47 protein-coding genes (1 of these 47 only partly in view) are annotated in these 57671 nt (G+C 36.3%); 21 read left to right on the top strand and 26 right to left on the bottom strand.

What is annotated here, in order from left to right; genetic code table 11:
* The 5 genes from tpiA to ACM6F9_RS17385 all read right to left on the bottom strand — a co-directional run.
* On the bottom strand, positions 1-574 hold the 5' portion of the coding sequence (gene tpiA / locus ACM6F9_RS17405; protein WP_414846884.1) for a triose-phosphate isomerase. It extends 185 nt beyond the left edge of the window; only the first 574 of its 759 coding nucleotides appear in the window; the start codon lies at positions 572-574; the stop codon falls past the left edge of the window.
* A gap of 4 nt (positions 575-578) precedes the next feature.
* Positions 579-1850 carry an AbiH family protein gene (locus tag ACM6F9_RS17400; RefSeq protein WP_414846883.1) on the bottom strand — a complete coding sequence of 424 codons (1272 nt, stop codon included), beginning with the start codon at positions 1848-1850 and terminating at the stop codon, positions 579-581.
* A 106-nt stretch (positions 1851-1956) separates the two neighbouring features.
* Entirely contained in the window at positions 1957-2304 is a 348-nt protein-coding gene (locus ACM6F9_RS17395; RefSeq protein ID WP_034692300.1) for a TerB family tellurite resistance protein, read from the bottom strand.
* Between the two features lie 125 nt (positions 2305-2429).
* Positions 2430-3539: a BT_3928 family protein gene (locus ACM6F9_RS17390; protein ID WP_414846882.1), complete on the bottom strand. Its 1110-nt coding sequence runs from the start codon at positions 3537-3539 to the stop codon at positions 2430-2432.
* 1 nt (position 3540) lies between these two features.
* On the bottom strand, positions 3541-4107 hold the full coding sequence (locus ACM6F9_RS17385; RefSeq protein WP_414846881.1) for a DUF1599 domain-containing protein: 567 nt from the start codon (positions 4105-4107) through the stop codon (positions 3541-3543).
* Positions 4108-4580: 473 nt separating this feature from the next.
* On the opposite strand from ACM6F9_RS17385, the gene folP reads away from it, so the two are divergent.
* The 7 genes from folP (at position 4581) to ilvA (ending at position 12851) form a co-directional block, all read left to right on the top strand.
* Entirely contained in the window at positions 4581-5351 is a 771-nt protein-coding gene (gene folP, locus ACM6F9_RS17380) for a dihydropteroate synthase (RefSeq protein WP_414847162.1), read from the top strand.
* Between the two features lie 369 nt (positions 5352-5720).
* The gene (ilvE, locus tag ACM6F9_RS17375) at positions 5721-6593 is read left to right on the top strand and encodes a branched-chain-amino-acid transaminase (protein ID WP_414846880.1); all 873 of its coding nucleotides are present in this window, start codon (positions 5721-5723) and stop codon (positions 6591-6593) included.
* A 180-nt stretch (positions 6594-6773) separates the two neighbouring features.
* Entirely contained in the window at positions 6774-8456 is a 1683-nt protein-coding gene (gene ilvD, locus ACM6F9_RS17370; protein WP_414846879.1) for a dihydroxy-acid dehydratase, read from the top strand.
* Between the two features lie 5 nt (positions 8457-8461).
* The gene (gene ilvB / locus ACM6F9_RS17365; RefSeq protein ID WP_414846878.1) at positions 8462-10186 is read left to right on the top strand and encodes a biosynthetic-type acetolactate synthase large subunit; all 1725 of its coding nucleotides are present in this window, start codon (positions 8462-8464) and stop codon (positions 10184-10186) included.
* A 10-nt stretch (positions 10187-10196) separates the two neighbouring features.
* Positions 10197-10478 carry a hypothetical protein gene (locus ACM6F9_RS17360; protein WP_414846877.1) on the top strand — a complete coding sequence of 94 codons (282 nt, stop codon included), beginning with the start codon at positions 10197-10199 and terminating at the stop codon, positions 10476-10478.
* A gap of 52 nt (positions 10479-10530) precedes the next feature.
* A complete protein-coding gene (gene ilvC / locus ACM6F9_RS17355; protein WP_414846876.1) occupies positions 10531-11577 on the top strand; it encodes a ketol-acid reductoisomerase in 1047 nt (348 codons plus the stop codon).
* 11 nt (positions 11578-11588) lie between these two features.
* Positions 11589-12851: a threonine ammonia-lyase gene (gene ilvA, locus ACM6F9_RS17350; protein WP_414846875.1), complete on the top strand. Its 1263-nt coding sequence runs from the start codon at positions 11589-11591 to the stop codon at positions 12849-12851.
* Positions 12852-13568: 717 nt separating this feature from the next.
* Here the strand turns inward: ilvA and ACM6F9_RS17345 are convergent.
* The 6 genes from ACM6F9_RS17345 to alaS form a co-directional block, all read right to left on the bottom strand.
* The gene (locus tag ACM6F9_RS17345; protein ID WP_414846874.1) at positions 13569-15038 is read right to left on the bottom strand and encodes a M20/M25/M40 family metallo-hydrolase; all 1470 of its coding nucleotides are present in this window, start codon (positions 15036-15038) and stop codon (positions 13569-13571) included.
* Between the two features lie 8 nt (positions 15039-15046).
* On the bottom strand, positions 15047-15283 hold the full coding sequence (locus ACM6F9_RS17340) for a hypothetical protein (protein ID WP_047381259.1): 237 nt from the start codon (positions 15281-15283) through the stop codon (positions 15047-15049).
* Between the two features lie 75 nt (positions 15284-15358).
* Positions 15359-17686: a hypothetical protein gene (locus tag ACM6F9_RS17335; protein ID WP_414846873.1), complete on the bottom strand. Its 2328-nt coding sequence runs from the start codon at positions 17684-17686 to the stop codon at positions 15359-15361.
* A gap of 292 nt (positions 17687-17978) precedes the next feature.
* On the bottom strand, positions 17979-19793 hold the full coding sequence (locus ACM6F9_RS17330; protein ID WP_414846872.1) for a cytochrome-c peroxidase: 1815 nt from the start codon (positions 19791-19793) through the stop codon (positions 17979-17981).
* 64 nt (positions 19794-19857) lie between these two features.
* Entirely contained in the window at positions 19858-21336 is a 1479-nt protein-coding gene (locus ACM6F9_RS17325) for an alkaline phosphatase PhoX (RefSeq protein WP_414846871.1), read from the bottom strand.
* Positions 21337-21945: 609 nt separating this feature from the next.
* The gene (gene alaS / locus ACM6F9_RS17320; RefSeq protein ID WP_414846870.1) at positions 21946-24549 is read right to left on the bottom strand and encodes an alanine--tRNA ligase; all 2604 of its coding nucleotides are present in this window, start codon (positions 24547-24549) and stop codon (positions 21946-21948) included.
* 237 nt (positions 24550-24786) lie between these two features.
* On the opposite strand from alaS, the gene ACM6F9_RS17315 reads away from it, so the two are divergent.
* The 4 genes from ACM6F9_RS17315 (at position 24787) to msrB (ending at position 27254) form a co-directional block, all read left to right on the top strand.
* Positions 24787-25341, top strand: coding sequence for a sigma-70 family RNA polymerase sigma factor (locus ACM6F9_RS17315; RefSeq protein ID WP_414846869.1), 555 nt, complete (start codon positions 24787-24789; stop codon positions 25339-25341).
* A gap of 5 nt (positions 25342-25346) precedes the next feature.
* Positions 25347-25616, top strand: a complete 270-nt coding sequence (locus ACM6F9_RS17310) for a hypothetical protein (RefSeq protein WP_414846868.1) — start codon at positions 25347-25349, stop codon at positions 25614-25616.
* 79 nt (positions 25617-25695) lie between these two features.
* Positions 25696-26139 (top strand): DUF417 family protein, encoded by a 444-nt coding sequence (locus ACM6F9_RS17305; protein WP_414846867.1) that lies wholly within the window; start codon positions 25696-25698, stop codon positions 26137-26139.
* Positions 26140-26156: 17 nt separating this feature from the next.
* Positions 26157-27254, top strand: a complete 1098-nt coding sequence (gene msrB, locus ACM6F9_RS17300) for a peptide-methionine (R)-S-oxide reductase MsrB (protein ID WP_414846866.1) — start codon at positions 26157-26159, stop codon at positions 27252-27254.
* 155 nt (positions 27255-27409) lie between these two features.
* Here msrB and ACM6F9_RS17295 read toward each other — a convergent pair whose 3' ends face one another.
* Both ACM6F9_RS17295 and ACM6F9_RS17290 read right to left on the bottom strand, forming a co-directional pair.
* Positions 27410-28255: an ABC transporter permease gene (locus ACM6F9_RS17295; protein ID WP_414846865.1), complete on the bottom strand. Its 846-nt coding sequence runs from the start codon at positions 28253-28255 to the stop codon at positions 27410-27412.
* A 2-nt stretch (positions 28256-28257) separates the two neighbouring features.
* Positions 28258-29160, bottom strand: a complete 903-nt coding sequence (locus ACM6F9_RS17290; RefSeq protein ID WP_414846864.1) for an ABC transporter ATP-binding protein — start codon at positions 29158-29160, stop codon at positions 28258-28260.
* A 116-nt stretch (positions 29161-29276) separates the two neighbouring features.
* Between ACM6F9_RS17290 and ACM6F9_RS17285 the strand changes: the two genes are divergently transcribed.
* The 5 genes from ACM6F9_RS17285 to ACM6F9_RS17265 all read left to right on the top strand — a co-directional run bounded on the left by ACM6F9_RS17285 (position 29277) and on the right by ACM6F9_RS17265 (position 34144).
* Positions 29277-30629 carry an ATP-binding protein gene (locus ACM6F9_RS17285; protein WP_414846863.1) on the top strand — a complete coding sequence of 451 codons (1353 nt, stop codon included), beginning with the start codon at positions 29277-29279 and terminating at the stop codon, positions 30627-30629.
* A gap of 71 nt (positions 30630-30700) precedes the next feature.
* On the top strand, positions 30701-31807 hold the full coding sequence (locus tag ACM6F9_RS17280) for an NAD(P)/FAD-dependent oxidoreductase (protein ID WP_414846862.1): 1107 nt from the start codon (positions 30701-30703) through the stop codon (positions 31805-31807).
* Between the two features lie 32 nt (positions 31808-31839).
* The gene (locus ACM6F9_RS17275; RefSeq protein WP_414846861.1) at positions 31840-32139 is read left to right on the top strand and encodes a hypothetical protein; all 300 of its coding nucleotides are present in this window, start codon (positions 31840-31842) and stop codon (positions 32137-32139) included.
* A 109-nt stretch (positions 32140-32248) separates the two neighbouring features.
* Complete coding sequence (gene prfB, locus ACM6F9_RS17270; RefSeq protein WP_414846860.1) at positions 32249-33361, top strand: peptide chain release factor 2; 1113 nt, start codon at positions 32249-32251, stop codon at positions 33359-33361.
* An 84-nt stretch (positions 33362-33445) separates the two neighbouring features.
* On the top strand, positions 33446-34144 hold the full coding sequence (locus ACM6F9_RS17265) for a DedA family protein (RefSeq protein WP_414846859.1): 699 nt from the start codon (positions 33446-33448) through the stop codon (positions 34142-34144).
* Positions 34145-34419: 275 nt separating this feature from the next.
* Here the strand turns inward: ACM6F9_RS17265 and ACM6F9_RS17260 are convergent, their stop codons facing one another.
* From ACM6F9_RS17260 to ACM6F9_RS17250, 3 genes are read right to left on the bottom strand one after another with little or no spacing between them, the layout of a single operon-like run.
* Positions 34420-35289: an alpha/beta hydrolase gene (locus ACM6F9_RS17260; protein WP_414846858.1), complete on the bottom strand. Its 870-nt coding sequence runs from the start codon at positions 35287-35289 to the stop codon at positions 34420-34422.
* Between the two features lie 52 nt (positions 35290-35341).
* Complete coding sequence (locus ACM6F9_RS17255) at positions 35342-36733, bottom strand: serine hydrolase (RefSeq protein WP_414846857.1); 1392 nt, start codon at positions 36731-36733, stop codon at positions 35342-35344.
* Between the two features lie 27 nt (positions 36734-36760).
* On the bottom strand, positions 36761-37243 hold the full coding sequence (locus ACM6F9_RS17250) for a tetratricopeptide repeat protein (protein WP_414846856.1): 483 nt from the start codon (positions 37241-37243) through the stop codon (positions 36761-36763).
* Between the two features lie 155 nt (positions 37244-37398).
* On the opposite strand from ACM6F9_RS17250, the gene ACM6F9_RS17245 reads away from it, so the two are divergent.
* Positions 37399-38283 carry a DUF808 family protein gene (locus tag ACM6F9_RS17245; protein ID WP_414846855.1) on the top strand — a complete coding sequence of 295 codons (885 nt, stop codon included), beginning with the start codon at positions 37399-37401 and terminating at the stop codon, positions 38281-38283.
* A gap of 152 nt (positions 38284-38435) precedes the next feature.
* On the opposite strand, the gene dnaJ is transcribed toward ACM6F9_RS17245, so the two are convergent.
* From dnaJ to proS, 6 genes are all read right to left on the bottom strand, one after another.
* The gene (gene dnaJ / locus ACM6F9_RS17240; RefSeq protein WP_414846854.1) at positions 38436-39554 is read right to left on the bottom strand and encodes a molecular chaperone DnaJ; all 1119 of its coding nucleotides are present in this window, start codon (positions 39552-39554) and stop codon (positions 38436-38438) included.
* A 101-nt stretch (positions 39555-39655) separates the two neighbouring features.
* The gene (locus ACM6F9_RS17235) at positions 39656-40195 is read right to left on the bottom strand and encodes a nucleotide exchange factor GrpE (RefSeq protein WP_374200551.1); all 540 of its coding nucleotides are present in this window, start codon (positions 40193-40195) and stop codon (positions 39656-39658) included.
* A gap of 512 nt (positions 40196-40707) precedes the next feature.
* A complete protein-coding gene (locus ACM6F9_RS17230; protein ID WP_414846853.1) occupies positions 40708-41001 on the bottom strand; it encodes a Bor family protein in 294 nt (97 codons plus the stop codon).
* A 204-nt stretch (positions 41002-41205) separates the two neighbouring features.
* Positions 41206-42534 carry an Nramp family divalent metal transporter gene (locus ACM6F9_RS17225; RefSeq protein ID WP_414846852.1) on the bottom strand — a complete coding sequence of 443 codons (1329 nt, stop codon included), beginning with the start codon at positions 42532-42534 and terminating at the stop codon, positions 41206-41208.
* A 113-nt stretch (positions 42535-42647) separates the two neighbouring features.
* Entirely contained in the window at positions 42648-43973 is a 1326-nt protein-coding gene (locus ACM6F9_RS17220; protein WP_414846851.1) for a DUF937 domain-containing protein, read from the bottom strand.
* Positions 43974-44092: 119 nt separating this feature from the next.
* Positions 44093-45568 carry a proline--tRNA ligase gene (gene proS / locus ACM6F9_RS17215; protein WP_414846850.1) on the bottom strand — a complete coding sequence of 492 codons (1476 nt, stop codon included), beginning with the start codon at positions 45566-45568 and terminating at the stop codon, positions 44093-44095.
* A gap of 143 nt (positions 45569-45711) precedes the next feature.
* On the opposite strand from proS, the gene ACM6F9_RS17210 reads away from it, so the two are divergent.
* Positions 45712-46845 carry a prolyl-tRNA synthetase gene (locus ACM6F9_RS17210; RefSeq protein ID WP_414846849.1) on the top strand — a complete coding sequence of 378 codons (1134 nt, stop codon included), beginning with the start codon at positions 45712-45714 and terminating at the stop codon, positions 46843-46845.
* A 53-nt stretch (positions 46846-46898) separates the two neighbouring features.
* Positions 46899-48284, top strand: coding sequence for an OmpP1/FadL family transporter (locus tag ACM6F9_RS17205; RefSeq protein ID WP_414846848.1), 1386 nt, complete (start codon positions 46899-46901; stop codon positions 48282-48284).
* 62 nt (positions 48285-48346) lie between these two features.
* Here ACM6F9_RS17205 and ACM6F9_RS17200 read toward each other — a convergent pair whose 3' ends face one another.
* The 4 genes from ACM6F9_RS17200 to ACM6F9_RS17185 all read right to left on the bottom strand — a co-directional run bounded on the left by ACM6F9_RS17200 (position 48347) and on the right by ACM6F9_RS17185 (position 54477).
* Positions 48347-49999, bottom strand: coding sequence for a RagB/SusD family nutrient uptake outer membrane protein (locus ACM6F9_RS17200; RefSeq protein ID WP_414846847.1), 1653 nt, complete (start codon positions 49997-49999; stop codon positions 48347-48349).
* Positions 50000-50010: 11 nt separating this feature from the next.
* Positions 50011-52752, bottom strand: a complete 2742-nt coding sequence (locus tag ACM6F9_RS17195; protein WP_414846846.1) for a SusC/RagA family TonB-linked outer membrane protein — start codon at positions 52750-52752, stop codon at positions 50011-50013.
* 271 nt (positions 52753-53023) lie between these two features.
* Positions 53024-53752, bottom strand: a complete 729-nt coding sequence (locus ACM6F9_RS17190; protein ID WP_414846845.1) for a ZIP family metal transporter — start codon at positions 53750-53752, stop codon at positions 53024-53026.
* On the bottom strand, positions 53752-54477 hold the full coding sequence (locus ACM6F9_RS17185) for a class I SAM-dependent DNA methyltransferase (RefSeq protein ID WP_414846844.1): 726 nt from the start codon (positions 54475-54477) through the stop codon (positions 53752-53754). The genes ACM6F9_RS17190 and ACM6F9_RS17185 overlap by 1 nt, the downstream gene beginning before the upstream one ends.
* Positions 54478-54614: 137 nt before the next feature.
* Here ACM6F9_RS17185 and ACM6F9_RS17180 point away from each other — a divergent pair, with 137 nt between their 5' ends.
* Complete coding sequence (locus tag ACM6F9_RS17180) at positions 54615-55778, top strand: THUMP domain-containing class I SAM-dependent RNA methyltransferase (protein ID WP_414846843.1); 1164 nt, start codon at positions 54615-54617, stop codon at positions 55776-55778.
* A gap of 127 nt (positions 55779-55905) precedes the next feature.
* The gene (locus ACM6F9_RS17175; protein WP_414846842.1) at positions 55906-57174 is read left to right on the top strand and encodes a T9SS type A sorting domain-containing protein; all 1269 of its coding nucleotides are present in this window, start codon (positions 55906-55908) and stop codon (positions 57172-57174) included.
* Positions 57175-57671: the final 497 nt, after the last annotated feature.

Genomic DNA, 57671 nt, shown 5'->3' with positions numbered 1-57671 from the left:
TGATATGTGCATGGATTTCCTGAGCCTGCTCAGGTGTTGCCGTTTCTCCTGTTCCAATAGCCCAAACCGGTTCATAAGCAATCACTACTTTTTTGATCTCTTCAGCAGAAAGGGTGAAAAGAGCTACTTCAGTCTGATTTTTTACCACTTCAAAGTGCTGTCCTGCTTTTCTTTGTTCAAGAGTTTCTCCGTTACAATAGATTGGAGTAAGACCTTTATCTAAAGCCAATTTTACTTTTCTGTTACAGTGAGAATCTGTTTCTCCATGATATTGTCTTCTTTCAGAGTGCCCGATTAAAGATCCGGTAGCATCAATAGATTCCAGCATATCTGCAGAAATCTCACCAGTATATGCACCACTTTCATGTTCGCTCATATCCTGAGAAAATACTCCAATTTCATCCTTTTCAAAGATGTCTTTTGCCATCATTAGATACAATGAAGGCGGAGCAATCCAAACCTCACAGTTGGTAGCATTGTTATTTTTATAGCTTAGTAACTGAATCATCAATTGTTGTGCATCAATTACATTTTTGTTCATTTTCCAGTTTCCTGCAACTATTTTTCTTCTCATAGTTCTAATTGTTTATTACATTAAATAAATTATCTTCTGTTGCTTGTACGAAAGTAAGTCTTTTTTGTTTCATTAGGCCTTCTATTTCATCTTTTCCTATGATGCTTAAAAGATTATTTAATAAATCAGCTTTGGATGAAATAGAATGATGAAAAATTATAATTCTTGTATCTATTATATAAGGTGCAAAAATTTTACTTTTGGATTGATCTAATTGATCAAAAACTTCTCTAATGTACTCCTTATCTGAGATATCTAGAGAATGGCCCCAAAAATAAAATGTATGAGAGGAAATCTCTCCAATATCATGTAGAAACTGGAAATCAGTCTGTTTATGAAGTTTTTGAAAGTATTTTGTAAAATTAAATAATTTATGTTTTTTGAGATTTTGGTCTAGATCATCTACTCCCAATACAATTTTTAAGTCATCTAAATTATTCCAATCTTCAACTACTTGACCATGTAGAAAATCAATCCCATTGTTTGAATATAATTTTTCAACAGTTTTAGTATAATTAAATGAATAAATTTTATCTACAGAGTTAAGTAAATTAACATCATTGTGCTTTAAAAATTTATCTTTTTTTTCTTCGCGAAATTTTTCATAGAATTTTGACACTATTAAATGAAAATAATCATTAAAAATTCCAGTAAATTCTTGTAAGGAGTAATAAAGATTATTCAATATTTTATTTTTATGAATTATTTGAACTTCATTCTCAATTTTAAAACAATATTTATCATTTAAAGAAAATCTACCACTATCATAAGGTAAAAATATTTCTAAATTAGTTAGTAAAATCCTTGTTAAAGAAGAATCAAAGTGATCTTCAGAATTGTAACGGTAATCATAATAATATATTCCATTAAAAGAGCTGTTAGAATTTTTAATCTTATTATCTAATTTATCAAACAAGTTAACTATATCTTCTAAAACTCTATTTATTTCAGTCTCAAAATCAATCCAAGTCTCAATATGAGAGTCATCAATTGATTTGAAATGTTTATACCAAAGATTTTGGCTTAATTTCGTTTTAATTTTATTCAGATCATCTTTTTTAAATTTTAAACCATCTATTTCATAAAATTCTTTAATCTTTTCATAAAAAAAAGAATCATACTTCTGAAATTGATTACTAAATAAATTTTCAAAATTAAAATCAGAAACAATGTTACTACTTTCAATCTCTCTAAGAATACAAATAAAATGATTGTATTTAGTAGGCAGAAAATGCCTTAAATCAAATCCGTTACCAATTATTAAAACTTTTTCCACCTAGTTATGATCTATAAAATTATTTACTAATTACCTTTAGTTCGAACATGAAAGCATTCACCAAGGCCCCTGAGTAAATTCTTTTCATGATATTTTTGATCTTATACTACAATCCCCAAAGATTTTTCAGCAGAACGTAGAATGTATGTTCTTCTTCAGTCACTTTATTATCAGCTTTGATCAGTGATTTTGCAAACTGAACAAACTTTACACGCTCGTCCTCTGTAGAATCTTCATGGAAACATCTTGCATGGAATTCAAAATGATCTTTCCATTCTTCAGGCTGCAGAAGAGCCAGTGTTTCAAGCTCATTATCAAGATTCATTCTGAATGGAAATTCATCCGCCATGTATTGCTGTACCAGCATTCCTTCCTCAGGAGCAAACTCTCCATCCACAGAAGAAAGAATCATTAATAAGTGATAACCGGCGATTGATTTATTTGATTTTTGCATGAGTTGTATGTTTAAGTTTAGTGTTTAAATTTGATAATTGATAATTGATAATTGATAATTGATAATTGGATACAAATATTTCTCGTAACCACAATCATTTATAATTCATCATTCATCATTTATAATTAATTAACGTAGTCCTTTGCAGGCTGCTTGTCTATAATTTTTCCTTTTTCAAGAATCAGTACAAATGGGTTGCTTCTCGCTATGGTTTTGATAGCCGTTGCGTCCATCATTGCATTTTTAATGGTTTTAAATGTATTAGGATAGGTAGAAATACCATAGATAAGTGCTCCTTTCTGAGTATTTACTTTAGCTTCCACTTTTTGAAGAAGATCAGCAGGAACATCTTTTGGATGGTAAGAGAATACCAAAACAGCTTTTGGAGCATTGATAATCTCATTCGTAATTTCCATTCCGGTTGTATCCTCAATCTTAAATTTTACAATCTCAGATTTATAGCCTTCTTTAGTCAATACAGATTCATTTTTTCCCTCTTCAATTTTCCATGGAGAACCCTCTGCCCAGTATTCTGTTTTTTTGATATAATCATCTTGATTTACTTTTACAACAGCTCCTGTTTTCTGATTTTTCAGAGCATAGAAAGTCTTATATTCAGAAGGATTTTTCTCAATTTTTCCTTTTTCAGCTTTAATATCTGTTCCTATTTTATAATCACGGAAATCAATGATGGGTTCATGCATGATTCCCTGTGCCATCACGTAGATCATTCCCAAAGAAAATACAGCCAAAAGAATGTATTTAAATGTGTTGGAAGACTCTTTCTGAGTAATTCCATACGCATCTTTTTTACGGAAATCTTTTCTGTATAAGACAAAAAGAATAATCAATCCTATCAGAAGCACAACATCTTTAAGGAAGCTTTGCCAAGGCGTAAATTTGATAGCATCTCCAAAGCATCCACAATCTGTTACCACATTGAAATAGGCTGAGTAAAAGGTTAGGAATCCAAAGAAAATACAAAGCGCAATTAATATGGATAAGGTAAATTTAAGCTTTAATTTAAGCAGCAGCATAAATCCTAAGAAAAGCTCCAGTACCACAACGATAATCGAAAACAGCAGAGCAAACTTTTCTAAAAATGGCATATTGAAAACCGGAGGAGCAAAATATTCTTCCATTTTGAAAGAAAAACCTACCAGATCCACGGCTTTCACAAAGCCTGAAAGGATGAAAATAACAGCAATAATAAAGCGTAATAAACCTTTGAGCATATTAAATAGTTTTGGGTTCGAATTGATTTTCTTTTTCCGAGAATTTGATCAGACAGAAGACAGCATAATTCAGCATATCGAAATAGTTGGCATCAAGCCCCTCTGAAACGATTGTTTTTCCCTGATTATCCTCAATCTGCTTAGTTCTTAATACTTTCTGATAAATAAGATCTGTAATCGAAGAGATTCTCATGTCTCTCCACGCCTCACCATAATCATGATTTTTCCTTTCCATCAAAGCCTTTGCTTCATTGGCATATTTGTCATACAGACCTAAAATTTCTTCTTTATTTTCGTTGAAATCATTGGAAAGACCCTTTTCCAGCTGGATAAGTCCTATGATAGAATAATTCACAATTGCGATAAATTCATCTTCTTCACTCTCATCCACCATCTTTTTATCAGTCATCTGCAGCGTACGGATTCTGTTCACTTTAATATAAATCTGGTCCGTAATGGAGCTTGGTCTTAAAACCCTCCATGCTGCACCATAATCCTGTAATTTTTTACCGAAAAGATCACGGCACTGACTGATAATTTTCTCGAACTGTACTGATGTTTTTAGCATAAATTTTCTTAATCTTCCAAATATACGAATTCGGTTTTAGATTTTTGAATTTGATGAGCTGAGTTTGTGAGTCAGAGGGTTTGAGAGTGGGAGAGTTTGAGAGTTTTGGGATGCGGGATTCGTGTTTTAGGGTTAGAGAGTTGGAAAGTAAGAGGGTTAGAGAGCGGGAACATTTCGGGCTCGGGATGGCGAGATTCGAGATTTAGGGGAGTAGAGTTTGAAAGTGTAGGAGTTAAACTCATAACTTATAATTCATCATTCATAATTAATAACTTGCCTATAATTTCTAGTTTCTTCTCATTAAAAACTCATAAATCACTAATTTTGCAGTACAGAAATCATTCATCAATTATCATTTATCAATCATCATCCAACTCATGCTCTACAACTCTCCAACTCTCCAACCCTCCAACGCTCTCACCTATTCAATCAACTGTAACGGTCGTTTAGTACAACTGGACACTCCAAAGATTATGGGAATCCTCAATATGACCCCGGATTCTTTCTCTGACGGTGGGAAATTCAATAATGAAAAATCAGCATTGAAACATGCTGAAAAACTATTGAAAGATGGAGCGGAAATATTAGATATCGGTCCCCAGTCTACACGTCCCAATGCAGAATTTTTAAGCGCCGAAGAAGAAATAAAGAGAATTGGAAATCTTATTTCTTTGATCAAAAAAGAATTCCCGGAATCTTTGATTTCTCTTGATACTTTTTATGCAGAAACTGTAAAATTTGGATTCAATGAAGGAATTGATCTGATCAATGATATCTCAGGCGGTCAGTATGATTCCAAAATGTTTGATACCGCTGCTGAAACGAAACTTCCTTACATTCTCATGCATGTAAATCCTTCCTACGAAACCATGCATGATAAAATAAAATTCGAAGATATTACACTGGAAGTGAATCAATATTTTTCCCAAAAAACAAAAGAACTGTTAGAAAAAGGAGTGAATGATATCATTCTTGATCCCGGTTTTGGTTTCGGAAAAACAGTAGAAGATCAGATGAAAATGATCCATGAAGTTGAATACCTCGGATTCGGAAAATTTCCTCTTTTGATAGGTATTTCGAGGAAGTCATTTATCTACAAACCCCTCGGGAAATCACCTCTGGATATCAATGAGGAAACACAGAAACTTCATAGAGAAGTTTTGGAGCAGGGGGCAAAAATTATAAGAGTTCATGATGTGGCTTCAGCAAAGGAAACATTGACTCATTTTTTACGAAAAAAATAAAAAGTATGAAAAAAACTTGTGAGTAATTAAAAAGTTTATACATTTGCAGTATGAATTTTACGAATCAGAAAAATATTATTGTCATTTCTATTATCGCTGTTGTCATTAGCAACAGTAAGGAAACGGCATTTTAAATAGATTTTAATTTAAATTATATATAAAACCGTTTCAAATTATGAAACGGTTTTTTTTTTGTTTTAATTTTTAAAGTACAAGAGTATGTATCAGTTATTATCAGTAATTATTATCGTCATTATTATTCCCTTGCGTCTGTGAGAAGGAAAGTGTATGACTGTACATATATTGAGCCCTCTCACAACGTGAGAGGGCTTTTTTTATTCCCTTTTTAATTTTTTTAAACCTTATAACATGTATTACAACGACGACACAACCATCTACTTTGACGGAAAATTTATGAAAGCGAAAGATGCAGGAACAGATCTGTATGGACAATCACTTCACTATGGTTACTCTGTTTTTGAAGGAATTAAATCCTACAGTACAGATCACGGAACGAAAGTCTTCAAAGCAAAAGAACATTATGAAAGATTGAAAAGATCAGCAGAACTGATGCATATTCCTTTCGATTATTCTGTAGAACAGCTTACAGATCTTACTTACGAGCTTTTGGAGCGCAACGGTTTCACAGATGCTTATATCCGTCCGTTGGTCACATGCTCACCCAATATGTCACTTTCAAAAGGACAAAAATCTTACCTTTCACTTCTTGCCTGGGAATGGAATAATGGCTATCTGGCAGATAAAATGAAAATCATGACTTCCCCTTTTCAACGTCCTAATCCTAAAGCATTCAAGGTTGAAGCCAAAGTAGGAGGGCATTATGTAAACTCAATACTGGCGTGTCAGGATGCTAAAGACAAAGGGTATGATGAAGCGCTGGTTCTGGATGAAAATGGAAACGTTGCCGAGAGCTCAGGTGCCAATGTTTTCTATGAGAAAGATGGAGTTTTATATACTCCGGGCAAAGGAAGCATCCTTCCGGGAATTACAAGACAAACGGTTATGGAGATCTGCGAAAAGCTTGATATCCCGGTAAAAGAAACCTTTTTCAAACCGGAAGAAATGAGAGGTGCAGATGCAGGCTTTTTCTGTGGTACGGCAGCTGAAATTGTTGCCTTGAATTCGCTTGATGATGTTCCCTTTACCAAAAACTGGGAAGACACGGCAAGCGGGAGAGTACAACAAGCATATTTGAAATTAGTAAGAGTTCTGTCATTGTAAATTTTTAAGATTTAAACGTTTGATTATCAGTTAAATGATTCTGTTTTCTTAATCGTTGAATATTGTAGATTTTAGGAAAACCGAAAATGAAAAGAATATTACAAAATGTAGTTTTGGGTCAAAATTTAGTAAAGAACTCCATTTTAAGAAGAGGAAAAGAATAGAAAATGTAGGAAAAATATGTTAAATAAATATTCAAAAACATTCACGCAGAACAGTGAGCAACCCGCAGCCAAGGCAATGTTGTACGGGATAGGATTTACAGAAGAAGATATGCACAAGGCTCAGGTCGGAATTGCCAGTATGGGCTATGACGGAAACACCTGTAATATGCATTTGAATGATCTGGCTCAGGTAGTAAAAAAGGGAACATGGAATCATGGATTAGCCGGATTGATTTTTAACACTATCGGAGTAAGTGATGGAATGAGCAACGGAACAGATGGAATGCGCTATTCCTTGGTAAGCCGTGACGTAATTGCAGACAGTATCGAAGCCATCTGCGGAGCACAATACTATGACGGATTGATCGCATTGCCAGGCTGCGACAAAAATATGCCGGGAACCATCATTGCAATGGGGAGATTAAACAGACCATCCATCATGGTGTACGGAGGAACAATTGCTCCCGGCTGCTACAAAGGAGAACAGCTTAACATCGTTTCTGCTTTTGAAGCGTTGGGGAAAAAGATTGCAGGAGAAATCACTGAAGAAGATTTTGATGGAGTTGTGAAAAATTCCTGTCCAGGAGCAGGTGCATGTGGCGGAATGTATACGGCCAATACAATGGCTTCTGCTATCGAAGCATTAGGAATGAGTCTTCCATATTCTTCTTCCAATCCGGCTTTAAGCAAAGAAAAACAGGAAGAATGTCTTGAAGCAGGAAAATATCTGAAAGTATTATTGGAAAAAGACATTAAACCTTCAGATATCATGACCCGTAAAGCTTTCGAAAATGCCCTTCGTATGATTGTTATTCTTGGAGGAAGTACCAATGCTGTCCTGCATTTTATAGCGATGGCAAAAAGTGTAGGAGTACCGCTTACTCAGGATGATTTTCAGATGATGAGTGACAAAACACCAGTATTGGCAGACCTGAAGCCAAGCGGAAAATATCTGATGCAGGATTTGTACGAGCATGGAGGAATACCATCCGTAATGAAATACCTTTTAAACCAGGGATTATTACACGGTGATTGCTTAACAGTAACCGGTAAAACATTAGCTGAAAATTTAGAACATGTTCCCGATTTGGATTTTAATACTCAGAAAATTATAAAACCTTTGTCAGAACCTGTAAAAGCTACAGGACACCTGAGAATACTATACGGAAATCTTGCGGAAAAAGGAAGCGTAGCCAAGATCACAGGAAAAGAAGGCGAACGTTTCGTAGGAAAAGCCCGTGTGTTTGATGGTGAAAAAAATCTGATCAGAGGAATTCAGGATGGAACTGTACAGCACGGCGATGTCATTGTTATCCGCCACGAAGGTCCGAAAGGTGCTCCCGGAATGCCAGAAATGCTGAAACCCACCAGCGCACTGATAGGAGCCGGACTGGGAAGTAGTGTTGCTTTAATTACAGATGGAAGATTCAGCGGAGGAACTCATGGTTTTGTAGTAGGACATATTACTCCCGAAGCACACGAAGGAGGTCTGATTGCCTTTGTAAACGATAATGACCTGATTGAAATTGATGCCGTAAACAACACCATACAGCTTAAAGTTTCAGAAGAAGAAATAGAAAGAAGAAAGAAAGGATGGCAAAAACCAGCCCTTAAAGTACAGAAAGGATTGCTTTATAAATATGCATTAACAGTATCATCAGCGGCAGAAGGCTGTGTAACAGACGAAATCACTCAATAAAAAATATGGAAAACCTGAATATATCAACAGAAATACAACTGAGCGGAAGCCGGATCATTCTTGAAGCCTTTCTTCAGGAAGGGGTGAAAACCGTTTTCGGATATCCGGGAGGTGCTATTATCCCTATTTATGATGCCCTTTATGACTATAAGGAAAACCTGAAACATATATTGGTACGCCACGAGCAGGCAGCAGTACATGCAGCTCAAGGATTGGCAAGAGTCTCTGGAGATGTCGGGGTTGTATTGGCTACCAGTGGTCCCGGGGCAACTAATCTTGTAACAGGTTTAGCAGATGCGCTATTGGATAATACCCCTTTGGTATGTATCACAGGACAGGTTTTTGAACACCTTTTAGGAACTGATGCCTTTCAGGAAATAGATGTAATGAACGTTACAAGTCCGGTTACCAAATGGAATTATCAGGTGACCGATGCCAATGAGCTTCCCGAAGTGTTAGCAAAAGCATTTTACATTGCAAAATCCGGTCGTCCGGGTCCTGTATTAATTGATGTGACCAAAAATGCTCAGCTGCAGTCTGTTGCTTATAAAGGATATTCGCCATGCAATTCATTGAGGAGTTATAAGCCGGATCCTGATCCATGTCTGGAGAATATTGAAAAAGCAGTACAGCTGATCAATAATGCAGAAAAGCCATTCATCATCGCAGGGCAGGGGATTATGCTGGGGAAAGCTGAAAAAGAATTTTTACAGTTTGCAGAAAAATCAGGAATTCCGGTAGCGTGGACTGTCTTAGGAATGAGTGCCATCCCGACTAATCACCCACAAGCAGTAGGAATGGTAGGAATGCACGGAAATTATGGCCCGAATATATTAACCAACGAATGCGATGTTTTAGTTGCTGTCGGAATGAGATTCGATGACCGTGTGACCGGAAGACTGGATCAGTATGCAAAACAGGCCAGAATTATTCACCTGGATATTGACAACGCAGAGATCAATAAAAATGTAAAAGTAGATGTTCCGGTTCTTGGGAACTGTAAACATACCCTTCCTCTCATTACGGAAAGGATTGCAAAAAAAGAACATCGTCATTGGCATGAAAGATTTAAAAAATGTCATGAAGTTGAAAGTATCAAGTTGATCAATACAGAGCTTTACCCCGAAGAAGGCGAAATTACCATGGGAGAAGTTATCCGTTACCTGAATGAGATGACAAAAGGTGAAGCGGTTATTGTAACGGATGTAGGACAGCATCAGATGGCAACATGCCGCTATTCGCAATTCAAACATTCCCGAACCAATGTAACAAGTGGAGGTTTAGGGACAATGGGATTCTGTCTTCCCGCAGCAATAGGAGCGTCTTATGCAGAAACCAATTACCCTGTTATTGCCGTAATGGGTGATGGTGGAGCTCAGATGAATATTCAGGAACTGGGAACCATCATGCAGTATCATCCGGAAGTAAAGATTTTAATCCTGAATAATTGCTATCTGGGAATGGTAAGGCAATGGCAGGAGTTGTTTCACGAAGAAAGATATTCCTCAGTAGATATCCAAAGCCCTGATTTTGTTCAGGTAGCAAAGGGATATAATATCTCAGGAAAGAAAGTATCAGATAGGGAAGACCTGAAATGGGCACTCCGTGAAATGCTTGATCACAAGGGATCTTTCCTCCTTGAAGTGATGACAGGAAAAGAACATAATGTATTTCCGATGATTCCTCAGGGAAAAAGTGTTTCGGAGATTGTATTAAATAATAAAGCTTAAAATAAAAAAGATGAAAACAGATCATAAAGAATACACCATTACGGCGTACACAGAAGATTATTTAGGATTGATCAGCCGCATCAATGCTATATTTTCAAGAAGAAGAATTTCTATGGTAACCTTCAATGTAGGTCCTTCAGAAATAGAAAAAGTAAAAAAGTTTGTCATCGTAATCAGAGAAACAGAAGATTCTGTTCAGAAGATCAGCAGACAAATGGAAAAGCAGGTAGATGTTCTGGAAGTACATTATCACAGAACTCCATACCTGACTGCAATAGAATATGCTAGCTAAGCACAAAAATTAAACATCATAATCAAATCAATAATAAATAAAATCAAAAAAAATGGCAAAATTGAATTTTGGAGGAGTAGAAGAGAACGTAGTAACTAGAGAAGAATTTCCGTTGGATAAAGCTCAGGAAGTATTAAAAGATGAAGTGGTAGCAGTGATCGGGTATGGAGTACAGGGGCCGGGACAGGCTTTGAACCAGAAAGATAACGGAATTAACGTAATTGTAGGACAGAGAAAGAACTCCAAATCATGGGATAAAGCAGTAGCAGACGGATTTGTGCCGGGAGAAACCTTATTCGAAATCGAAGAAGCATTAGAAAAAGGAACTATTATCTGCTATCTTCTGAGTGATGCCGCACAGATTGAATACTGGCCGAAAGTAAAACAACATCTTACCCCAGGAAAAGCATTGTATTTCTCTCATGGTTTCGGAATCACGTTCAGCGAGCGTACAGGAATTGTCCCTCCACCCGATGTAGATGTATTTTTGGTTGCCCCAAAAGGTTCGGGAACATCATTAAGAAGAATGTTTTTGCAGGACAGAGGACTGAACAGCAGTTTTGCCGTTTATCAGGACGCTACAGGAAAAGCCAGAGAAAGAGTAACCGCATTAGGTATCGCGATAGGAAGCGGATATCTTTTTGAAACCGACTTTAAAAAAGAAGTATACAGTGATCTTGCCGGAGAACGTGGAACATTGATGGGAGCTGTACAGGGAATATTTGCCGCTCAGTATGATGTATTAAGAAAAAATGGACACAGCCCTTCCGAAGCTTTTAACGAAACCGTAGAAGAACTAACTCAGTCACTAATGCCTTTAGTAGCAGAAAACGGAATGGACTGGATGTATGCCAACTGCAGTACAACTGCTCAAAGAGGAGCTTTAGACTGGTGGAAACGTTTCAGAGATGCTACTTCGCCTTTGTTTGAAGAATTGTATGATAACGTAGCCAAAGGAAACGAAGCACAACGTTCTATCGACAGCAACAGCAAACCGGATTATCGTGAAAAATTAGAGCTAGAACTTACTGAGCTTAGAGAAAGCGAAATGTGGAAAGCAGGTAAGACGGTGCGCAGCCTGAGACCCGAAAACAATTAATTACTGAACAGATGATGAAAGAGGAAATAAGTTCCTCCGTTTTAGAGAATGTCTATAAAGCGGAGGAACGATTAAAAAATGTAGTGGTAAAAACACCTTTGGCTGTCAATAATAATTTGTCAGCTATTTATGAGTCGAATATTTATTTTAAAAGAGAAGACCTTCAAAGGGTAAGATCCTATAAAATACGAGGAGCCTATAATAAGATGGCCACCATGTCTGAGGAAGAACTTTCAAAAGGGGTTGTTTGTGCCAGTGCCGGAAATCATGCTCAAGGCGTTGCTTTTGCATGTAAGACAATGAAGGTCAAAGGAACTATTTTCATGCCATTGCCTACACCCGGACAAAAGCTTGAGCAGGTGAAAATGTTCGGGGGAGAATACATCGATGTTATTTTGTTCGGAGATACTTTCGATGCGGCTAAAGATGCTGCGCTGAGGTTTTGTGAAGATCATAACAGCGCATTTATTCACCCTTTTGATGACCCTGCTATTATTGAAGGGCAGGCGACAACAGGGTTGGAGATTCTGGAACAGTCAGAAGGTATGGTAGATTATCTTTTTGTTCCGATAGGTGGTGGTGGGTTGGCCGCAGGAATTTGTTCCGTATTTCAGCATCTGTCTCCACATACAAAAATTATTGGTGTAGAACCCTCCGCAGCGGCAAGTATGAAAAAGGCCCTTGAAAAAGGACAACCTGTTCTTCTCGAAAAGATAAGCCGTTTTGTAGACGGAGCAGCAGTACAACAAGTAGGAGACCTCACTTTCGAATGCTGTAAAAATATCCTTTACGATATGGCTACGGTAGATGAAGGACTGGTCTGTGAAACCATCTTGTCATTGTACAACAAAGATGCTATTGTAGTAGAACCGGCGGGAGCACTTTCAGTAGCAGCTTTGGACAGATACAGAGAAGAAATAAAAGGGAAAAACGTAGTGTGTATCATCAGCGGAAGCAATAATGATATTACCCGTATGGAAGAAATCAAGGAAAAGGCATTGCTTCATGCTGGATTAAAGCATTATTTTCTGGTCAGATTTCCCCAGCGTCCGGGAGCATTGAAGGCTTTTGTAATGGATGTATTAGGCCCCGATGATGATATTACCTACTTTGAATACACTCAAAAAAACTCAAAAGAAAAAGGAATTGCAGTTGTGGGAATTGCTCTGAAGCAAAACAAAGACTTCACACCTTTAATCGATAAGATGAAGCAGTATGATTTCTTTGTTAACTATCTGAACAATGATCCTTCTCTGATGAATTTGCTTATTTAAAAGAATTTAGACTAAAAAAGAGATTTTTTTATGACATTAAAAACGACATAAGAAGCTGAAGCGTTAAGAAAATGAATTCTGTGAACGTTAAAAAGACTCTATTGTTTGAGTGCGGGGCGACTTGTGATTCTAAACATAGACTGTTTTCGCACGAGTTTAGAGTTTTTAGAGAACAGATTTCATTTTTAGCTGAAGTTTCTAAGTCTTGAATTTTTGTTTCTTTTGTTTCAAGACAAAAGAAATATGATTAAATAAAATTTTTTTTTTGAACCATTAAGATCGATTAAGTTTTTAAGAATAATGAAGGAGAAATATCTTCGGTATTTATTAAGCAAGCCGCTTCTTAACTTTCCTTAAATCCTGAATTTATCTTAATGTTTCCCAATCATATAATCATATCCAATATTAAATTATTTCGTATTTAAAGACAGATTCTAAAAACACAATGATGAAAAGAGCTTCACAATCTGTGAAGCTCTTTGTTTTTCGACAATATCAAATGACATAAGAACCTGAAGCGTTAAGAAAATGAATTCTGTGAACGTTAAAAAAACTCTATTGTTTGAGTGCGGGGCAACTAGTGATTCTAAACATAGACTGTTTCCGCACGAGTTTAGAGTTTTTAGAGAACAGATTTCATTTTTAACTGAAGTTTCTAAGTCTTGAATTTTTGTTTCTTTTGTTTCAAGACAAAAGAAGTATAATTATTTATATCAATTATCTTTCCAACGAAAAATTCGAAATTACTTTCGGACGTTCTGTTTCATTAGCAACTTTCCAGGATGTTCTGTACATCCATTCGGTCATTTTATACAGCTTTTTGTAATTGATATTTTCAGATTCATCCTGCGGAGTATGGTACTGATCATGCAATACGCTGGTAAAGAATATAGCAGGAATTCCGATTTTAGCATACGGAAGATGATCACTTCTGAAGTAGAAATACTCTGCATGGCTTGGAGAATCCCAATCTTTCAGATATTTGAATTTTGTACTTTCATTATTGGCATCTTCAGCCATTTTTACAAGCTCTTCAGAATTTTTGTGTGGAGCATTTCCTCCTAATAAAGCAGCTTCATTATTGTCATTTCTTCCGATCATATCACCATTTAGAACGGCTACAATTTTCTCTTTCGGAACTACAGGGTGAGCTGCATGCCATCTTGAACCCAACAAACCTCTTTCTTCAGCCCCATGGAAAACGAAAAGAATACTTCTTTTTCCCGGCTGTTTTTTGTAAGCTCTGGCCATAGCCAACATCGCAACACAGGTACTAGCATTATCATCAGCACCGTTGTAGATCGTGTCGTTCTTTACTGGATGTCTGATACCGTCATGATCCTGGTGTCCGCTTAGCAAAACATATTCGTTTTTAAGAACAGGATCTGTACCTTCTATTTTCCCGATAATATTCACTGATGGGTATTTGTAGGTTTCAGTGATCAGGTTCAGAGACGTTTTAGGATTGTTTTTTACCCAGCCTGCATTTTCTCTTTTGATCCATAAAACAGGAATATTATTTGTGATTTTTTCTCTTAATCCTTCTACGCCATAGCTTCCTCTTGTCATTTGAGGCAGTACTTCTACCCAGCTTTTTTCAGAGGTATCATCGGTAATGAAAATAATGGCTTTTGCTCCCAGTTGAAAAGCTTTATCGTAATATTTATTCCTTACAAATCCAGGATACCTTCTTACAAAAAGGGTCATATCTTTTGAGATATTTTTGTCAGAAGCGTTTACTGCAAGAACTTTTCCTTTGATATTCAGTTTGGCAAGATCTTCGGGCTCTGCATTTCCTGCGTATACTATTTCAGCATCTACAGAAGCATTGACAGGTTCAGCCACAAGAAAATCTTTCCATAGTTTCAGACTGGTATCTCCAATTTTCAGACTGCTTTGTGGAATTACCTGATGTCTGTATATATCAAAAAACTGGAAAAAGGTTTCGTTATCTCCGGCTGGTTTCATTCCTGCTTCTTTGGCTTTGTCTGCCAGCCACATAGAAACTTTTAATTCATCCAGCGTTCCTGCTTCACGTCCCAAGAACTGATCTGCAGCAAGCTGGTACATATCGGTACGAAGATCAGATTCTTTGATGGCGGAAACCAATGGTTTTTTATAGCTCTGAGCATTTCCAATAGTAAACAGGAAAAGGCTCAACAAAGAAAAAACGTAGTTTTTATTCATGGAAATTCTTAATTGAAGTTAGCTAATTTCTCTGAAAACTGTTTTGAAAATTCTTTTCTGTCTTCTTCCAGTTTTTCTTTCGTAGAAGGTAAAATATAAGTAAAAAGGATCTTGTCTTCATTGTCTAAAAAGATGATTTCCTTTTCATTTCCATCGATCATCTGTGAGAAGATTTCCCACATCGGAGTGTCTTTTAATTTTAATAATTCAAAAAACTGTTCTGCTTTGATTTCGATTTTCTGCATGTTCTTTTTTATATATTATCGTTGAATATTTCTGAATTTTCATTCAAAAATAAAGATTTTGTATTGTAAAGAGTATTAAAACTCAAGAAACTTAAGCTTAAACTGGATGGCAAAATTTTCTCTGAAATGTGGTGTGGCGTAATAACCCACTCTATAGAATAAACCTAAATTGAAATAACTGGAAAGGAAATTGTTCCATTCCAAACCTACTTCCTGATACAGGTGATCCAGTTTTCTGAACTTAAACTGATGGTATTCCGGATGTTTCATATCTCCGATCGTTCCTCTTAAGACGAAATCAAAACTGGAAATATTGTGCCCGAAACTTTTAAGATACCAAGGCAGTTTGTGTGTGAAATAGTAAGCGATGAACCTGTCATTATAATATTTTCCACCTTCAAGTGTTGCAAATCCGAGGTAAGAAGTAAGGTTAAAATTAAAGTCTTTACCCGGAGAAGCCAGTCCGTTCATCGTAAAATTCTTCCAAATAGGCGCTCCACCCAGAACAGCCCCTCCATACAGTCTGAAACCGGTAGTCCCGATTGGTGTTTTGAAATTATGTACAAACAGGGCATCAAAACGGGAATAACTAAAGTCTCCCTGAAGCATTTTGTAGCTCTGCTCATAATTGAAATAAAGCTCAGGATATCTCTGGTCAATCAGAGACTTTCCCTGTGGAGTCATAATATTGGTAGAATTCGGAGAATATTTTAATGTGAAAAGCGTGTTGAAATTTCGATAGGAAGTTCCTCTGTCTCTGAACTGATAATCAAACTCTGCTTGTTCTGTATTTCTTCTTACAGCAAGGGCAAGGGTAAGACCGTTTGTGACATCGTTCAGATAAGATAATGACATTCCTTTAAAATGAAAATACTTGTCATTGTTTAGATTATTTCCAAAGTTCATCGTTCTCATTTTGAAATTCCAAAACTTGCGGTTGAATTCCCCAGAGGCTGTTACATCATCATACACCTCAAATCTGAAAATTGAGTTTTTTTCCAGTGTGGTTTTCATGTCAAGCCCCATTCCATATTTCCATTTTCTGTCCTTCACCCCATAGGCAAAGTAGTAATCTGGTGAAAAATAAGGGTTGAAATTTTCATTCAGCTTGGCTTTTAAACCTAATCTGAAACCTTCATAGGAGTTATAATTGACAACTTCATCTACGGCAAAGTCTACAGATCCTACTCTGATCTGTCCGTTCAGTAATCCCGATAAAATCTGTGCTTTGGTATCAATTTTATATTTTTTACCTAAGCTGTCGATCGTTTTATAGGTATTTTTTTCCCTGTCGGTAAGAGGTTCTGTTCTGTATTGATCCAAAGAATGCCCGTCAATATTTTTTACAGAGAAAGTGTAGCCTTTGAAGTCTTTGGGGTTCTCTTCAATAGGAGCTTCGAAATCAAAATATTTTGAAGTGAGGAAAGCATAGGTGCCAAAGCTTTTTTTGTCTTTCTTATCATCAGAATGTACTTTGTCATCCATGGCCATTTTACCCATTTTAAGCTTGGTTTTCTCATGGGCAAGGAACCATTTGTTATTGTAAAATACCCAGGTACTGGTGATAATTCCTTCGTTTTTATTTTTACTGAAATTTTCAATTTTTTTGACTCCGTAAGTTTCAGTATCTACATAAATAGCACCATTATACTTACGTTTTCTGTCCAGCTTTTTGTAATTCACTTCGCGGAAACGGATCACAAAGTTTTTTCTCCCGTCCAGAGTAACGGTGTCTGAAAGGAAAAATCTGTACAATCCTCTGTTTTCTGGCTTCAACTGTTCCGGAACAACATCTCTGTTACTCTGCTGAAGAGCGATCATTTCGTAGATGGGCTGCTTAAGACCGGAGATTCTGTTATCCAGAATATTGATCTTTTCCCCATATTTTTTGGAGTATAAAAATTCCTGAGCCCTTTCCCAAAGGAAGAGCTTGCTTTTTGAAAATATTTTTCTTGCAGTGATGTTATTCAGAGAGTCTTTTTCTCTTTTTTTCTTGAAAATATTGAGATCATTGAAATACTGATTAAACTGAGAAAGACTGTCTTCATCAATATCCAAAGATATTTTTTCGTAGGATTTGTAGGAATAAGAGCCTAAGCTTTTTGGAGAATTTTCGTTAAATAATTTATTTACTTTTCTAAGAATTTCCAACGCTCGCGGGTCACTTTTATCTTCAATGACTACGGCTTCAATATTAGTAGTAGCTGATGTTTTTTTGAGCAAAGAAACCTCCATACTACTTTCTACGGTAATGTTTTCTTTCTGGTAAGAATCGGCATCAATATCAATATTCTTGCATCCTGTTTTGAATTCAAGAATCCCTTGTTCATTGGTATATCCGATGATTGCATTGTCACACGACACTTTGGCATTAAAAACAGGTTTTTGACTGGCGTCATCCACAACCTTAATTTTTGATTGCGAATACCCCAAAAAGCTGAGCAGAAAAAATAAAAACAGTAATTCCCTTTTCATGTAAAAAAACTAGGTCAAAATTAATAATATTTATTCTTGTAAAAAAGTTTTTAACAGAGTATAACATTGATTTAATCTAATGTTTTCATGGACTTCCCTCTGATCAAATTAAATAACAAAGCCCCTCAGATAGTCTTTTTGACTTTTCATTACATTTCGAATAAAAAAACTCCTGAACAAATGATTTTCAGGAGTTTTAATTGTTTGTTTCAAAATGGGATTATCGATCGTCCAGAGCTGTCATAAACTCAATGATATCATCTATTTCTTTGTCTGTAAGCTGTAATGGTGCATCAGAAAGGGTCTGGTTTTCTACTTTAAATCCAAAAGCCTTTCCTCCGCCTTTGTTATAGAAATTCATCACTTCTTTTAACGTTTTGTACCCTCCGTTGTGCATATAAGGAGCTGTTTTATTAATGTTTCTAAGGGTTGGTGTTTTGAAAGAATGCTGTAATGAAGGAACTGTTTCATGAAACTTTCCTCTTCCCAGATCATTGTCAAACACTCTGTTTTCTGCATTCACAGCTACTCCCAATATTTCCTGTTCGGTTTTCTTGAAATTCGGCGGAACAGTACCATTGAATAAAGGAACGAAATGGCAAATTGCACATTGGGCTTTTCCAACAAAAAGATTAAAACCACGTTTTTGATTTTCTGTCATTGCCGATTTATTTCCTCTCATGTATTCATCAAAATCAGAATTAAATTTTGCGAGAGAACGGATATAGGTCGCCAGTACATTCTGCAGCTGCCAAACCTCTGTTTTTTGAGAATGATAAATCTTTTTAAATGCCGCCTGATAGTTTTTATCCTGATTGATTTTGGCCAAAATCACATTCAGATCACCATGCATTTCTTCTTTATTAGAAATTACATCTGAGCTTTGGCCTTCCAGATCGTCTTTTCTCATATCCCAAAACTGACCATGCTGATATCCTGCATAGTTGAGAGAAGGTGTGTTTCTCGCCAGTTCCGAATTTTCAAGGGACATGGCTCTGGCAAGTCCGTCTGTAAATGCTTTCTCGGGAATATGACAGGTTGCACAGCTTCGGTTATTGCTGTTGGATAGAATTTTGTCATTAAAGAGTTGATATCCCAGAGCTGCCTTTTCTTCCGAATATGCATATTCTTTTCCGGGAGTGAAAGCGTTAGGGTTAAAAGCATTTTTAGTGAAAAAAGTAGTTGCATTTTTGTTTAAAGCAGTCGTTACTTCAACATCCGGAATGTTCTCCTGATTTTTAAAATCCAGCATCAAAGTGGTGATCTTATTCAGATGATCTGGAATAAAATTGACGTAATCAAATGTATTTTTGTCTGTATTTCTCTTCAGAAACTCAATAGTCGAGTTGATTTCTGCAATAATATTTTTTAAGGCTTTGTCTTTCGAACGGTCAGTGGAAATCTGCTCTAATGTTTCTTTGATTCCTTCCAGTGAAGAAGGCATTTCCTGTAAAAATGTTCCCGAAACAGGGGTGTCAAAACCTGAAATTCCCAGGCTGGAAATTCTGAACGCTTCCTGCCTCAACGCATCAAAAACCTGATCTTTACTAACGGTAATGACCTGAAAGTTGGTTTCTATAGTATTGCTTTTATTAATGAGCTTATTAAGCATTCTTGTGACTTCCTCTTTATTCCCTTTATCATAAGGGTAGAGCATTTCTTCCAAAACCTGAAGTCCTTCGGGTTCTATTTCGGTGTGTTCATCCATTTCAATTTCAGGAAGGGCAGGACCGTTGATAAATCTTGCGGAGTTCGGAAGGAAATATTCTACAGCCCATTCCATTTTTTTGTAGGTTTTTCTGATATCCTGAAATTTTTCCTGAAGAAGTTTTCCATCAGAATCTTTAGAGACCAGGGTTTTCAGTTCGTTGATTTGTTTTTCAAAATCAGCATTGGTTTTGAGAATTCTGTTTTTTACAGAACCAAGATCTTCATACACAGGCTGCTGCTTATCATTTTTACAATAATAAAGGGTAAAAAGTGCTGCTGCACAGTATAAGAAAAGGAGTATCGGGTATTTTGAAAGCTTACTCATAGGTATGAAAAAGTATCAACAGAGATTTCTATTGATACTTTAATTTGATATGAAGGAATTAAAACTATTTTTCTACGTTTCTGATGATTACAATCTGTCCACCTTCTTTATTGGTGTTGATTCCGGAACCGTCAGGGTTTTTGAATTTATCCAGCTGCCATGTGTGAGAGTGGATATTCACAGAGAATGTATTTGGAATTCCGATGATGTCTGAAATATCAACCATCGCTCCGAATTCCCATGAACCGAATTTCTGTAAATCTCCGGACTGGTTATAGGCGGTCTGCCATGCAGAATCACTTCTGTTGTGCTTCATATTCAGCCATGGTTTGTATTGTTTTGTAGCAATATTCAGCTGCCAGATATAAGAATCGTGGTTGGCATTTTTGTAATAAGAATCTCCGTCTTCCTGGATGTATACGAAGTTTTCAGTCACACATAAATTGTCAGGATTGATAAGGTTATTTCCTGGATTAGAATCTCCTTCAGCAACAACTTCTAACTTTCCTGTCATCATATTGTTGGTGTTCAAAACAAGTTTGTATACTCTTCCCCACATTGTTAATCCAGCTTTTGGATTCACACCGTCAGAAGATTCTCCTGTAGCGGTAAAATAGATTTCTCTTCCTTTTCCTGCTCCTTTTCTGTAATCTACATCTTCCACTCTTGAAAAACGGATAGCGTTATTATCAATGTTTTTCTGGTTGATCTGAGCTCCTGTAAGGTTTTTGGCGTTCGGAATTTCCACGAATTCTACATCATAGCTGCTTCCTTTCGTCATATCCGTTTCAGTATAGTTGTTGTTTGTTCTTTTTAAAGAATACAATTTACCGTTGTCAAGATCTCCCTGTGTATCGGCTACATACATGATCAACTGTCCTGCGGACTGGTGAGAAGAAGAATAAGACTGATCTTCACCAATGATGATATAGGATTTTCCATTAGAAACATCTTTAGGAAGCGGAACTGCATTTTCCATGGAAGCCTTTCCTAAAGCTGGCTTTACTCTTGTTTTGTCTGATGCCTGAGAAGCTGGTGCCAAAGGATTCAAAGCGTGAACCATACTTTCTTCACCTGATTCACCTGCTGTAAGGAATGCACTGAAACCATGAGTTTCAGGAGTTGCTAACGTAGCAGAGCATAATCTTGTCATTCCTCCGGTTCCGTTTAAGATATATTCTCCTTTTACAGGCTTAAATGTTTTGTCTAAATATACTCTGGATACAGACTGTTTGATCTCATGGTTGGTGATCATCAGGTACCCGTCTGAGTTAGGATCTTTCATTATTCCCATTCCGTCCGGCTGGCCTCCAAAAACGAAATCCGGAGAGCCTGAAAGAACATCAGAACTGGAGATAAGGGTTGTAATATTTAAGTTTTCAAAACCAGGCATTCCAAAAACGAAAGCAGGTTCTTTAGAAAAATTTTCAATCTTAATTTTGTCATTCACAGGGGTATTGGAATCCCCGTTATTGTCATCGTTACAGCCTTGAAAAACAATGGCTGCAAGGAATAGAGCTCCAATAGTTTGGTTAATTTTCATAATTATATTTTTTGAATTTCGATTATGGCAAAACTAAAGGTCTAGTGTTAACTATGTTTTAAGAAGACAAAACAAATAGTTTAATATTAAGTAATGATTTGTTAAGATAAGGTCAATAATTAGAACGGATATAAATAGAGTGACTTTGATGAATATCTGAGTAATAAGGAATGGTATATTATATCGCAGAGACGCTAAGGCTTTTATACATCTGCTTTTTTCGTTCGCAAAGGCCATTCCATTTAGCAAAAAAACGCAATCATTTTATAGCTGAGTGTAACGCCTTTGCGAACAGAAATATTTAAGATAAAATGGATATTTCTTTGCGATCTTTAGCGTTAAAAGGTATAACGGGCCTGTATCATCTTTCCTAAATTACTTTAGTTTCCCACAGATTTCACGAATTACACAGATATTTGAGGCGAAGTATGATTATTGCATGCGCTTGGTCAGAATTAATGAAGTTGATTCCCTTCTTTGCTTCCTGAAATTATAAAGTATTATAGAAAAAACTTTGCGTTAAAATAAGATGATATACTGTAAAAAACAACCCCGGCTGTCTCAATTCTGAGACAGCCGGGGCTAAAATTTATAATAGAAGTTTCTATTTTAGATATTCAACGCTTTTTGGTAAGCGTTTTCTAAACCTTCAAGGTTTTTACCACCAGCTGTTGCAAAACCAGGGTTTCCGCCACCACCGCCTTGGATTTCTTTTGCAAGATCCTTCACAATAGCGCCAGCCTGATAGTCTGCAGCAAGATCATCAGAAACTCCAACAGTAATCATTGGTTTTCCGTCTGCGTCAGAAAGAATAATCGTTACAGATGCTGGGATTTCTCTCTTCAGCTGGAATACGATGTCTTTTACAGAACCTGCATCCAAAGAAGTTTTCTTTACAAGAAGCTGCTTGTTGCCTTTCTGCTCATAAGCATTCTTCCATTCTCCGATTTCTCCTTTTGCTTTTTCCTTTTTAAGAGCATCTACTTCAGCTTTCAATGAAGTGTTTTCTTCGATCAGTTTTTCAATAGATCTTACCACATCTTTAGACTTTAATAACTGAGAAAGTTCAATGATCTGTTTTTCAAGATTGTTGAAATACTCCTCAGATTTGTCTCCTGAAATAGCCTCAATTCTTCTGATTCCCGCAGCAGCAGAACCTTCAGAAGTGATTTTGAAATGACCGATTTCGCTGGTGTTTTTTACGTGAGTTCCACCGCAAAGTTCTTTTGAACTTCCGAATTGAATCATTCTCACACTGTCACCATATTTTTCACCAAACAAAGCCATTGCTCCTTTTTCAAGAGCTTCCTGAATCGGAATATTTCTGAATTCCTGTAAAGCAATACTTTCTTTGATTTTTTTATTTACTTTTTCTTCAATTAATGCTAATTCTTCCTCCGTCATTTTGTTGAAGTGAGAGAAGTCAAAACGAAGATAATCCGGACCTACATAAGAACCTTTCTGTTCTACGTGAGTTCCTAAAACATCTCTTAAAGCTTCATGCAGAAGGTGAGTTACTGAGTGATTTGCCTGAGAATTTTTTCTTTCTGAAGCATTTACTTTAGCATAGAAAACAGCACCGGCATCTTTTGGAAGACCGTTGATCAGTGAAATAATCAATCCGTTTTCTTTTTTAGTTTCCAGAACTTCGAAGCTCTCAACTGCATTTTCAAGAACTCCTTTATCTCCAACCTGTCCACCTCCTTCAGGGTAGAAAGGAGAACTGCTTAATACTACCTGATAAAATTCTCCGTCTTTGTTTTCTACCTTTCTGTATCTTGTAATGTATGTTTCAGACTTAGTCTGATCATACCCTACAAATGTTTCAGGCTTTGATTCAAGATTTACCCAGTCGTATACTTTCTGAGCAGAATCCGCTTTTGAACGAAGCTTCTGTTTCTCCATTTCAGCTTTGAAACCTTCTTCATCAATTGTTAACCCTTTTTCTTCAGCAATGATTCTTGTTAAATCATCAGGGAAACCATATGTATCATACAGCTCAAAAACTTCTTCGCTTGGTAATACTTTCTGATTATCTGCAATAGTCTGCTGGATCAGCTTTTCTACTCTGATTAACCCGTTCTCAATTGTTTTTAAGAATGAATCTTCTTCACTTTTGATGACTTCAGAAACCAATTTTCCTTGCTTTTCAAGTTCTGGGAAGAAAGTTCCCATTTGTTCCTGCAGAACAGCAACCAATTTGTAAAGGAAAGGTTCTTTCATATCCAGGAATCTGTAAGAATAAGAAATTCCTCTTCTTAAAATTCTTCTGATGACATAACCTGCTCCTCCGTTGGATGGCAATTGTCCATCTGCAATAGCAAAAGAAACCGCTCTGATGTGGTCTACCACAACACGGATGGCAATATCTTTTTCGTTTTCTAAAATTCCGGTATATTTTTTACCTGAAAGTTCTTCAACTTTCGAAATAAGCGGAGTGAAAACATCAGTATCATAGTTGGAAGATTTCCCTTGAAGCGCCATACAAAGACGTTCAAAGCCCATTCCTGTATCTACGTGCTGAGCAGGAAGTTTCTCTAAAGATTTATCTGCCTTTCTGTTGAACTCCATGAAAACCAGGTTCCATACTTCAACTACTTGAGGGTGGTCATTATTCACCAGGTCAAGTCCTGAAACTTTTGCTTTCTCTTCTGGTGTTCTTAAGTCAACATGGATTTCTGAACACGGTCCGCACGGTCCGCTTTCACCCATTTCCCAGAAGTTATCTTTTTTATTTCCGTTGATGATTCTATCCTCTGAAATGTGAGACTTCCAGAAATCATAAGCATCCTGGTCTCTGTCCAGATTTTCTGAAGCATCACCTTCAAAAATCGTTACGTATAAATTTTCTTTTGGAATTCCGTATACTTCAGTCAGTAATTCCCAGGCAAAAGCAATAGCCTCTTTTTTGAAGTAATCCCCGAAAGACCAGTTTCCTAACATTTCAAACATGGTGTGGTGGTAAGTATCTCTACCTACATCATCCAAGTCATTGTGCTTCCCTGAAACTCTAAGACACTTTTGGGTATCGGCAATTCTAGGGGCGGTAGGGGTTTTGTAGCCAAGGAAGAAATCCTTGAACTGCGTCATTCCGGAGTTGGAAAACATAAGTGTAGGGTCGTCTTTCAGCACAATAGGAGCTGAAGGAACGATAAGGTGCCCTTTACTTTTAAAATAGTCTAAAAATTTTTGACGTATTTCTTGTGATGTCATAGTATTGCTTTTGCTTTTTTAACTATCAAATTTTTGATAAGATGCAAATTTAAGATTTTTAAGCGATTTGTAATAATTTTATGCTATGTTTTGAATGGGGATGGATTTGTTAATGGATGTGTGGTAAACCTATAAGGTTTGAGATGGCTATAATTAATAATAACCTATCTAGTTTTGCAATTTCCGTTTAACTTACTACCTTCGTTGTGATCTGAAATAAGATAAAAAATCCTTCCAATGACAAAAGATGAAGAACTGAAAAGCTGGATAGAACAATATTCGGGACCGCTTTTGAAGCGGGCACTATATGTGCTTTCGAATAAAGAAGATGCACAGGATATTGTTCAGGAAGTTTTTCTCGCTGCTTACTCAGTCTATGATTCTTTTGAAGGGAAAAGCCAGGCGCTTACGTGGCTGATGGCTATTCTTAATAGAAAAGTTGCCGATTTTTACAGGAAAAAATATAAATCCGAACCCAATATTAGACTTGATCATTTTTTTGATGAAACCGGATCATGGAAAAATAATGATGTTTTGAATGACTGGAATGTATCTGGAGAAGGTGATGAGCTTTTAGACAGTGCAGAGTTTAATAAAACATTGGAGGAATGCATTGAGGAATTACCCTCCAGATGGAAGATTCTGCTTAAAATGTATTATATAGAAGAAAAAAAAGCACCGGAAGTCAGTCAGGAATTAGAGGTTTCTACGACTAACCTTTGGAAGATTTTGCAAAGAAGCCGCATGCAGCTCAGAGAATGTCTGGAGTTTAACTGGTTTTCAAAATCATAAGTGATATGATAAGAAGAATACTACATATATTATTTTTACCATGCAGTGAAGCTACTTTACTAATGGAAAAAAGAAATGCCCAATCTATTTCTGCCAAAGAAAACAGGAAGTTAAGCATGCACCTGATGATCTGCAAATGGTGCAGAATGTACAATGAAAAGCTGGCTCTTCTGGATAAAGCATTTAAAAAGACTTTTTCTGAAAAAGAAACAGAAATAAATGAAGCTGAAATTCAGGATTTTAAAAATAAAATGATCGATAAGTTGAATTTCTAAGAAAATTTCTGTCAGGATTTTAAAAAAGCTCCGACTATACTTTCGAAAACGATAAAGTATTAATTAAAATCTTAAAAACATGGTCGGAACAGTACAGAAATCTAACAGTCAATTAACCCGAATCGGGTATTACATTTCGCTTTTCGGAGCAGCACTTATTTTGCTGTGGATTGGTATTTTCAAATTTACCCCCACAGAAGCTTCAGCAATAAAACCTTTGGTAGAAAACCATTTCTTAACTTTTTTCGTATATAAAATTATAAGCGTCCAGGCAGTGTCAAATCTTATCGGAACGATAGAAATTATCATTGCATTACTCCTGATATTTAGTGCGAAATTTGCTGTATTGAAAAAGTATGCAGGTATCGGAATGATAGTAACTTTTCTGGTGACATTAAGCTATTTATTTACAACACCGGGAATGTGGAAAATAGTGGACGGAGTGCCTGTGACGGATTTCTTTATTTTAAAAGATCTTATGCTTTTAGGATTTGGATTCATGATCGTTCAAAATAATAAGTAATGAATAAAAAGGTAAAAATGAAAAATATATTCATTGTACTCGGAATCATTCTGGGTATAGCAGTCTTTGCTGCAGGATCCGGGCTTTTCAAAAAAAATAAGCCTAATGTAGTGGAAATAAAAAAAGAAAATGAGAAAATTATGGATAACAAAAACGTTAGAGAGATTTATTTTGCAGGTGGATGTTTCTGGGGAACAGAACATTTTTTTCAACAAATTCGTGGAGTGGTAGGAACAGAAGTGGGCTATGCCAACGGAAATACTCAAAATCCTACTTATGAAGAAGTGGTAAGCCATACAACAGGTTTTGCAGAAACTGTAAAAGTAAAATATGATCCTGAACAGGTAGATTTGAAACTGTTGATTGATCTTTATTTTAAAACTATTGATCCTACAAGTAAAGATCAACAGGGAAATGACAGAGGAAACCAGTACAGAACCGGAATCTATTTTACCAATAAAACAGATGAAGCTTTGGTAAAAGATGAAGTTCAAAAGCTGGCCAAAAATTATAACAAACCATTACTCGTAGAAACCATTCCATTGAAAAATTTCTACAAAGCAGAAGATTATCATCAGGATTATCTGGATAAAAACCCAGGTGGGTATTGCCACATTGAGCCGGGACTTTTTGAGATGGCCAAAAAGGCGAATCCGCTTCCAAAACCAACGTATCAGAAACAGGATAAAAAAGTTTTAAAAGAAAAACTGACTGCTGAACAATATAATGTTACGCAGGAAAACGGAACAGAAAGACCTTTCCAGAATGAATACTGGAACGAAACCCGTGAAGGAATTTATGTAGATATTACCACAGGAGAACCCTTGTTTATCTCTACAGACAAATTTGAATCCGGCTGTGGATGGCCAAGTTTCTCAAAACCTATTACAAAGGCTTTAATTGATGAAAAAATGGACCGTACCCACGGAATGACCAGAGTGGAAGTAAGAAGTAAAACCGGTGATGCCCATTTGGGACACGTCTTCACAGATGGACCAGAGGATAAAGGTGGACTTCGTTACTGTATCAACAGTGCTTCTCTGAAATTTATTCCAAAAGCTGAAATGGAAACAAAAGGATACGGACAATATCTTCCGTTGTTAGATAAAAAGTAATGTGAAAGGAAGGCTGCCAGATGGCAGCCTTTTTATTTTTATGTCTTATCTCGTCCTAACCTAGTGTTACAAATAAAAAGTGATCCGAAACGAACCACTTAAAAATAATCTTTAAATATTTTAATGATTAAATCTTTAATTCTAATCATTGAAATCTACCAATCTCTTTTTCTCAGAATCCAATATGATCCGAAGATGAAAATAGCACACCAGATAAGACATGCAATAAGACTTTCGGTAGGGTAGTGGAATTCATATTTTAGGCCCATCATTTTAGCCATATTCAATCTCATCATCGGATTAGGAATAAGATTAGACATACTTTCCAGCGGTAAAAGATGGGTAATGAAAAAGTCATTCTGAAGGATTTCATTTCTTTGTGCTCCCTGCATTCCTTTTACTTTTGAGAATACTTCAATAGTGGTTAAAATTGCCTCACCAATCCATAAAACAAAAAGAGCAAGAAATACAAATACAGATTTTCTCAGCAAAATGGAAAGGAACATTAAGAAACAGAAGAACGTAAATAATTTTACCAGATAATTTCCAATAAAGAAAATCTCAGCAAAAACCTTTGTAGACTCAGTTGTATTTGAGTATTGATACCCTAAAAACAAAGTAATTCCCAATACAATTGCCGTTGAAACAAGAGTGAAAATACTTATTGTCAATAGCTTTGAAGTGATGAATTCCTTTCTGCTTAATCCATCAATGGTATTCTGCTTAAACATTCGGTTGCTGAATTCCTGTGAAATGGAGAAAACAATAATCAGTCCCAGGAAAATTTTCAGCAAAGCAACAATCCATGTGGTGAAATTCCAGATTTCCGGGAAATTATAAATGCCCTGTTCCTTTAAGTTAATTGTTCCTCCAAAAATATCAAAGTCAACCAATCCGATGAAAAGCAAGGCAATAAGAATGGCAAAATAAAGTATTGTGAAAACCTTAAACGGTTTGTAGTTCAGGTTTTTATAGTATTCCAGTTTTAATAATTTTATCATGACTAATTGGTGTTTTTTACAAGTTCAAGGAATTGAGATTCAAGAGAAAGTTTTTTCTTGGTCAAATGGGAAAGGTAAATTCCTTTCTCTGCCAGTTTCTGATTCATCGCCGAAGCTGAAATAGATGCATCATCACGAATCTGAGCCTTGATAAGATCTCCTTCCTGATTAATAGAAGTGAACCATTGTAGTTCGTTCAAAGCATTTAAAAGTAATGTATTATTATCAGCTTTCAGTTCAAAATATCCATTGTTGGAAGTCATTTCATCCACTCGTCCACAATAAATAGAATTTCCTTCTTTCAGGACAATGACATGGCTGCAGATTTTTTCAATTTCGTCCAAAAGGTGGCTTGCAATGATAATGGTGATTCCCTGCTTGGCAATATCATTGATGATTTCTCTGATCTGGATGATTCCTTCTGGATCTAATCCGTTGGTAGGCTCATCCAATATCATTACTTCAGGGTTGTTTAGCATGGCTGAAGCGATGGCAAGACGCTGTTTCATTCCCAAAGAAAAAGTTTTGAAAGTATCTTTTCTCCTTTCATACAGATTAACGGTTTTCAGAACTTCGTCAATTCTAGAATAGGGAGCTCTTTTAATTTCTGCTACAATTTTAAGGTTGGTTTCTGCACTTAAATAAGGATAAAAGTTGGGCTGTTCGATAATCGCTCCAATCTTTTTTAACGTTTCCGGATCAGTTCCTTTTTTTCCAAACCAAAACCAATCTCCGCTGGTAGGATTGATTGTTGAAAGAAGCATCCCAAAAGTTGTGGATTTCCCACTTCCATTCGGACCCAAAAGCCCATAAACATTTCCTTTTTCTACATCAAAAGAAATATTGTTGACCACAACTCTTTTGAATTTCTTTGTCAAATTTTTTACTGATAAAATCTTTTCCATGTAATTTGTTTTACATAGTAGTAGTCTATATAAATTAGATAATGTTACAGAATTATCATAAATCAATGTCAATTTATTGGTAAATAGATTAAATTTGATAGAATTAATCAACACTTATGAAGCTAATTGAACTGGCAGAAGAACTGAATGTATCTGCAGAAGCCATAAAACAGTTTATACAGGATTTTGATCTTGAATTGGTAGACTGTGTCAGTACGAATTTTGAAGTAAAAGAAGATTTTGAAAAATTTGCCCGGGAAAATATAGACTTTTTAAGGTTATATGAAAAAGATCTGGATAAAAATAAAACACTGGAGCAGATTGCCAAAGTCATCAATCAGCCTAAAGATAAGGTAGAAAAGGTGATTAAAGATAATGATCTTAATATTTTTGATAATGGTTTTTTTAAATCCTCCATTTCAAGCTACGGAATTGATAACAAACTGGGAGGAAATTATCAGTTTGTTTATGATTATTTCGGACATAAAACGAGCCTCCAGCAAAGAGATTTTATAGGATACAGAGACCTTTTCTTCTATACTTCTACTGTTCTGGAACCTTTCCTGAATCCACAGCAGATTAAAGACTGGGGAATCAATAAACCTGCGGGAATTATCCTGTACGGTCCACCGGGAAGTGGTAAAATATTTTGGGCTAATAAGATTGCTGAAATTATTGGATATCAATTTAAAGAAGTCAAAAAACATTATTTGGGAACTTCACTGGTTGACGGAAATGAAATTACTTTCAGTGATTTTCTGGTTAATATGATGAAGGAAAATAAGATGCTGCTTTTCATGGATGATTTTGATGAAATTATGATGCAGAGAAAAGCAGAAACAGATGTTGCTTCCTGTAATCTTGAGGTTCAGGAGCTTATTCTTCACTATATCGGAAAATTTGAAAAAGAAGGTGTTTTGATGGTAGGTTCTGCCAATTCTGTTTCAGAAATTGACGAAGAAATTCTGGCCCCTGGAAGGTTTGACGTTATGATTCCGATCTTTCCACCCAATGCTTCAGAGCGGTCAGAAATTATTCTGTATGCCATGACGAGAGGACTGGAAGAAGATTCTTTACTTTACAAAATACTTAAAAACAATAAAGCGGATAAGGTTCCTTTCTGGCATGAAATCTCTTCAAAAATGAAAGCATTCAGCAACACAATGCTGATTGATTTCACCCAAAGCTTAAAGAAAAGAATTAAAAATCTTTATCAAAGAACCAGAAACGAAAAACTGAAGATAGATCAGAACCTTTTGAGCGGAGCTTTAAGGGATGCCGGTTCCAAGCTTACTGAAGAATATCTTGATCAGGTAGCAAGATTCCTTGCAGATGCCATTATCAATAATTTTGATGATTTTAAGTTCAGAATTCAGGCATTAAAGAGTGAACTGGAAACCTACAGAGTTGTTGAAGAACCACAAAGAGCCATCGGATTTCAGCATAATGATGAAGGGGATAAAGGGTAAATCGTTCAAAGTTTAGGGTTTAAAGTTTAATGTTTTTCAAAAAATTACTCATCATTGATTACTAATTACTCATGAACAGCGTTTGGGAACTGGATACATTTTACAGAAAAAGGGATGTCATTATTATTGGCGCGGGATTTTCCGGGCTCTGGACTGCGATATCTATTAAAGAGAAATATCCTGAAAAATCTGTTCTGATTATTGAACGGAATTGTATTCCATTGGGTGCTTCAACGAGAAATGCCGGTTTTGCCTGTTTTGGAAGTCTTACCGAAGTGATCGCCGATTCTCAGAAAATGGGATGGGGAAAAACACTGGAGCTTGTTACAATGAGATTTGACGGACTTCAGAAAATCCAACATTATTTTAAAAATGATGAAATAGATTTTGAACTTACTGGCGGTTATGAAATTTTAAACAATGAAGAGCCTTTATTCCATATCGATTCCGTTAATGAAAAGCTGAAAGCGATCACTGGTCTGGATCAAACATATATTCTCAAACAGGACAAAATACAGGAATTCGGGTTAGGGAAATCTGAATTCCTGATTGAAAACCCTTGTGAAGGAAGTCTGCATTCCGGAAAACTGCTGCAGAAATTGTTGGAAAAGTGTCATGAGCTCAAGATTGAGTTTTTATTTGGAACAGAGGTTGAAAAAATTGATGAGACAGAAGAAAACGCTGAGGTTTACCTTTCTGCTGATTTTTCTATAAAAGCAGATCAACTCATTTATTGTACCAATGCATTTACTTCAAAATTTCTGGAAAAAGAAAATATTATTCTAGCCCGTGGGCAGATTCTTCTGACAGAGCCCATAGAAGGATTGAAGTTGAAAGGAACTTTTCACTATGATGAAGGGTATTATTATTTCAGGAATCTCGGAAACCGGGTGTTATTGGGTGGTGGAAGAAATCAGGATTTCAAGACAGAAGAAACAACAGCTTTCGAAACAACGGAATTTCTCCAGAATCATTTAGAAAACTTTTTAAAAGAAGTCATTCTGCCTCATCAACATATTAAAATTGCCCTCCGCTGGTCAGGAATTATGGCTATGGGTGAAGAAAAAACACCTATTGTAAAACAACTTTCGGAAAGACAGTTTTGTGCAGTAAGACTTTCAGGGATGGGCGTTGCTTTAGCTCCGAAAATTGGTGAAATGATTGCAGAAATGATTTGACAGGTAATAAAAATAAATTGGACTAAAAAATAATGAGTCGTTTTAAATATACAATATGGTTTTCTATATTAACACTGCCTCTTGCTTTTCTTGCCATCCTTGCAGCTGGTGGAGGTCACGGGACTTATTTTCCTATATTGGTGGTCTTTCCGTTTAGCTTGCTGGGAACCTTTTTTAATGAAGAGATTCCTCTATTTATTGGCATAATACAATTACCTGTCTATGGTTTTTTAATGGATAAATTTGGATCCAAAAAAGCACTCCCTCTTATAATTACATTGCATTTCATAGGTATATGCACTGCTTTTATGTTGAAAAAAGAGTATTTTTAAATTAATTATTTTCCCACCAGTTAAAAATTTCAGATGCCAATTCTTCTGAATTGAACTCAAAATCCTCCACTCTAAAAGAATTCCTTATTTTTGCAAAAAAGAAACATTCGTGATTAACAACGACCAGATAAAAGAAGTTCAATCCAGAATTGAAGACTTACACAGATACCTTCAGATTGAAAAAAAGAAGATTGAAATTGCCAATGATGATGAAAAAACAGCAGCCCCTGAATTTTGGGACAATCCAAAAACTGCTGAAGCATTTCTAAAACAGCTTCGTTCCAAGAAAAAATGGGTGGAAAGCTATGATGAAATTCAGACACAGTTTGAAGATCTGCAGGTTTTAGCTGATTTTGCCAAAGAAGATCCGGATTCTGAAAAAGAACTGGATGAAACATTCCCGCAATTGGTAGAAAAAATTGAAGACCTTGAATTCAAAAATATGCTTTCCAATGAAGGTGATGAGCTTTCTGCAGTATTGCAGATCACAGCAGGAGCAGGTGGAACAGAAAGTTGTGACTGGGCAGCTATGCTGATGAGAATGTATACGATGTGGGCAGACAAACAAGGCTATAAAATCCGTGAGCTGAATTTTCAGGAAGGCGACGTAGCAGGTGTGAAAACTGTTACCCTTGAAATTGAAGGAGAATTCGCTTTTGGATATTTAAGAGGGGAGAATGGTGTACACCGTTTAGTAAGAATTTCCCCTTTTGACAGTAATGCAAAGCGTCATACAAGTTTTGTTTCAGTATACGTTTATCCTTTGGTGGATGATACCATTGAAATCAATATCAACCCTGCCGATATCAGTTTTGAAACCATGAGATCTTCCGGAGCAGGAGGACAAAACGTAAACAAGGTAGAAACAGCTGTACGTCTTCGTCACGCACCAACCGGAATTATTATTGAAAACTCAGAATCCCGTTCCCAGCTTCAGAATAAAGAAAAAGCAATGCAGCTCCTTCGTTCAAGACTATACGAAATGGAATTGGAAGAGCGTATGAAAGCCAGAAACGAGATAGAAGCCAATAAAATGAAGATCGAATGGGGAAGCCAGATCAGAAACTACGTAATGCATCCTTACAAATTGGTAAAAGATGTACGTTCCGGTCATGAAACATCAGATGTAGATGCCGTAATGAACGGAAATCTTACTCCTTTCCTGAAAGCATTCTTAATGGCCGATGGGACGGCTATTTCGGATGATGATCTTGAATTGTAGAAATATGTTGATTTTTAGTTAAAATCTTATAATTAATTTTTGTTTCAGACATTTTAGACTTACTTTTGTTGTTCATCGATATTTATGGAAGATTTCAATAGCTGGAAGGATTTATTAAACCCTGAATTTTATATTAAAATGGGAGGGTTTTGGCTGATTTTGTTTATTGTTTTTGCTGAAACTGGCCTTTTCGTAGGATTTTTTCTACCTGGGGATTCACTACTTTTCGTTTCGGGAATTTATGCAGTTGAAATCATCAAAGAGACTTTTGGCTCTACAGGGAGCGATTTCTTAGATACAACACTTCTAGCTTCTGGAGTGGCTCTTGCTGCTATCATTGGAAATGAGGTAGGATATTATTTTGGAAGAAAAGCCGGACCTGCCTTATATAAAAGGCCTGATTCAATGCTTTTCAAGAAGAAGTACCTTTATCAGGCTCACGATTTCTTTGAAAAACACGGTGCATTAGCTGTTATTATGGCAAGATTCTTACCGGTTGTAAGAACTTTTACTCCCATTGTAGCAGGTATTGTAAAGATGGATAAAAAAGAGTTCTTAAGAGATAATGTTATTGGAGCTGTTTTATGGTCATTCATTTTGATCTTTGCAGGACATTACCTGGACAAGCTTTTTATGGATCAGTTTGGAATCAACTTAAAACAAAAGCTGGAATACATCATTATTGTCATCGTATTGGTAACTACACTTCCGGTCATCTTTAAGTTTGTTTTTGGAAAAAAGGAAGATCTTTCTAAAAAATACGAAGATCAGGATTTTGAATAAATAAGAAATTCAATCAAAAATATAGAGCCGTCTCATTGTTGAGATGGCTTTTTTAGTGCTTGTAAATAATTTTTTTTTAACGCAAAGATTAATTTCTATTGAATATTATTTTAAGAGAGCGAAGAAGGGAATCAATGAAATTGATTCTTTCTAAGCGGATGTATATTCATGAGCTTCACCGGTGACAAAGTCACACTTCTCTTTGCCTCCTTAAAAATGAAACGTTCGAATTAGTTATCCTTTGCGTTAAATAAGATAAAAGCCTGTAGGAGTTTTTACTTTTTAATCCATTCCAGAATATTCGGATAGATAATACTGTCTCTTTTTCTTTTACTGAAAAGCCTTGGCACATGCCCGGCACCTTTCATAAAAATGAACTTGTGGGGAATATTCATATGGGTAAGTGCTGAATCCATGGCGATGCCCTGATGTTGGTTAACCAAAAAGTCATTATTCCCCTGAAACAAAAGGGTAGGGATATTGGTTATATTGGCAATGGGACTGGCATCTTTAAAGGCATCAGACATATTTTTCCGGTCAAATTTAGTCCCAACTACCTTTTGAAAAGTAGGAGAACTGTATTTGGAATAAAAGGACTTAAGATACTCAGAGCTGTAAAAATCTGTAGGACCGCTTAAAGAAATAATTTTTTTAATCTGCTCAGGATGCTGATATCCGTAAAGCATAGACAAATGGCCACCGGCACTTTCCCCCAGAAGAATATAATTGTTGGGTTGAAGCTCTGCTTTTTCTGCTAAAGAATTGAATTTTTCAATGGCCAGAGCAATATCCTCAAGTTGTTGTTTGTAAGTAATTTTTTCTTTTGTAGAAACCAATCTATAATTCATGTTAATACTTGGAATCTTGTTTTCAAAGAGCATTTTCTGAACCTGAATCATATGTTCCTTTTTACCCAAAGTCCAGGCCCCACCGTGAACAAGAAGAACTACAGGAGCATCTTTAACATAATCTTTTGGCAGAAAAACATCCATTTTCTGTCTTTTATGCTCGCCGTATTTCAGGTTATAAATCTTCTGCTGGCCTCCGGGACCTACCCATACCCTGAATTTCGTATTGCAGGACTGCAAGAGGAAACCAATGCATCCCATGACGAAAAAATGATATCTGAGAACGAGTTTTTTCATTAATTAAATTTACGAAAAATTCTGTTGATTATGAGGCTGTCAAAGGTTATAATCAGAGCTTTTCCGCAGTTTTGGATGAAAGTCCTTTTTTGATTGTAACAACACCTTTTTCTCCGTCTTTGAAAATGAAAGAAATCTCGGAATCATCATCCTGTAAGAAAAATACATCCTCTTTTTCAGCAAGCATTCTTACTTTGAGATCCTTATTGTTCTGAATAAAAAGCTGACCGCTTTCCTCCAAAATATGAATAATACTGTTATCTGAGAGCTGATAATCACCCACATATTTTTTAAGGACATCAGTACTTAGCGTTATCTCTTTTTTGGGTTGTGGAAGTGCGTATGGCTGCCCCAACAAGGCTGCTAAAATGGTGTTTCCAGCTTTTTCCAGCTTCTTACTCGTAATATTGTTTAAGAGGATGATGCAAAGATCTTCATCAGGAAGCATGGCAAAATAACTTGTAGAACCCTCTATATTTCCACCATGGTTAATGAGTTTTTTCCCGTAAAGATCATCAATAAACCAACCGTAGCCATAGCCGCTCAGAAAAGGAGTGGTTGCTTTTTTAAAGGCTTCTTTGGAAACAATTTTATAATCTCTCAATCCTAAATAGTAGTTGTAAAGATCTTCAACAGTACTGTAGATTTGGCCGGCTGGTCCGGTTAATGTAGAATTCCAAACGTTTGTTTTTTCCTGTTTTGTTTTTGAAATATAGGAATAAGGAACTGTTTTATAAGGACTTTTCAGAGCCAGATAGTTAAAACCTGTATGTGACATCTTCAGAGGATCTAAGATGATTTTCCTTACTGCATTTTCATAAGAAAGTCCCGTTATTTTTTCAATGATAAATCCCAATAAGATATATCCAGAATTGGTATACGAAAATTGAGTACCCGGCTCAAAATCCAGTGGTTCATTTTTAAAAAATGAAAGCTCTTTACTTTTGGCTATAGATTTTCCGGTGTGAAGAAGGTTAAAATACTCTTTATTTCGCAGTACTTCATAAATTCCCGAAGTGTGGGTAAGGAGATGTTCAATAGTGATTTCATTGCCTCTCGGATAATCGGGAATGAACTTTGAGATAGGATCTTTGAAAGAAAGTTTTCCTTCTTCACTTAGCTTTACAATAACCAGTGCAGTGAATGATTTGGTTAAGGAAGCAATCTGATACACACTTTTATCCTGATTGGGAATTTTTTTTTCTGCATCCTGCCAGCCATATGATCTTTCGAAAATATTTTTATTCTGATAGTGAATCAAAGCTGTTCCGTTAAACTTATTAATTCCAGCAAATGCTTTTATAATGCTGTCAATTTCCTGTTTTTTCTTTTCCTGGTTGATGTTATTGGGATTAGTCTGAGCCTGAGCCTGGAAAGTGGAGCAGAATGTACTGAACAGGCAGAATAAACATTGTAAGGTTAAAATATGAAATTGAGGTCGCATAGTATCAGGTTTTAAAAACGGTTAAAATTATAGGTTTTCAGCGTAACGGCTCAAAGAATTATTGTATCTGGGCAAATGTTTTGATATTGCTTTCAACGCTAAAGATAAGGCTTCCTTGTGCTCTCCTGCTGAAGAAAGAGATAATGCTAAAAAAGAATCTACGGCATCATTCAGTTCATCAGAATAGTTGGCTTTTTCTTCCCTTAAAATTTGGATGCTTTCCTCTATTTTCCCATTATTTCTTAAGGTACTTGCCAGCTGAATTCTTGCTCTTCTTCTCCGCAAACCGGTTAATCCCTTATCCAGTGCAGATCTGTACAAAGGTTCCGCTTCCTTTTCATGTCCGGTGGAGTCAAAAGCACAGGCTCTTTCAAAATCGGCAATGGACTGTGAGTCTGCATCAGTAAGTAATTCTACATGTTCTTTAATCTGCTGAATAAACACATCATTGCTTATTGTTCCCAGTTTAAGCCATATACTTTGCAATTGGGTTTCCCAGTTTTGATCCATTGAATAGATTTTGAACAAAGATATAAAATATTGAAAGCGAAGCATTGCTTTACTATTCTCATATTTTTCAAAATAATTGTGATATTATGAATCCAAAAACGGAATTAAATATTTATTTTTGCTGGACTTAACAAAGATTAAAAAAAAATTAAAATATGGCATCAGGCTTTTTTGCTATTTTGGATGATATTGCAGCATTGATGGATGATGTAGCAGTAACCAGTAAAATTGCTACTCAAAAGACAGCAGGGATTTTAGGAGACGACCTGGCTGTAAATGCAGAAAAAGCTACGGGCTTTCTTTCTTCAAGGGAAATTCCGGTTTTATGGGCAATTACAAAAGGTTCTTTTATCAACAAACTGATCATTCTGCCTATCGTTTTTTTACTTAATTGGTTATATGCTCCGGCTATTAATTATATATTGATCCTTGGAGGATTGTATCTGGCTTTTGAAGGCGTTGAAAAAGTAATAGAATTTCTTTTTCACCGTGACAAAAAGGGTCATGAAGTCATAGAGGAAATTGAAGAAGACGAAAAAAGTTCTGAAGAAATTGAAAAAGAGAAAGTAAAATCAGCAATTACAACTGATTTTATTTTATCAATCGAGATCGTTATTATTGCTTTAGGAACCGTATTGGAAGAAAGTCATCCTTTCATTACGCAGATTTTAGTAACGAGCTTGGTTGCATTTATCGCTACTGTTGGGGTTTATGGAATTGTAGCGTTGATCGTAAGAATGGATGATGCGGGGTTTAAATTAATAAAGAAAAGTAACGATAAAGGTTTTTTCGGGAGACTTGGACATCTATTAGTGAAGGCTTTACCTATTGTTATTAAAATATTAGGAGTCGTAGGAACAATTGCTTTAATAATGGTTGCTGGTGGAATTTTTCTGCATAGGATTGAATTTTTCCATGGGATACTTCCAACCTGGCCAGATGTTTTGAAAGAGCTTACGCTTGGTGTTGTTGGCGGATTAGTAGCGGTTGCCGTATTTACTTTAGGAAAAGGAGTCTATTCTTTAGCAACAAAAAAATAAAACAGAATTAGAATTAAATAACCAGAAAAATCCTGTACCCGAAAGAGTGCAGGATTTTTTATGATCAGGCTCAAAGATAAATTTAAACCTTGAATATAAAACGTTGAACTTTAAACAAAAAAAGAGACTTTTTACAAGTCTCTTTTTCTATATTAATTGAATAAATCTTTTACTTTATCAAAAAAAGTTTTTTCCTTTCCGGATGGTTCTGCTACCATTTCTCCACTGGACATCTGCTTTTCGAAGAAGTCTTTCTGGTCTTTAGTAAGCTTCTGTGGTGTCCATACATTGATATGGATGAACATGTCTCCTTTGCCATAGCTGTCGATGCTCGGAAGTCCTTTTCCGGCTAATCTTAAGATCTTTCCAGACTGAGTTCCCGGATCAACAGTAATTTTCACTTTTCCACCTACCGTAGGAATTTCTTTCTTAGTTCCTAAAGCCGCTTCAGCAAATGAAACGTACAGTTCCTGGTGAAGATTATCGCCTTCTCTCTTGATTACCTGATCTATTTCCTCTTCAATAATAACGAGAAGGTCCCCCGGAATTCCTCCAAATGGGGCATCATTTCCTTTTCCTCTTACATTAAGCTGGATGCCGTCTCTTGCTCCTGCCGGAATATTAATTGTGATTTCCTCTTCATCTTTGATAAGACCTTGTGCGTTGGCTCCTGCAGGAATCTTATCAGCAACTTTTCCAATTCCCTGACAAGTACCACAAGTGGTTTGAGTCTGCATTTGACCAAACATAGTATTCATTACTTTTAACTGAACACCGGAACCATTACAGGTAGGACATGTTTTTGAAGTGGCACCTTCTGCCATCTTCATTTTTTTAACTTTGATGGTTTTTTGAGTACCGTTTACCATTTCCTCAAGGTTCAGCTTGATTCTGATTCTTAAATTAGAACCTTTTACCTGCTGACGGCCTCCACCGCCACCACCGAATCCTCCGAAACCACCACCGAAAATATCTCCAAACTGGCTGAAAATATCTTCCATGTTCATTCCGCCTCCGAAGCCTCCGCCTCCGAAACCACCGTTTCCGCCTACTCCCGCATGACCGAACTGGTCGTATCTTGCACGTTTCTGATCATCGCTCAGAACTTCGTAAGCCTCAGCAGCTTCTTTAAATTTTTCTTCAGCCTCTTTATCCCCTGGATTTTTATCCGGGTGAAATTTGATGGCCATTTTACGGTATGCTTTTTTTATTTCGTCGGCAGATGCAGATTTGTTGATCTCAAGAACCTCGTAATAATCTCTTTTTGACATGACAATTTTATAATTGATTATTGATAAATGATAAAAGATATTATAAAGTTAATAAGTGAAATATTCATCTATTATCACTCATCATTTATCATTTATGAATTTTAATTTCCTGTTACTACTTTTGCAAAACGGATTACTTTATCACCTAAAGTATATCCAGTTTCAATAACGTCTACGATTTTTCCTTTCAAATCTTCCGATGGAGCAGGGATCTGAGTAATCGCTTCATGGAAATCAACATTAAAGCTGTCACCAGCTCTTACTTCCATTGTTTGTAAGCCTTTTTCGGTAAGTTTATTTTTGAATTTCTGATAGATAAGCTCTACACCTTGCAGGTCAGCCGGGTTTCCGTTTTTAGCGATTTCCTTTAATGCTCTTTCAAAATCATCTAAAACCCCTAACATTGAAACCATCATCTCCTGGTTAGCATATTGGAAGAATTCCATCTTCTCCTTGCTTGTTCTTTTTTTATAGTTTTCGAATTCAGCATACAATCTGATGTAACGGTCTTTTTCTTCTGCCAAAAGTTCTTCTGGAGAAGGTGCTGCTGTCACATTGTCCTGAGACGTTGCGTCATTCTGAACGTTGTTTTCTTCCTGATTATTGATGCTTTCTTCGTTAATATCCTGGTTTTCCATAATTCAATATTTATTTAATGATTGTTTGACAAAGAGCCTGCCAAATCTAAAATCTGGACATTAAGGCAGATTTTGATAAATGGTGGTTGATTTCTGATAGTATACTAAAACACTAATGTTTCAATAGTGATGTATGAAAAGTTCTAGAGGTTAATAATCAACATTCATTTCTTCAAAAAAAATCACATATAACGTTTAAATATCAAACTAGCTATCAGTAACTATTTCCAGAAGTTTTATCACGTTATCTACTCATACTTCCAAGCTTTCTTTACGTACTGCAGGATAATCGGAATTGCCGATTAGGGAATTTATGTCTCATGATTTGTTAATTCAAATAAGAAATGGAATTGAATAGCAAATGTGAGAGTATATATAACTTGAATCCGGTACAAAGGTCATGGCTCAATGATTATAATTTATGGGTTAGAATTTTGTTGATTTAGTTTAAATATAGAAAAACCGACTCATTTCAAAGAGACGGTTTTTGTACATTCATTATGCAGAGTAAGTTTTTATTTAGTTACTGTGGTTGTGGTAGGAGTGTAAATACCAAAAGTAACTGCTGAAATAAGACCATTAAGGAAAGTTTGTCTGGTATGAACTGTGTAATTCTCAGAACCATTTGCCAGTTTATTTGAATCTGAAACAGATGCAGGAATTAAGCCTTCCACAAAGTAATGGTTCCATTTGGTTGTTTTCTCAACTCCTGTTGCTCCTTTTCCTACAACACTTGTATAGGAGTAACAAGATGTTAACAAAATTGACGCAGCGACAGCAACAGTCATAATTCTGAATGTTTTTTTCATTTTTTAAAATTTAAATATTATAGTTGAAGTGTGTGTGTTGGTTTATTGTAAAACCACTGATTTGATATCAATATCCATGCCTTTTTGATTATTTAATGAATAATAATTCGATTATAGGCTTTTTGTTTAAGATATTGATAATTTACATAAAACGTTAATTTTTAATTTTAACTATAATTTTTAAATTTAAATAATGAACATTGACTAAAAAAAAGTTTTATAAAGCAAATAGATATTTAAAATAATTATTACAAAAGAAATAATCCAAACACAGATTTTAAGGAAAGGTTTGTTGACAAATTCTCCCATTTTAGCTTTATCATTGGTAAACATCACCAGAGGAACAACAGCAAAACTAAGTTGCATTGATAAAATGACCTGGCTTAAAACCAATAATTCGGTTGTTCCCTGCTCGCCATAAAGAATAGCGACAATAAGTGCAGGAATTACAGCAATAAGTCTTGTAATCAATCTTCTTAGCCATGGTTTTAATCTGATATTCAAAAAACCTTCCATGACAATTTGCCCTGCAAGAGTGCCTGTCAATGTAGAGTTTTGTCCGGATGCTAATAGAGCAATAGCAAATGCAATACTCGCCATGGAAGCACCTAAGATTGGGGTCAGCATTTTATAGGCGTCATGAATGTCCGCCACATGTTCGTTCCCTGTAGTATGGAATGTAGCGGCAGCCAGAATAAGAATGGCTGCATTGATGAAGAAAGCCAGCATTAATGAAGCTGTACTGTCTATAGTTGCAAATTTTATCGCTTCTTTTTTTCCTTCTGTATCACGCGTGTAGTCTCTGGTCTGAACAATACTGCTGTGCAAATATAGGTTGTGTGGCATCACCGTAGCTCCTAAAATTCCGATAGCAATATAAAGCATCGCAGGATTCTGAATGATTTCCTTTTGTGGAACCAGTCCTCCCAGAATTTCATTGAAAGCAGGTTTTGAAATAACAATTTCATACACGAAACATGCTAGAATAATAAATATAAGTCCCCCTACAATACTTTCAATCCATCGGAAACCTTTGGCCTGAAGTAAAAGGATAATTAAGACATCCACTGTTGTAATGACAATTCCCCAGGTTAAAGGGATATGAAATAGGAGGTTTAATGCAATGGCAGAACCAATGACCTCGGCAAGATCACAGGCGGCAATGGCAATCTCACAGAATATCCACAGAATAAAATTGGTGGTAGGGCTAAAATGATCTCTGCATGCCTGTGCAAGATCTCTTTCTGCAACTACTCCCAGCTTTACTGATAAATGCTGCAAAACCATCGCAAAAATATTGGAGATAAGAATTACAGAAAGTAGAGTGTACCCAAACTGAGCTCCTCCTGCAATATCAGTTGCCCAGTTTCCAGGGTCCATATATCCTACGGCAATCATCAGACCTGGTCCTGCAAATGCAAGATATTTCCTCCAGAAAGTAGCATTTTTAGGAACTTTTATTGATGAGTAAACCTCTGATAAGGAATGAGTTGTTTTATCTTTACGCCAGGCGCTTTTTATATTGAAATTCATAAATGTTAGAAATGACTAACAAATTTAATTAAATAAATGTAAACAGAAGAATTAAGGCATAAAAAAATCCCGGAAATTACTTTCCGGGATCTAATTTTTATTAAGTCTAAAGATTATTTCGCAAATCTGATTGACATTTTTCTGTCAGCAGCTCTTTCAGCATCAGAAGCTTTTGCATCTACTTTAGCAAATTGGCTTCCGTAACCGTCAGCAGCAATTACCTGTGCACCAACGCCAGCTTTAGCTAAAGCAGCTTTGATGAATTCAGCTCTTGCTTTTGATAATTTTACGTTAGAAGCTTCGTTTCCTGTTTTATCAGTGTAACCTCCTACTTTGATCTTTGCTTCAGGGAAAGCTTTAAGGATAGCTACTAAGTTATCCAATTGTCCTTGTGAACCTGCTTCAAGCTCAGTAGAACTTCCCATTTTGAAATTTACGTGGTCAAAATCGTACCATTTATCTTTCAATGCAGAATCATCAGCCGCATTTTTATAACCGCCAGATTTCAGGAATGAAATCATCTGATCCTCCATACCACCTTTGTAACCTTTTAACATTACTCCGTTAAGATCAATGTTTTCATCGGTTTTAGCAGCAGCCGGAGCAGCTGTTGTTGTAGTTGTAGCAGCTGTATCTGTAGTAGAACTTACAGACGCTGAGTCAGACGTAGTGGTTGTAGTAGTGGTCGTCTGTTTTTTCTCACACTGTTTCCATAAGAAATAGGCGGCTGCGATCAATAATAAAAGCGGAAGCAACCATTTCCAGATTGAACCTCCGCCTTGATTATCGTTGTTGTTATTAAATTGTTCTCTTATTTCTCTTGCTCCTTCAGAAACATTTTCTCTTGCTGTAGCTACACCTTCTGCGATGTTATCTTTAGCTGTAGAAGTTACCGAAGAAACTGTTTCTTTCGCCTGACCAAACCAGTTTTCAGCTCCTAGTCCAAAGGATGCCAAAGAAAGACCTGCTGGCAATAATGAAGAAATAATACCTTTCTGATCGTTCAGTAAGCTGGAAATACCTGAAGCACCCAAATTATTGTCTGCTGCATATTTTCCAACTGTACCTGCCGTAGCTCCAGTCACCAGGTTTAACAAAGAACCTGCAGTGGTATTGCTGACTCCTGAAAAACTAGCAATGGAATTGACTAATCCACTTACTTTATCTCCAAAAATTGAAGATAACAAAGTTGAAATAATAGGATTGTTAGACGCTCCGCCTAATAAATTTCCTAAAATTCCACTTGAAGAGGCTTGTGTAATAGCATCCACAACGCCAGGCTTATCTGCACTATTGGCTAATCCACCTACTACAGCAGGTAATAATCCGCCAATTGCTTTAGAAATACCGGATTCACTTTCTCCAAACTGCGATGCAGCCTGTGAAACCAAAGCGGGACCTAATTGTCCTTTAATTAAATCAATGACATTTAAAGACATAATAAATAAATTTTTTTGATTAATGTTGACATAAATTTAAACAAAAATCTGTCCAAACGTCATTTTTTTTTGAATATTTCTTTAAATTTTAATGATTTTATTCTAAATAATTAAAATTTTTAATAAGCTTTTGCGAATAATACACGTCTGTTAGAAGGTTTACCAGAAATCAAAGAAATTCCTTCTTCTACATCATCATCAAGAGGAATACATCTGATCGTAGCCTTCGTTTCGTCCTTGATTTGTTCTTCTTCTTCAGCAGTTCCATCCCAGTGAGCATAGATGAAACCACCTTTCTCTTCCAATACTTTCTTGAATTCTTCATAAGTATCCACTTTGGTGATATTCTCTTTTCTGAATTCAAAAGCTTTGTTATAGATATCCTGCTGAATCGTTTTCAATAAATCTTCGATATAAGAATCCAGCCCTTCAATAGAACGAACTTCTTTTGTAAGGTTATCTCTTCTTGCAATTTCTACAGATTTGTTTTCCAGGTCTCTTGGTCCCATTGCAATTCTTACAGGAACTCCTTTTAATTCATATTCTGCGAATTTCCATCCCGGTTTGTTCTGAGTGTCATTGTCGAACTTCACAGAAATACCTTTTGCTTTCAGTTTAGCCTGAATATCCAAAGCCACTTCACTGATTTGCTCTAGCTGCTCTTCTCCTTTAAAGATAGGAACGATTACTACCTGAATAGGTGCTAAAGTAGGAGGCAGTACCAATCCGAAATCATCTGAGTGCGTCATAATCAAAGCACCCATCAAACGGGTTGAAGTACCCCATGAGGTAGCCCATGCATGCTCAATTTTCCCTTCTTTGTTGGTGAATTTTACATCAAATGCTTTTGCGAAATTCTGTCCTAAGAAGTGAGAGGTTCCAGCCTGTAAAGCTTTTCCATCCTGCATTAATGCTTCGATACAATACGTTTCATCGGCTCCTGCAAATCTTTCAGATGGAGTTTTCAATCCCTGAATTACCGGCATTGCCATAAAGTTTTCTGCAAAATCTGCATATACTTTATTCATTTTTTCTGCTTCTTCAATCGCTTCATCTTTTGTAGCATGAGCAGTGTGACCCTCCTGCCATAGGAATTCTGCCGTTCTTAAGAAAAGACGTGTTCTCATCTCCCAACGAACAACATTCGCCCATTGGTTGATCAATATCGGTAGGTCTCTGTAAGACTGAATCCAGTTTTTGTAGGTATTCCAGATAATAGCTTCTGAAGTAGGACGAACGATAAGTTCTTCTTCCAGTTTTGCATCCGGGTCAACAATCAGTTTTGATGGATTGTCCGGATCGGTTTTTAATCTGTAGTGGGTAACAACAGCGCATTCTTTTGCAAAACCTTCTGCATTCTTTTCCTCTGCCTCAAACAAGCTCTTGGGCACAAAAAGCGGGAAGTATGCGTTAACGTGACCTGTTTCCTTGAACTTTTTATCCATTTCATCACGCATTTTTTCCCAGATTGCATAGCCATACGGTTTGATTACCATACATCCACGAACGCCTGAGTTTTCAGCTAAATCAGCTTTTACAACCAGCTCATTATACCATTTGCTGTAATCTTCGCTTCTTGAGGTTAATTTTGCCATTATTCTTTAAAATTTTTTTAACTTTTGTACATTATTGTTATCTAAAAATAAAAATCTATTTTTGATAGATTTTTTTACCAGTGTTTGGTACATTTTTGGTACAGATTGCAAATATAATTTAAATTAAAAATTTTTACGTTATCATGAAAAGAAATATACATAAAAATTTGCTTGGTCTGCTAAGATCCAAAGGGATATTGGCTATATCGGGCGGATTATTACTTGTGTCTTGTGGTGCTCAGATGGGAGGGTATAGCGAGACAGACGGGGTGTATTACGACCCCAATAAGGATACGCTACCTGAAGGAGTTATCATTAATGATAGCGGAAACAGAGTAGGAGAATATTATGACTACTATCAGGATTCCAATGTGATTGAAAATGCACAGGCGAATTCCAGAGAGCAGCAAAACAGATATAATGACTGGGGTAATACCAATACCAATTGGAATACCAATGCCACAGATTCAGACTGGGGACTTTATGCAGGTTCTCAAACTAACTACTATGACAACTCATGGGGATGGGGATCTCCTTGGGGATGGTATGGTGGTTACAGCCCGTATTGGGGTTGGGGTATGAACCGCGGCTGGGGCTGGGGTGCTAGCATGTCCTGGGGTTGGGGCGGATCATTCGGCTGGGGCTGGGGAGGCTCTTTCGGATGGGGAAGTCCATACTGGGGATATGGCTATGGTGGCTATTATGATCCATTCTGGGGTGGAGGATACTACGGAAACCCTTATTGGGGATACGGAGGAGGCCACTGGGGTGGTGGTTACTACAACAGACCAGTTTACAGAAGAAGTGGCGTAAGTGGAGGCGGATTCCAGAACACGGGTGTAGCCAATGCGGTATACAGAACGAATACCAATAACTCAGGTTTCAGAAACAGTAATGGAAATGGAGGTTTCAGAAATACCAATAACGGTGGTTTCAGAGATTCTAACTCAAGCGGAGGTTTCAGAAACAGCAATGGTGGTTTCAGAGATGGTAATTCAGGAGGTTTCAGAAACAGTAATGGAAATGGAGGCTTCAGAAATACACAATCTAATGGTGGATTCCGTAATTCTGCACCACAAACAAGACCTAACTATAATTATCAACAATCACAGCCGAGATATAATAACAATAATGGGGGCTTCAGATCTAATGATTCCGGAGGTTTCAGATCTAGCGGAGGCTTCAACGGCGGTGGAGGCGGCGGCTTCAGAGGTGGTTCTTCTGGCGGTGGCGGCGGAATGAGATCCGGCGGCGGAGGCAGAGGTGGCTTCAGATAATTTTCAAACTAATAAACTATCAAAAAATAATGTTAAAAAAATCTTTAGTATTTATGAGTATTTCTGCTGCATTTTATGCGCAGGCTCAGGATGTTTCTGTGATAAGAAATACTGTGGATGTTTACTCAAGTACTCCTATGGTGGGATCAGCTAAATTTAATGCAATGGCTGGATCAAATGGTGCGCTAGGTGGTGATGCAAACTCTTTGCTTACGAACCCGGCAGGTTTAGGGGTTGCTATTTCAGGAGAGGTTTCGGGAACTTTATCTATTTTAGGAAATAAAAACAGCAGTTCTTTGGCTGGATCTACGATGGATTATAGCAAAACTAAGGGAGACCTTGGAAATGCAGGAGGGATCATCGCTTTTCCTCTGATGACAGAAACTAAATGGAAATTTATCAATATTGGTATTAATTTTTCTAATCAGCAACTTGATAATGTAATTCAGTCGCCAGGAAATAATAATATAGTATATGCTTTTGATAAAGCTGATATAACGAAAGATGCTGCAATGGCAGGTCACATGTATGAAAGATACGGTAATTTATCAAAAATGAGCTTTGGGGTAGGTGCTAATTATAACCATAACTTATATTTAGGAGCAGGTTTTAATTTCTTTAATGCTTCATTGGATCAATATGATACTTTATTTTACCGAAATCTAACTAATAATTCTACAGAAGGATTCAGTAAGCAGGATACTCCTTATTCAGAAAGATCTTCAGGTTTTTCTGCTTCATTAGGGGTAATCGGAAAACTAAGTCCGAATTTCAGATTGGGAGCATCTCTTGAAACGCCTACATTCTGGAATATAGACAGAAATTATTATTTCTATAATGATCCTACTTACGGAGATGATATGGGTGCTGAAAACAGAAAGTTCACTTCACCGCTTAAAGCAACTGTGAGTGCTGCATTTGTAGCAAGTAAAAACTTCTCATTGAACGTAGACTATACCCTTGGACTTACAAAACCTGACTATAAAGTTTATGGAGGTGCAGAAAGAGAGTTGAATGATTTCTTTAAAGAAAACTACAAAAACCTTTCAGAAGTAAGAGTAGGAGCAGAATACAGAGTGCAACAATTCAGATTGAGAGGTGGGTATTCTTACCAGTCTAGTCCTTTTGATGCGCTTACAATCAGCAGATTTAATGATGCGGGAACTGTAGGAGATCAGTCTTACAGCAACCTGATATTAAGTGACAGAAATACACTTTCATTCGGTATCGGGTATGATTTCAAATCATTCTATATAGATGCCTCTTATCAGAATATCTCATCTAAATATGCTAATCCTTTCATGAGAGGTTATATGGGGGATAATTTTGATTCATCTTATTACTCTTCGAATAAAATCTTCGAAAGTGATTCTTATGCAGTAAGTGATGTAAAAAGTAACAGAAACAATTTCTTCCTTACAGTAGGATGGAAATTCTAAGCTTATAAAACGTTATGCGATATACATAAAAAAGCTCCGGATTCCGGAGCTTTTTTGTTTTTTTAATCTGGATTCTGCACCAGATTCGGTTGGATCTGTATTTGCTGCTCAGGAATATATTCTACCACTCTGTTATGGGTATAAGGTACCGTATAAAAGGGGGTGTTCCCGCTTAAATGGGTGCCGGGATATTGTCTGTCGAGATCAAGTTTATTTCTGAAGATATCATATCTTCTATGTCCTTCAAAAGCCATTTCCAGTCTTCTTTCCTGTAGAACAGCATCCAGAATAGTCTGTCCTGCAGGCACTGAATTATATACCGGTATTCCGGCTCTTGTTCTGATGGTATTTACGTCTGCGAGTGCTGAAGCGGTATTTCCTTTTTTCGCATTGGCTTCGGCTTTGTTCAGATATATTTCTGCCAATCTTATAACAACCGGAGACCACAATTGCGGAACTCCTTCTTGTAATGAACATTTTAAAACATAAAATTTAGGATATCCGTTTCTTTTATCCATATCATTATCCAGATAAACATAAGTTTTTCCACCAGTTGCATTTACAAAATAATAGTTTGTTTTATTGGGTGTTACTTCGGATTGTACCTGATAATTGATATTATTCATGGTAAAATAAGTATTTCCATTCTGCTGGAAGGTCTTTTGAAATTGATAACTGTAGGTTGCGGCACCAGATGAGTTGGTACCTTTTTGTACCCAATAGGCTACAGGAACTGCGGGACTGCTGTATTTTGGAGAAATAAACTTCAACCTTGCATCCTGGGGATTCTGATTGATAAGGTCCAGGTAAGAGGAAGAAGCGTACATTTCACCCCAGCCGACGTTCTGTATGGTGGCATACATAGAGCCTATAGTATACCAGCCATCACTATAGTCTCCATCTTTATTATATTTAAATGCAAAAATAGTTTCTGTATTGGTTTCAGGAGTTTTGGTGGCATAAGCAGGTAATTCTGTTTTAGACAGAAGTGTATATTTCCCGGAATTGATGACTTTATCAGCATATTCTATCGCTTTATCATTGTTTTCCATGTATAAATAGACTCTGGAAAGTAAAGCCTGTGCTGCCTCTTTGGATGCATATATGTTATCTTTATTCAGGGTCATCAATTGTTCTGCTTTCAGAAGATCATTGACCACTTGATTGTATATTTCTCCCACAGTGGCTCTGCCAGGCAAATCATTGACATCATCAGATAGTTTTAAAGGGACTCCAGAATTGGCTGCCCCTTGATTGTATGGCCTTCCAAATACATTAACCATAGAAAAGTATACATAAGCTCTCAAGAAATAATTTTCACCTATGAGCTGATCTGTTTCTGTGTCTTTTCCTTCGGCAACCTTTGATATCACTCTGTTACATCCAATAATAGCCTTGTATCCGGAGTTCCAGATGGTATTGGTGCGGCCGTTGTTTTTAATACTTTTGTAATTATAATAGTAAAAGAATGAATCGGTGGTAGTTCCGCTGATATCGATATTATCTCCACCATATTCACTGATTCTGTACAGGTTGTTGTAAAAGCCACCGCCATCAGCATCACCTTTAAGTAATGCATAATTTCCTAAGGTTATAGTCTTCAATCCTGTTGCATCTGCAAGAATAACCTCAGATTCCATTGAATCATAGGGTGAACGGTCTATGTTACATGCCGTTAATGATATTATGAGAATGGGAATAAGTATTTTTTTCATAATAATTTTTTTTAAAAAGAAAAGTTTAAGCCTAAAGAAAATCTTCTCGGAATAGGGTAGATAGCTCCTGCATTGCCAGAATAAGAGGTTTGGTTATCTGCATTACCAACTTCCGGATCCACTCCGGAGAATTTGGTGATGGTAAATAAATTTTCACCCATAATATAAATATTCGCCGATTTTATTTTCATCTTTTCTGTTAGAGATGCTGGAAAATTATATCCTATTCTCAGGGATCTTAACTTGACAAAGCTTGCGTCCTCAAGATAACGGGATGAAGGCTTATTTGTTAATGAATTATTGTTGTATACTGCAGCCGGATGGGTTGCAATATCCCCCGGTTTCTCCCATCTTGTCCATCCATCTTTTAAAGCCATCTGGTTGTAATAAGGATAGGCACCGTCTGAATCAAAATATTCTCTGTAAAAGTTATATACTTGCCCACCTTGTGAGAAATAAACATTAGCAGCAAGATAGAAATTTTTGATATTAAGATTAGTGCTTACAGAACCATAGTAATCTGGTGTTGCAGCTCCTACCACCTGTACGGTAGCCAGGTTGTATTTTGAGGTGGCACTTCTGCTTCCGTCCGGATTAATTACCTCCCATTGTCCTTCACCATTGTCAGGATTTACACCCAGCCACTTTCTCATATAGAAAGAAGTAACATCATACCCCTGTATAGCTACATGATAATTGTCCAATACCTGTGTACTGTTGTTTCGGGTAGAAAGTACATTGTTTTTATAGGTGCTGATATTGAACCCCAGATCCCAGCTGATATCTTTTGAACGAATAATGGAATAATTTACATTGAACTCCCAGCCTTTGTTTTTGACGTCACCTATATTCAGGTATTGTCTGTCAACACCTGTCAGTGATGGCAGGGGAACAAGAACCAGTAAATCTTTCGTTTTATTGTTAAAATAATCAATATTTAAAGTCAGTCTGTTATTAAAAGCCCTGATATCTGTACCGATATTATTCTGATAGATAGATTCCCAGGTTAGTCCAGCGTTTCCGAGCTGGAACCATGTTGCTCCTATCTGTCCGTTATATTTCTCTGTAAGTCTATATAGGTCCTGCCATCCGTAATCAGGACTGGGTGTATTTCCCACAAGTCCTCGGCTTGCTCGTAATTTCCATTCGTTAACAGGTTTTACTTTGAAAAAATTTTCTTTATTAATATTCCATCCTACACTATACGCATAGAATAAACCATTTCTTTTGTTGGCACCGAATGCAGAAGACGATTCGCTTCTTAAGGATCCCTGGATAAAATATTTTTTATCATATACATACTCGGTATTAAAGAGGAGAGCATTATAGGCGCGGTCAAGCTTTCTCCCTGTTGGCTTTTGTCCTGTGGTTGCACCGGTATTAAAAATATCTGTACCAGGTACAACGCCATAAACACCTGCACGTGATTCTTTATAGAATCTGTCAGTATATTCATACGCTGCTAATGCATTGATGTTATGATTTCCAAAATCCTTATCAAACCTCAGCATCTGATTGAAAAATTTGCTAATATCTTTTTGATAATTTTCTGTTAGCTGTCCTTTATTACTTGTTCCGCTGATCGATCTGGGATCAGTATAGTACATGTTATCATAGTTTTTGTAGGTAACATTGTTTGTACTGATGAATTTGAGATAATCGGTAAACTTGATTTCAGCATCTAGATTTCCAATAAGGTCCAGCTGATTGCTTTTGCCATAGTTCCATTGAAGGTCATAAAGGTAATTGCTGTGATCCCGTCCGTACCAATCACCTGTGTAATTCTCATCAACCCTAATTAGGTTTCCATTGGAATCTCTGGGGTTATCCCACGGCATATTAAGGTACATTTCATAAAGGGAAGCCTGTGTATCTTTTCTCGTGGTATATGATAAACTGACTTTAGGTTTCAGTATCAACCATGGTTTTATGGTCTGTTCATGATTGATTCTGAATGAGAGCCTGTTAAATTCATCTCCTTTAACAGTTCCGGTTTCATTATAATAATTTCCTGAAATATAGGTTTTGGAATTGTTTGATCCGCCTCTGAAATCAATAGTATAATTTTGTACAACCCCTGTTTGCGTACCGTCTTTTAGCCAGTTGTAGCCATCGTTTCTAAGTGTTTCGGGGATTGCTGGGGCTCCTTTTAATGAGGTGAAATAATCATACAGCTGCGTTCCGTTCATAAGTTTGAAGCGCCCGTTATTAAACATATTAAAAGAATTAGTAAGAGAGGCACTTAATGTTCCTTTTCCAGAATTTCCAGATTTGGTAAACACCTGTACAATACCATTTGCAGCTTTGGAGCCATACAATGCTGTAGAAGCAGCATCCTTTAATATGTTGATACTTTCAATCTGATTAGGATCCAGGTTGGGAGCATAGGGCATTACTACACCATCCACGACCCAAAGAGCATTACTGGGGCCGTTAATAGTGGAAGTACCCCTGATTTTTACAGTAGCTACAGAACCTGCAGAACCTCCACCAGGTAAGATCTGAACCCCGGCAGCTTTTCCCTGCAGAAGACCGGATACACTGGAAGTGTTGGAATCCTGGAGTTTTTTGTCAGAAATAACAGAAACGGCAGCGGTAAGGCTGGACCTTTTTTGTGTCTTGTAACCGATAATTACAATGTCATCAATCTTTTTTTCTTCTAAAGAATCTGTTTTCTTCGTAGTCTGTGCCGCTATGAAACCGGTCATTAAAAAAAAACAGACTGATGTTGCTAAGCTATTTTGTCTTTTCATACATTTTTAAGTACTATTGGTGTAGCTAATGTACAAAAAACAATGTATTGTTGTTATTACCGTGTTAAAAAATGTTAAACAATATATTTTTTTTATTTTATGATGTAAATATTTAATTTTTATTTATTTTTTTATGTAAAATATTTTTTTAAAAACAAGTTTTAACTTATTTGTCGAAGGTGCTATGAGTAAAGATTAATGAGAATAGTTGCGGAAAACACGCATTGTTAATACAATAAAAAAGCCCTGGACTCCAGAGCTTTTTTGTTTTTTAATGAGAATGAGCAGTAGGATGTTGATGGAAAACATGCATCATCAATGCAAGTGAAACTCCTAAAACAACCAGCCCGATTTTTACCCAATCTATATTGTGGTTTTTATTGCTTTCAAAAATGATTACTGATGAAATGTGAAGGAAAATTCCTCCTACAATAGCCAGAAAATAAGGCTGAAGATCAGGATTGAAATAGTTTCCTAACAACATTCCCATAGGAGAAGCCAATGCAAATAAGGCTACAATGAGAATAGAAGGATAGGATGAAGAACTTTTGGATTCTCCTTTTCTGTTAAATAAGAATGCTCCCAGAATAAATGAAATGGGAAGATTGTGAAATACAATTCCCCAAAGGTAAGGAGATATCTCGTGCTGTTCATTGGCAAGAGGAATTCCTTCAATGAAAGCATGGATAAATAATCCTACCATTAAAGCAACGGGAAGAATATTGTGTTCACTATGATGATGGAAGTGCCCATGTTCAAAACCTTTGGTAAGCGCTTCCAGAATCATCTGCAGAAGAACTCCTCCGATTACAAATATCCCAAGACTACTGCTTCCGGAAGAGGTATAAACCTGAGGGAAGACTTCGTTGAGACAGATTGTAATCAAAAAACCGGCACTTAATATCAGCAGATTTTTGGCCAGTTTTTCTTTTTTACCAAAGTGTTTTCCCAAGAATACTCCTGTTACTACACTTAAAATCAGTAAAAGTACTGTTGTCATTATTTTTTCTTAAATAAATTGATGCAACGCGGAGAATTTTCTTTCTTAAATTCATTCAGCTGATAATCTCCCCAGATTTTTATTCTTTCAAAACCACATTCGGAAGCATAGTTGTGGATGGCTTCCAGCGTGTGAAGCTTTACCTTTTCAAAGAAATGAAACGGCTTACCGTCAGCCTCAAAACGGATATCTTTAATGATATGTCTGCCCTCGATCTTTTTTAGAATCTTAAAATCAATATCACCACGGGTTATTGTTGTTTCAGGAACTAAAGTATTTCTTACATATTCTTCGTTCAGATAATCAAGAACAAAATAGCCTCCGGGCTTTAATGCATTGTAAACCGATTGGAATACTTTTTTATCATCGCTTTCATTATCAAAATATCCAAAACTTGTAAATAAGTTGAAAACAGCATCCATTGGATCTGCGTCAATTGGGTTTCTCATGTCATGAACTTCAAAAATCAAGGTCTGATTTTCAAATTGTTTGTCGGATTCAATACTTTGTCTTGAAAGGTCAAGCCCCAAAACATCATACCCTAATTTATTAAGAAAAACCGAGTGTCTTCCTTTTCCACAGGCAAGATCTATGATTTTCGACTGAGGCGGCAACTGAAGGTCCGCAGTGAGCTTTGTAATGAAGTTTTCAGCTTCAGTATAGTCTCTGTTGCTATAAAGCAAATGATAATAAGGGGTATCAAACCAAGATTCAAACCATTCCATAATGCAAAAATAACTAAATTTGTGCGGTTAAAAGCAAAGTATTTTACAACATTAAGAGATTGAAAAATTCAATTGGACAATAAGTTGGATGGCTAATCTTTTAATTTTTAAAGCTTTAAATCTTTTAATTCAAACTTATGGATACAGAAAATATTAAAATACAGATAAAAACATTCTTCGGATTGGAGCAGATTCTGGCGGAAGAAATCAAAAAATTGGGCGGAAGGAATGTTGAAATTAAAAACAGAGCGGTAAATTGTGAAGGAGATCTTGGTTTTCTTTATAAAATCAATTACTCTGCAAGAACAGCATTGAAAATTCTGGTACCTATTCATGAGTTCAAAGCTTTTAATCAGCATCAGTTCTACGACAGACTGTTTAAGTTTGAATGGGAAAATTTCATGGATGTTGACCAGTCTTTTTCCATTGATGCTACTGTAAATTCTGAAACATTCAAGCATTCTCAGTTTGTAACTTTAAAAATGAAGGATGCTATCGTGGATTATTTCCAGGAAAAATTCAGAAGACGTCCGAATGTAGAAACCAGAAATCCGGATATCAAATTTCACCTTCATATTGACAGAGAATTGGTCATGATTTCCATGGATTCTTCTGGAGATCCTTTGTTTAAGAGAGGATACAGAAGAGAGCAGGGAGAAGCACCTATCAACGAAGTGTTGGCAAGCGGAATGCTTCAGCTTGCAGGCTGGGACGGAAAAGGAAATTTCCTTGATCCGATGTGTGGTTCAGGAACATTATTGATTGAAGCAGCAATGATCGCTATGGATCTTCCGGCTCAGATTTTCAGAAAGAGATTCGGGTTCCAGAATTGGAATAACTATGATGCGGATTTGTTTTCTAAAATCAAGGAATTCAGAATTAACAGAGTGAGACAATTTGATGGAAAAATTGTTGGGTATGATATTGACGCAAGAATGCTGAATGCTGCAAGAATGAATGTAGAGGCAGCGGAAATGGAAGATGTTATCGAGATTAAAAAACAAGACTTCTTTGAATCTAAAAAAGAACTTTTCCCATTATTAATGGTATTCAACCCTCCATACGACGAGAGAATTTCCATCAACGATGATGATTTCTACAAGAAAATAGGAGATACCTTTAAAACACATTATCCAAATACATTGGCTTGGCTAATCTCTTCAGATCTTGAAGCTGTTAAGAAAATCGGATTACGTCCTTCAAGAAAGATCAAACTTTTCAACGGAAAGCTGGAAACGAGATTCTTGCAGTATGAAATGTATGAAGGGACGAAGAAAGTACATAAACTGGAAGATAAATAAAAACTCAGATACAGCCCTTTCAAATCTGGAAGGGCTTCTTTATATCAATTATCTTTTAAATATCATTATCTGTGATGTTTTTTAGGTTATTTATTATATTTTTATCACAAATTTTTAAAACTAATACATGAAAAAAATCTACGCAGTTATTGCCTCGGTTATACTGCATTCTCAAATTTTTTCGCAAGTAACCACGGTTTCGACATTAGCGGGAAATGGAACAGAAGGATATGCGGACGGAAATGTAAACTCTGCAATGTTTAACCGTCCTGCTGGGGTTGCTGTAGACGATGCAGGGAATGTATATGTTGCTGATACAGGAAATTACCGGCTTCGCAAAATAACTCCATCAGGAAATGTATCTACTTTAGCTGGAGATGGCACGCAAGGGTTTGCAGATGGAAGCCCAAACAATGTTAAATTTAATGGTATTAATGATCTTATTGTTGATGCTTTTGGGAACATTTATGTATCAGATTTTTATAATAACAGAATCAGAAAAATAAGTCCATCAGGAGATGTTTCTACTTTTGCGGGGAACGGTACTGCTGGTTTTGTTGATGGTGACAATGCAACAGCGCAATTCAAAAATCCTGCTGGGATAGCAATCGACAAAGAAGGAATTATATATGTTGCCGATCAAAATAATAACAGAATAAGACGAATAACAGGAGGTCAGGTTACAACAATTGCTGGTGATGGAGTGGCTGGATATATAGATGGCAATGCATTATCAAGCAGGTTTGATTATCCAACAGACATAGAAGTAGTGGGGCAGGATCTATATGTAGTAGATAATTGGAATAATAAAATACGCAAAATATCGTCAGGTCAGGTTTCTACTGTTTCGGGAAGTAACTACGGATTTGCAGATGGAACATTGACTAATGCTAAGTTTTATAATCCGCTTAAATTGGTTTCAAATAAATCTGCTGATCTATTTATAACTGATACGATGAACAACAGAATTCGTAAAATCTCAGGAAATCAGGTTTCTACGTTGTCAGGAAGCATAGTAGGATTTGAAGATGGGATTGCCGGTAACGCAAAATTTTATAATCCAAATGGAATAACTATTGATAATCAGGGAAATTTATATATTGCAGATGTAGGTAATAATAGAATTCGTAAAATAATGATGAGTAGTGTACTTTCTACTAAGGAATTGATGAAAAATAGAGAGATGCTAATTTATCCCAATCCTGCAAAAAATGAATTCAGTTTACAATCTCTTACCAATGAATGGTTACTATTGACGGATATTTCAGGTAAAAAAATTCAAAATATCAATTTAAAATCCGGTAAAATTCAAAATGTGGACATATCTTCTTTGCCTAAGGGGGTTTATATTTTAACTGATGGAAAAACAAAATCTGCCAAAATTATTAAAGAATAATAGAATTAAGAAAATATAATATGATTGGGGATTTTTTAGATTTCATTTTTAATATATTCAGCATATTTCAGGGCGGTTCGGGATTATCACGATCAACTCCTGACAGAGAGAGTCTAAATTATGATGAGAAGCCTCAAAAGAAGGAATCAAAAAGATCCAGATATTTCACAGAGAAAGTAAGTACTGTAATACTGGCATTAGCTGCATTTTGGCTTTTTATTGTTTTTAAAGATCCTTTACCGGCCCAAAACTATACACCAACTTTAGTAGTAGCTTCTTTAATAGGAATCAGTATTTCGTTTTTAGTATTTTTTGTTCTGCATGTACTTGAACTTTATTATTTTAAAACCCTGTTTAAACTGATTCTTTTCAGCTGCTCAGTAATTACTTTTTTTATTTCTGCAGTATTATATATTTACTTTAAATCGGGATTGTTTATATAATGCGACAAACAGGTTTTAAAGTAAAAGTATAGAAACTGTATAGCCTGGATGATC

It is taken from the genome of Chryseobacterium sp. IT-36CA2, from assembly GCF_949767875.1.
GTDB lineage: Bacteria > Bacteroidota > Bacteroidia > Flavobacteriales > Weeksellaceae > Chryseobacterium.
This window is presented reverse-complemented; position numbering and strand designations above follow the sequence as displayed.

Excerpts from the sequence above, each read along its gene's own strand:
- ACM6F9_RS17280 (WP_414846862.1), top strand. The coding sequence starts at position 30,701 with ATGAACAGCGTTTGGGAACTGGATACATTTTACAGAAAAAGGGATGTC.
- ACM6F9_RS17340 (WP_047381259.1), bottom strand. The coding sequence starts at position 15,283 with ATGCAGAAAATCGAAATCAAAGCAGAACAGTTTTTTGAATTATTAAAA.
- ilvD (WP_414846879.1), top strand. The coding sequence starts at position 6,774 with ATGTTAAATAAATATTCAAAAACATTCACGCAGAACAGTGAGCAACCC.
- ACM6F9_RS17190 (WP_414846845.1), bottom strand. The coding sequence starts at position 53,752 with ATGACAACAGTACTTTTACTGATTTTAAGTGTAGTAACAGGAGTATTC.
- ilvC (WP_414846876.1), top strand. The coding sequence starts at position 10,531 with ATGGCAAAATTGAATTTTGGAGGAGTAGAAGAGAACGTAGTAACTAGA.
- ACM6F9_RS17345 (WP_414846874.1), bottom strand. The coding sequence starts at position 15,038 with ATGAATAAAAACTACGTTTTTTCTTTGTTGAGCCTTTTCCTGTTTACT.
- alaS (WP_414846870.1), bottom strand. The coding sequence starts at position 24,549 with ATGACATCACAAGAAATACGTCAAAAATTTTTAGACTATTTTAAAAGT.
- ACM6F9_RS17200 (WP_414846847.1), bottom strand. The coding sequence starts at position 49,999 with ATGAAAAAAATACTTATTCCCATTCTCATAATATCATTAACGGCATGT.
- ACM6F9_RS17390 (WP_414846882.1), bottom strand. The coding sequence starts at position 3,539 with ATGCTCAAAGGTTTATTACGCTTTATTATTGCTGTTATTTTCATCCTT.
- folP (WP_414847162.1), top strand. The coding sequence starts at position 4,581 with ATGGGAATCCTCAATATGACCCCGGATTCTTTCTCTGACGGTGGGAAA.
- ACM6F9_RS17175 (WP_414846842.1), top strand. The coding sequence starts at position 55,906 with ATGAAAAAAATCTACGCAGTTATTGCCTCGGTTATACTGCATTCTCAA.
- proS (WP_414846850.1), bottom strand. The coding sequence starts at position 45,568 with ATGGCAAAATTAACCTCAAGAAGCGAAGATTACAGCAAATGGTATAAT.
- ACM6F9_RS17310 (WP_414846868.1), top strand. The coding sequence starts at position 25,347 with ATGATAAGAAGAATACTACATATATTATTTTTACCATGCAGTGAAGCT.
- ACM6F9_RS17250 (WP_414846856.1), bottom strand. The coding sequence starts at position 37,243 with ATGGATCAAAACTGGGAAACCCAATTGCAAAGTATATGGCTTAAACTG.
- ilvE (WP_414846880.1), top strand. The coding sequence starts at position 5,721 with ATGTATTACAACGACGACACAACCATCTACTTTGACGGAAAATTTATG.
- ACM6F9_RS17210 (WP_414846849.1), top strand. The coding sequence starts at position 45,712 with ATGAAAAGAAATATACATAAAAATTTGCTTGGTCTGCTAAGATCCAAA.
- ACM6F9_RS17330 (WP_414846872.1), bottom strand. The coding sequence starts at position 19,793 with ATGAGTAAGCTTTCAAAATACCCGATACTCCTTTTCTTATACTGTGCA.
- ACM6F9_RS17395 (WP_034692300.1), bottom strand. The coding sequence starts at position 2,304 with ATGCAAAAATCAAATAAATCAATCGCCGGTTATCACTTATTAATGATT.
- dnaJ (WP_414846854.1), bottom strand. The coding sequence starts at position 39,554 with ATGTCAAAAAGAGATTATTACGAGGTTCTTGAGATCAACAAATCTGCA.
- ACM6F9_RS17275 (WP_414846861.1), top strand. The coding sequence starts at position 31,840 with ATGAGTCGTTTTAAATATACAATATGGTTTTCTATATTAACACTGCCT.
- ACM6F9_RS17295 (WP_414846865.1), bottom strand. The coding sequence starts at position 28,255 with ATGATAAAATTATTAAAACTGGAATACTATAAAAACCTGAACTACAAA.
- ACM6F9_RS17360 (WP_414846877.1), top strand. The coding sequence starts at position 10,197 with ATGAAAACAGATCATAAAGAATACACCATTACGGCGTACACAGAAGAT.
- ACM6F9_RS17315 (WP_414846869.1), top strand. The coding sequence starts at position 24,787 with ATGACAAAAGATGAAGAACTGAAAAGCTGGATAGAACAATATTCGGGA.
- ilvA (WP_414846875.1), top strand. The coding sequence starts at position 11,589 with ATGATGAAAGAGGAAATAAGTTCCTCCGTTTTAGAGAATGTCTATAAA.
- ACM6F9_RS17230 (WP_414846853.1), bottom strand. The coding sequence starts at position 41,001 with ATGAAAAAAACATTCAGAATTATGACTGTTGCTGTCGCTGCGTCAATT.
- ACM6F9_RS17180 (WP_414846843.1), top strand. The coding sequence starts at position 54,615 with ATGGATACAGAAAATATTAAAATACAGATAAAAACATTCTTCGGATTG.
- ACM6F9_RS17305 (WP_414846867.1), top strand. The coding sequence starts at position 25,696 with ATGGTCGGAACAGTACAGAAATCTAACAGTCAATTAACCCGAATCGGG.
- ACM6F9_RS17385 (WP_414846881.1), bottom strand. The coding sequence starts at position 4,107 with ATGCTAAAAACATCAGTACAGTTCGAGAAAATTATCAGTCAGTGCCGT.
- ACM6F9_RS17195 (WP_414846846.1), bottom strand. The coding sequence starts at position 52,752 with ATGAAAAGACAAAATAGCTTAGCAACATCAGTCTGTTTTTTTTTAATG.
- ACM6F9_RS17205 (WP_414846848.1), top strand. The coding sequence starts at position 46,899 with ATGAGTATTTCTGCTGCATTTTATGCGCAGGCTCAGGATGTTTCTGTG.
- ACM6F9_RS17185 (WP_414846844.1), bottom strand. The coding sequence starts at position 54,477 with ATGGAATGGTTTGAATCTTGGTTTGATACCCCTTATTATCATTTGCTT.
- ACM6F9_RS17220 (WP_414846851.1), bottom strand. The coding sequence starts at position 43,973 with ATGTCTTTAAATGTCATTGATTTAATTAAAGGACAATTAGGTCCCGCT.
- msrB (WP_414846866.1), top strand. The coding sequence starts at position 26,157 with ATGAAAAATATATTCATTGTACTCGGAATCATTCTGGGTATAGCAGTC.
- ACM6F9_RS17245 (WP_414846855.1), top strand. The coding sequence starts at position 37,399 with ATGGCATCAGGCTTTTTTGCTATTTTGGATGATATTGCAGCATTGATG.
- ACM6F9_RS17325 (WP_414846871.1), bottom strand. The coding sequence starts at position 21,336 with ATGAAAATTAACCAAACTATTGGAGCTCTATTCCTTGCAGCCATTGTT.
- ACM6F9_RS17285 (WP_414846863.1), top strand. The coding sequence starts at position 29,277 with ATGAAGCTAATTGAACTGGCAGAAGAACTGAATGTATCTGCAGAAGCC.
- ACM6F9_RS17255 (WP_414846857.1), bottom strand. The coding sequence starts at position 36,733 with ATGCGACCTCAATTTCATATTTTAACCTTACAATGTTTATTCTGCCTG.
- ACM6F9_RS17225 (WP_414846852.1), bottom strand. The coding sequence starts at position 42,534 with ATGAATTTCAATATAAAAAGCGCCTGGCGTAAAGATAAAACAACTCAT.
- ACM6F9_RS17260 (WP_414846858.1), bottom strand. The coding sequence starts at position 35,289 with ATGAAAAAACTCGTTCTCAGATATCATTTTTTCGTCATGGGATGCATT.
- ACM6F9_RS17265 (WP_414846859.1), top strand. The coding sequence starts at position 33,446 with ATGGAAGATTTCAATAGCTGGAAGGATTTATTAAACCCTGAATTTTAT.
- ilvB (WP_414846878.1), top strand. The coding sequence starts at position 8,462 with ATGGAAAACCTGAATATATCAACAGAAATACAACTGAGCGGAAGCCGG.
- ACM6F9_RS17290 (WP_414846864.1), bottom strand. The coding sequence starts at position 29,160 with ATGGAAAAGATTTTATCAGTAAAAAATTTGACAAAGAAATTCAAAAGA.